This is a genomic window from Streptomyces sp. TLI_55 (assembly GCF_900206255.1).
GTDB classification, from domain to species: domain Bacteria; phylum Actinomycetota; class Actinomycetes; order Streptomycetales; family Streptomycetaceae; genus Streptomyces; species Streptomyces aquilus.
The window spans coordinates 8,713,746-8,771,416 of the sequence record NZ_OAOJ01000001.1 but is presented as its reverse complement, the minus strand read 5'-3'; the positions used below and the strand labels follow the sequence as shown (position 1 = coordinate 8,771,416).

36 protein-coding genes and 1 pseudogene (2 of these 37 cut by a window edge) are annotated in these 57,671 nt (G+C 69.3%); 17 read left to right on the top strand and 20 right to left on the bottom strand.

Annotation, left to right across the window (positions count from 1 at the left end; genetic code table 11):
- Positions 1-1,242, bottom strand: the 5' portion of a protein-coding gene (locus tag CRP56_RS40160) for a flavin-containing monooxygenase (RefSeq protein ID WP_097272644.1). Its footprint begins 105 nt before the window's first position; 1,242 of the gene's 1,347 nt are visible here — the first part of the coding sequence; its start codon is at positions 1,240-1,242; its stop codon lies off the left edge, out of view.
- A 320-nt stretch (positions 1,243-1,562) separates the two neighbouring features.
- On the opposite strand from CRP56_RS40160, the gene CRP56_RS40155 reads away from it, so the two are divergent.
- Together CRP56_RS40155 and CRP56_RS40145 are read left to right on the top strand one after the other, a co-directional pair.
- Positions 1,563-2,780 carry an MFS transporter gene (locus tag CRP56_RS40155; protein ID WP_097272641.1) on the top strand — a complete coding sequence of 406 codons (1,218 nt, stop codon included), beginning with the start codon at positions 1,563-1,565 and terminating at the stop codon, positions 2,778-2,780.
- Between the two features lie 362 nt (positions 2,781-3,142).
- Positions 3,143-3,400: an acetyl-CoA synthetase gene (locus CRP56_RS40145; RefSeq protein ID WP_257041610.1), complete on the top strand. Its 258-nt coding sequence runs from the start codon at positions 3,143-3,145 to the stop codon at positions 3,398-3,400.
- A 44-nt stretch (positions 3,401-3,444) separates the two neighbouring features.
- On the opposite strand, the gene CRP56_RS40140 is transcribed toward CRP56_RS40145, so the two are convergent.
- Complete coding sequence (locus CRP56_RS40140; protein ID WP_097272635.1) at positions 3,445-6,084, bottom strand: glycosyl hydrolase; 2,640 nt, start codon at positions 6,082-6,084, stop codon at positions 3,445-3,447.
- A 307-nt stretch (positions 6,085-6,391) separates the two neighbouring features.
- Here CRP56_RS40140 and CRP56_RS49360 point away from each other — a divergent pair.
- Positions 6,392-6,591 (top strand): annotated as a pseudogene (locus CRP56_RS49360) (hypothetical protein); the annotation flags it as partial.
- Positions 6,592-6,801: 210 nt separating this feature from the next.
- On the opposite strand, the gene CRP56_RS40130 reads toward CRP56_RS49360, so the two are convergent.
- Complete coding sequence (locus tag CRP56_RS40130) at positions 6,802-7,149, bottom strand: DUF4260 family protein (RefSeq protein WP_097272633.1); 348 nt, start codon at positions 7,147-7,149, stop codon at positions 6,802-6,804.
- Positions 7,150-7,501: 352 nt separating this feature from the next.
- Here CRP56_RS40130 and CRP56_RS40125 point away from each other — a divergent pair, with 352 nt between their 5' ends.
- Entirely contained in the window at positions 7,502-8,425 is a 924-nt protein-coding gene (locus CRP56_RS40125; RefSeq protein WP_097272631.1) for an LAETG motif-containing sortase-dependent surface protein, read from the top strand.
- Positions 8,426-8,681: 256 nt separating this feature from the next.
- Here CRP56_RS40125 and CRP56_RS40120 read toward each other — a convergent pair whose 3' ends face one another.
- Positions 8,682-9,479 carry a FadR/GntR family transcriptional regulator gene (locus CRP56_RS40120; RefSeq protein ID WP_097272629.1) on the bottom strand — a complete coding sequence of 266 codons (798 nt, stop codon included), beginning with the start codon at positions 9,477-9,479 and terminating at the stop codon, positions 8,682-8,684.
- A 588-nt stretch (positions 9,480-10,067) separates the two neighbouring features.
- Between CRP56_RS40120 and CRP56_RS40115 the strand changes: the two genes are divergently transcribed.
- A complete protein-coding gene (locus tag CRP56_RS40115) occupies positions 10,068-12,119 on the top strand; it encodes a family 43 glycosylhydrolase (protein WP_097272627.1) in 2,052 nt (683 codons plus the stop codon).
- Between the two features lie 76 nt (positions 12,120-12,195).
- Here the strand turns inward: CRP56_RS40115 and CRP56_RS40110 are convergent, their stop codons facing one another.
- From CRP56_RS40110 to CRP56_RS40080, 7 genes are all read right to left on the bottom strand, one after another.
- Entirely contained in the window at positions 12,196-14,883 is a 2,688-nt protein-coding gene (locus tag CRP56_RS40110) for an RICIN domain-containing protein (RefSeq protein ID WP_097272625.1), read from the bottom strand.
- Between the two features lie 265 nt (positions 14,884-15,148).
- Positions 15,149-16,045 carry an intradiol ring-cleavage dioxygenase gene (locus CRP56_RS40105; RefSeq protein WP_097272623.1) on the bottom strand — a complete coding sequence of 299 codons (897 nt, stop codon included), beginning with the start codon at positions 16,043-16,045 and terminating at the stop codon, positions 15,149-15,151.
- A complete protein-coding gene (locus CRP56_RS40100; protein WP_097272621.1) occupies positions 16,042-17,097 on the bottom strand; it encodes a maleylacetate reductase in 1,056 nt (351 codons plus the stop codon). Before CRP56_RS40100 ends, CRP56_RS40105 begins: the two co-directional genes overlap by 4 nt.
- Positions 17,098-17,100: 3 nt before the next feature.
- A complete protein-coding gene (locus CRP56_RS40095; protein ID WP_097272619.1) occupies positions 17,101-18,891 on the bottom strand; it encodes an FAD-dependent oxidoreductase in 1,791 nt (596 codons plus the stop codon).
- Positions 18,892-19,096: 205 nt separating this feature from the next.
- Positions 19,097-20,047: a helix-turn-helix domain-containing protein gene (locus CRP56_RS40090; RefSeq protein ID WP_097272617.1), complete on the bottom strand. Its 951-nt coding sequence runs from the start codon at positions 20,045-20,047 to the stop codon at positions 19,097-19,099.
- A 58-nt stretch (positions 20,048-20,105) separates the two neighbouring features.
- Positions 20,106-20,336 carry a tautomerase family protein gene (locus CRP56_RS40085; RefSeq protein ID WP_097272615.1) on the bottom strand — a complete coding sequence of 77 codons (231 nt, stop codon included), beginning with the start codon at positions 20,334-20,336 and terminating at the stop codon, positions 20,106-20,108.
- 29 nt (positions 20,337-20,365) lie between these two features.
- A complete protein-coding gene (locus CRP56_RS40080; protein ID WP_179851240.1) occupies positions 20,366-20,569 on the bottom strand; it encodes an SDR family NAD(P)-dependent oxidoreductase in 204 nt (67 codons plus the stop codon).
- A 158-nt stretch (positions 20,570-20,727) separates the two neighbouring features.
- Between CRP56_RS40080 and CRP56_RS40075 the strand changes: the two genes are divergently transcribed.
- The gene (locus CRP56_RS40075) at positions 20,728-21,618 is read left to right on the top strand and encodes a helix-turn-helix transcriptional regulator (protein ID WP_097272613.1); all 891 of its coding nucleotides are present in this window, start codon (positions 20,728-20,730) and stop codon (positions 21,616-21,618) included.
- 169 nt (positions 21,619-21,787) lie between these two features.
- Positions 21,788-22,519, top strand: a complete 732-nt coding sequence (locus CRP56_RS40070) for a glycoside hydrolase family 16 protein (RefSeq protein ID WP_257041605.1) — start codon at positions 21,788-21,790, stop codon at positions 22,517-22,519.
- A gap of 4 nt (positions 22,520-22,523) precedes the next feature.
- Here the strand turns inward: CRP56_RS40070 and CRP56_RS40065 are convergent, their stop codons facing one another.
- The 3 genes from CRP56_RS40065 to CRP56_RS40055 all read right to left on the bottom strand — a co-directional run bounded on the left by CRP56_RS40065 (position 22,524) and on the right by CRP56_RS40055 (position 30,776).
- On the bottom strand, positions 22,524-24,875 hold the full coding sequence (locus tag CRP56_RS40065) for an NACHT domain-containing protein (protein ID WP_097272611.1): 2,352 nt from the start codon (positions 24,873-24,875) through the stop codon (positions 22,524-22,526).
- A 128-nt stretch (positions 24,876-25,003) separates the two neighbouring features.
- Positions 25,004-27,901, bottom strand: a complete 2,898-nt coding sequence (locus CRP56_RS40060; RefSeq protein ID WP_097272609.1) for a glycosyl hydrolase family 95 catalytic domain-containing protein — start codon at positions 27,899-27,901, stop codon at positions 25,004-25,006.
- Positions 27,902-27,983: 82 nt separating this feature from the next.
- Positions 27,984-30,776 carry a DNRLRE domain-containing protein gene (locus CRP56_RS40055; protein ID WP_097272607.1) on the bottom strand — a complete coding sequence of 931 codons (2,793 nt, stop codon included), beginning with the start codon at positions 30,774-30,776 and terminating at the stop codon, positions 27,984-27,986.
- 338 nt (positions 30,777-31,114) lie between these two features.
- Here CRP56_RS40055 and CRP56_RS40050 point away from each other — a divergent pair, with 338 nt between their 5' ends.
- The 5 genes from CRP56_RS40050 (at position 31,115) to CRP56_RS40030 (ending at position 38,510) form a co-directional block, all read left to right on the top strand.
- Entirely contained in the window at positions 31,115-32,107 is a 993-nt protein-coding gene (locus CRP56_RS40050) for a LacI family DNA-binding transcriptional regulator (RefSeq protein ID WP_126277392.1), read from the top strand.
- 82 nt (positions 32,108-32,189) lie between these two features.
- The gene (locus tag CRP56_RS40045; protein ID WP_097272602.1) at positions 32,190-35,168 is read left to right on the top strand and encodes a glycoside hydrolase family 2 TIM barrel-domain containing protein; all 2,979 of its coding nucleotides are present in this window, start codon (positions 32,190-32,192) and stop codon (positions 35,166-35,168) included.
- A gap of 67 nt (positions 35,169-35,235) precedes the next feature.
- Positions 35,236-36,537, top strand: coding sequence for an ABC transporter substrate-binding protein (locus CRP56_RS40040; protein WP_097272600.1), 1,302 nt, complete (start codon positions 35,236-35,238; stop codon positions 36,535-36,537).
- A 99-nt stretch (positions 36,538-36,636) separates the two neighbouring features.
- Positions 36,637-37,617 carry a carbohydrate ABC transporter permease gene (locus tag CRP56_RS40035; protein WP_097272598.1) on the top strand — a complete coding sequence of 327 codons (981 nt, stop codon included), beginning with the start codon at positions 36,637-36,639 and terminating at the stop codon, positions 37,615-37,617.
- Positions 37,614-38,510 (top strand): carbohydrate ABC transporter permease, encoded by an 897-nt coding sequence (locus CRP56_RS40030; protein WP_097272596.1) that lies wholly within the window; start codon positions 37,614-37,616, stop codon positions 38,508-38,510. The genes CRP56_RS40035 and CRP56_RS40030 overlap by 4 nt, the downstream gene beginning before the upstream one ends.
- A gap of 85 nt (positions 38,511-38,595) precedes the next feature.
- On the opposite strand, the gene CRP56_RS48685 is transcribed toward CRP56_RS40030, so the two are convergent.
- The 3 genes from CRP56_RS48685 to CRP56_RS40015 form a co-directional block, all read right to left on the bottom strand.
- Positions 38,596-39,774 carry an RICIN domain-containing protein gene (locus CRP56_RS48685; RefSeq protein ID WP_257041600.1) on the bottom strand — a complete coding sequence of 393 codons (1,179 nt, stop codon included), beginning with the start codon at positions 39,772-39,774 and terminating at the stop codon, positions 38,596-38,598.
- Positions 39,720-41,693: a right-handed parallel beta-helix repeat-containing protein gene (locus tag CRP56_RS48680; protein WP_257041599.1), complete on the bottom strand. Its 1,974-nt coding sequence runs from the start codon at positions 41,691-41,693 to the stop codon at positions 39,720-39,722. Before CRP56_RS48680 ends, CRP56_RS48685 begins: the two co-directional genes overlap by 55 nt.
- 435 nt (positions 41,694-42,128) lie before the next feature.
- The gene (locus CRP56_RS40015) at positions 42,129-42,893 is read right to left on the bottom strand and encodes a FadR/GntR family transcriptional regulator (RefSeq protein WP_097272592.1); all 765 of its coding nucleotides are present in this window, start codon (positions 42,891-42,893) and stop codon (positions 42,129-42,131) included.
- A gap of 126 nt (positions 42,894-43,019) precedes the next feature.
- Between CRP56_RS40015 and CRP56_RS40010 the strand changes: the two genes are divergently transcribed.
- The gene (locus CRP56_RS40010) at positions 43,020-44,135 is read left to right on the top strand and encodes an enolase C-terminal domain-like protein (protein WP_097272590.1); all 1,116 of its coding nucleotides are present in this window, start codon (positions 43,020-43,022) and stop codon (positions 44,133-44,135) included.
- A 16-nt stretch (positions 44,136-44,151) separates the two neighbouring features.
- Here CRP56_RS40010 and CRP56_RS40005 read toward each other — a convergent pair whose 3' ends face one another.
- Together CRP56_RS40005 and CRP56_RS40000 are read right to left on the bottom strand one after the other, a co-directional pair.
- The gene (locus CRP56_RS40005; protein ID WP_179851239.1) at positions 44,152-46,098 is read right to left on the bottom strand and encodes an alpha-L-fucosidase; all 1,947 of its coding nucleotides are present in this window, start codon (positions 46,096-46,098) and stop codon (positions 44,152-44,154) included.
- Positions 46,099-46,335: 237 nt separating this feature from the next.
- Positions 46,336-48,981, bottom strand: coding sequence for an RICIN domain-containing protein (locus CRP56_RS40000; RefSeq protein ID WP_097272588.1), 2,646 nt, complete (start codon positions 48,979-48,981; stop codon positions 46,336-46,338).
- 381 nt (positions 48,982-49,362) lie between these two features.
- Between CRP56_RS40000 and CRP56_RS39995 the strand changes: the two genes are divergently transcribed.
- The 4 genes from CRP56_RS39995 (at position 49,363) to CRP56_RS39980 (ending at position 57,513) form a co-directional block, all read left to right on the top strand.
- Positions 49,363-50,784: a non-reducing end alpha-L-arabinofuranosidase family hydrolase gene (locus CRP56_RS39995; protein ID WP_097272586.1), complete on the top strand. Its 1,422-nt coding sequence runs from the start codon at positions 49,363-49,365 to the stop codon at positions 50,782-50,784.
- A gap of 147 nt (positions 50,785-50,931) precedes the next feature.
- Positions 50,932-51,813, top strand: a complete 882-nt coding sequence (locus CRP56_RS39990) for a TIGR03619 family F420-dependent LLM class oxidoreductase (RefSeq protein ID WP_097272583.1) — start codon at positions 50,932-50,934, stop codon at positions 51,811-51,813.
- Between the two features lie 111 nt (positions 51,814-51,924).
- On the top strand, positions 51,925-52,584 hold the full coding sequence (locus tag CRP56_RS48075; RefSeq protein ID WP_218878017.1) for an ATP-binding protein: 660 nt from the start codon (positions 51,925-51,927) through the stop codon (positions 52,582-52,584).
- A 2,139-nt stretch (positions 52,585-54,723) separates the two neighbouring features.
- Positions 54,724-57,513: a helix-turn-helix transcriptional regulator gene (locus CRP56_RS39980; RefSeq protein ID WP_097272581.1), complete on the top strand. Its 2,790-nt coding sequence runs from the start codon at positions 54,724-54,726 to the stop codon at positions 57,511-57,513.
- An 18-nt stretch (positions 57,514-57,531) separates the two neighbouring features.
- Here CRP56_RS39980 and CRP56_RS39975 read toward each other — a convergent pair whose 3' ends face one another.
- Positions 57,532-57,671 carry the 3' portion of an alpha/beta fold hydrolase gene (locus CRP56_RS39975; protein ID WP_097272579.1) on the bottom strand. 694 nt of this gene lie beyond the right edge of the window, so the window shows 140 of its 834 coding nt (coding positions 695-834); its start codon lies beyond the right edge, outside the window — the gene reads right to left on this strand; it ends in the stop codon at positions 57,532-57,534.

Here is a 57,671-nt window from a genome sequence, read left to right as displayed (position 1 = left end):
GGCGCTGTCGACGTAGCCGGTGTGGCGCGGGGAGTCCACGAACCGCAGACCGCCTGACAGGTCCGGGCGGTCACCGCGGATCATGCCGGCGAACCGCGCGGCGTTCGGCAGACCCTGGCGGCTGTCCTGGATGAAACCGGCGATCAACTGGGCCTGGGCGTCGAAGAGTTGGTAGGCGCCGGAGTTGGTCTCGATGAAGCCGACGCCGAACAGCCCCTCGTGCTCGCGGGAGAACGACGACAGGTACAGGTCGGGGTGCTGCTCGTCGCCGAAGTAGGCCTGCGCGACGGGCACTTTGTGCACATAGCCGGTCGCCAGCAGGATCAGGTCGAAGTCGTTGCTGCTGCCGTCGGTGAAGTGGACGGTACGGCCCTCGGCGCGCAGGACGCCCGGACGCGCGGTGACGTCGCCGTGCTGCAGGTGGTGCAGGAGCATCGAGTTGACCGTGGGGTGGGTCTCGAAGAGCTTGTGGTCCGGCTTCTGCAGGCCGAGACGGGTCGGATCGCCGTTGATGATCCGCAGGAGCGCGCCGAACAGCTTCTGCTCCAGCCACTTCGGCAGCCGGGGACCGACGCCTTCGAGGGTGTCCACGGGCCTGCCGAACAGGTGCTTGGGGATGAACCAGTAACCGCGGCGCATGCTGATCTCCGCGTGGTCGGCGGCACGGGCCGCGTCGCACGCGATGTCGCAGCCGGAGTTGCCCGCGCCGACCACCAGGACCCGCTTGCCGCGCAGTTCGTCGCTGCTGCGGTAGCCGACGGTGTGCCGGATCTCGCCGCTGAAGTCACCCGGGATCTCGGGGATGTTGGGGTGCCACTGCGAACCGGTGCAGACCACCACCTGCGCGTGCCGGCTGGTGCGCCCGTCGGCACGGGTGACCGTCCAGGTGCCGTCCGCGTTCTTCGCCACGTCGCGCACCGCGATGCCGAACTCGATGCGTTCCGACAGCCCGTACGCCTCGGCGAACGACGTCAGATACGACAGGATCTGCCGCCGCGGCGGGTAGTCGGCGAAGTGCCCGGGCATCGGCCAGCCGCCGAAGCCCGAGAGGGTCTTGCTGGAGATGAAATGGGCCGACTCGTACATCGGGCTGCCCGGGTTGTCGATGTCCCACAGACCGCCCGGACCGGTGTGCCGCTCGATGTGCGTGTACGCAAGCCCTCGCTCACCCAGCGCCCGTGCAACCGCCAGGCCGGCAGGACCGGCCCCGATGACACACGTGTCGAATTCGGACTCCTTCACGAGTCCACCTCCTCTCGTCGCCCCTTTCGGCGTGAGAGGAACTTAGGCGGCACGCAACCACCGGCGGACTGGCCCGTGCGGCCACAAAGGGGGCCGCAGCGGCCAGCCCACTGACCGCCCGGCGCACCACGAACCCCGTCCGTTTTCCGACGGCCGGGCTGCGGGCCGCCAGGGTCCCCCGTGTGGCCGTCAGTGTCCTCCTGCGGGTCGGTGCGGATTTCTACGGTTGCTCCCGTCCGCTTTCTACGGCTGCTCCCACCCGCCGCTCCCATCCCCGCACGCCGGCCGATCCATGGTCCGTGACAGGAAGAGGGTCCCCCATGACCGCATCCGTCGGAGCGACCGCTCCGCCCCGGTCCACGAGCGGCGGCTCGCTCGCGGGAGCCCGGCGGGTCACGGCCACCGTGTTCGCCGCCCAGGGCATGGCGGTGGCCGCCGTGTCCACCACGGTGCCCGCCGTGGAGGGCCGGCTGGGGCTGTCGTCCCTGGCGATGACCGCCCTCACGATCGCCCTGACCCTGTCCGCGGGCGCCGGCAGCTTCGCGGGCCTGGCCGCCGTACGCCGCTGGGGTCCCGTCGCCGTCATGCGCGCGGCGGTGCTGACCGCGGCCGCCACCCTGCTGTCCGTGGCGTGGTCACCCGGCCGCGCCGCCGCCTCGGCGGCCTACGTCCTCTTCGGGCTCGCCCTGGGCGCCATCGACGTGTCCGTCAACACCCGCGCGGCCACCGTCGAACGCCAATACGGGCGCAGCATCCTCTCCTCCTTCTACGCCGCGTGGAGCGCCGCGGGCGTGGCAGCCGCGCTGCTGACGGCGGGCCTCTCCCGGCTGGGCTGGCCCGTCCAGTACGTCCTGACCGCGCACGCCGTACTGGTGGCCCTCCTGGCGCTGACCGTCCGGCCGCACGCCCTCGCGCCCACACCCTCCTCGACCAGCGACCGCCCGGCGCCGGACGAAGAGATCCCGGGGCGGCGGGTGTGGGCGCGGCTCGTCCCCTTCGGCGTCGTTCTGCTCGTCGCCTACGTCGTCGACTCCACGGTCTCGGCCTGGTCGACGGCCTACCTTCACCAGACGCTCGGCGCGTCCCTGGCCGCCGCGCCGCTCGCATACGCGGCCTACCAGGCGGGCACGGTGACCGGCCGGGCGGGCGCCGACCTCATGGTGCGCCGGATCGGGGCGGCGGCGGTGGTCCGCGTCGCGGCCCTGCTGGCGGCCGCCGCGCTGACCGGTCTCGCGGTGGCCCCGAGCTGGCCGTACGCGGTCGTCGCGGCCTGCGGCGCGGGCCTCGGAATCGCCGCCCTCACCCCGTTGTGCGTCGCCGCGGCCGGCCGACTGCGCCCCGGGGCCCCCGAGACGGTGCTGGCCCGACTCAACGTCTTCAACTACGTCGGCGTGCTCGTGGGAGCCGGCGCGAGCGGGGGTCTGGGGGCTACGGGCCACTTCCGCATCGCCTACGCGATACCGGCTGCCCTCGCCGTGACCCTGGTGCTCACGGCGCGCTTCTTCCGCCCGACGGCACCCGCACCGCTCGGCGCATGAATGGCGATCTCGTGCCTGGCGGCGGAGCATGCTGGTGAGCGTACGAACGTCGGGAGGGGGCTGGGATGCGGTGGTGGGCCGGAGGTTGCGCGATCGTCGCGGTGCTGGTCCTGGCCGCGTGCGGCACGTCAGGCGAGGGCGGAGCGACGGCGGGCGGTCCGTCGGGGAGCCCTTCGGAGACACCTTCGGCCAGCACGCCGTCTCCTTCGGAGACACCTTCGGCCAGCACGGCGTCTCCTTCGGAGACACCTTCGGCCGGCACGCCGTCTCCTTCCGCCACCGACTGTGTCGCGGGCCGGACGGAGGTCACGGTCGCGCCGGGTGACCCGGTCCGGCGGCAGTTGTGCGTGCGGCCCGGAACGGTGATCTCGCTCGTCCTGAAGCCCCGTACGGACGACAAGCGGTGGACGGCCGCGCGGAGTTCGGCACCGGTCTTCGTCCTGATGTCGGGATGGCGGGTGGACGCGGACGGCACGGCGCACGCCTCGCTGCGATGCGCGGGCACCCGGGGCGGCAGCGCCAAGGTCACCGCTTCGGCGAAGGCGCCCGATGTGGCGGGCGCGGCACGCGTGGCGTTCACGCTGGACATCAAAGTGGTCCCGTACCCGCAGGAGGGGTGACCCCGAGAGCCGGGATCACCCCTCCGTTCACCCTCGCGTGTGCGTCAGCCGCAGTCGCGCACCTTGAAGGTGTGGATGCCGCGTCCATGGGTGGCCGCGTAGAGGGTGCTGCCGTCCGGGCTCAGCTTCAGCTGGAGCACGGCGACGGCCGGGAGCGATCCGACCCGCTGCCACTTGGTACGGCCCGGGGCGCGGTAGACGACGCCCAGGTCGGTGGCGACGGCGAGGCCGCCGTTCGGTGTGACGACCGCGGAGTTGGTCGGCACGTCCGGCAGGTTGGCGGAGATGTCCTTCCAGGTGGTGCCGCCGTCGGTGGACTCGAAGACGTGGCCGACGCCGGCGCCGGGACCCTCGGTCCAGTGCCGGGAGAAGCCGTTGACGGCGAGGTAGACGTGGGCGGAGTTCTTCGGGTCGATGCCGAACCCGCTGAGGTAGCGGTTGGGCACGGTGCCGTCCACGGGCAGGGTGATGTCGTGCCAGCCGGTGCCGTCCGCGTTGCCGACGGAGATGCCGCGGGCGAAGCCCTGGTTGTTGCAGGGGCCGCACCAGGCCGCGTACACCTTGCCGCCGGAGGAAGCGACGGCGGTCGCGGTGCGGCCGGCACCCAGGTCGTAGACGCTCTTCCACTCGTCGCCGCTGCGGATGGCGTAGCCATGGGTCTGCACCCACACATGCCGGCCGCCCGCGATCCACGTCGAGCTGTCCTTCAGGTCGGCCGCGAGCGGGGCGATGAAGCGGGCCTCGCCGGTGGCGTTGTCGGCCGGGGCCACACCGTACGACGTGATCTTGCTGGGGTCGTCGACCCAGGAGCCGTCGTTGACCGCGCAGTTCTGGGTGACCTGGACGGCGAGGTAGACGTATTCCTCGGCGATGTTGCAGCCGTTGGCCGGGTCGGTGAGGGTGTCGCCGCCGTCACCGCCGAAGTTGGAGCCCATCACCTTGTCGTTGCTGCGCAGGATGGACTGGCCGTTGTCCTGAAGGCCGCCGGTGACGGACAGGCCACCGTACGTCGGGTCCTTGCCGACGCCCACCGAGTAGTACTGGAGGGTGTCCATCGTGCCGTCGTTGAGCGAGGTCCAGTCGGTGGCGTGCCCGGAGGCGTCCTGGGAGCCGGTGAGGGGGCGCTTGTAGACGCCGCCGTCGTTGCCCACGTACACCCAGGTCTTGCCGTGGTAGCGGCCGATCGCGACGCCGTGCTGGTCGGGGTGGGTGGTCTGGTTGCAGTCGCCGGTCTGCTTGGCCGGGTCGATGCTCCAGCAGGGGAAGCCGAAGTTCCAGTACGGGCCGACGGCCGACCAGTTGCTGCCGCCGTCCTTGGTCTCGAAAACCTCCTCGAGCCCGGCGTACACATGCTCGGGATCGCTCGGGTCGACGGTGAGGAACTGGTTGTACCAAGCCTGCACGCCCGGCATGTAGCCGCTGTCGGTCAGTGCCGAGCCGCTCGCGGCAAGCCCCTTGTAGTCGGCGATCTTCGTCCAAGGGCCGGCGGGAGAGCCGGACTTGGAGACGAAGATGCCCTCCAGACCGCTGTCGGGGTTGGTGTTCAGTTGCTCCGGGGACTGGTCGATGGCGTAGTAGCGCGAACCGTCGGCGGAGCGGGCGAACGTGACGTTGCCGACGCCGTCCGCGTCCGTGGGCAGGTCACCGAAGCCGCTCGTGATCCGCGTCCAGGCGCCGTTCACCTTGGCGTAGAAGCCGTTGTAGTCGTCCCCGCTGCGCCACCCGACCGCGAGCACAACCTTGCCGGGGTTCTTCGGGTCGATCGCGATGTCGTTGGCGATGTTCTTGTACGGGGCCGACTCGTCGTCGGCCTTCGAACCGCCCGGCAGATAGTCGGGGTTGGGTGCGAACTCCTGCTTCCAGGCGCCGCTGAGCTTCTTCGTGGAATGGCTCCACACGCCGGTGCTGGTCGCCGCCCACACCTTGCCGCCGCCGAAGCGCAGGTGGTGGATGGTGGTGGACTCCAGTTCGTCGCCGCCGACCCGGGTGCGCGCGGAGAACGTGCCGTGGTGCGGGTCGGACAGGAGATACACGCCGCTGCCCAGGTAGGCGTCCGCGTTGGTGGTCGCCTCGCCGGTGCCCAGCCACAGCCGGCCGGCCCCGTCGAGCGCGAGCGCTCCGGTGGACTGCGAGGACAGCCGGTCGCTGATGGGCTGCCAGCGCCCGCCACCCGTCCGCGACCGCCACACCCCGCCACCGGCGCTGCCCGCGTACACGTACCCGTCGTCGTCAGCCGCCAGCGCGGCCATCCGGCCGGTGACATAACCCGCGCCACCACTGGAGTTGGAGGCGTAGTCGCGGTACCGCGGGTCGTCGGAGTCGTAGGGCCGGTCGGTCACATGTCGCCAACTGCCGCCGGTGCCAGGCAGTTTGGTCAGGCTCGTCCAGGCGGCGCCGTAAGCGCCCGGTGCGACGACACCGGGTGAGGTGCGGGCCTCGGCGTACTGAGCCGCACCCTCCGCTATCTCGTCCGCCTCGTTGCCGTCGTCGTCCTCCGCCGACAGGCTGGGCCTCATGGCGCCCACCGACTGCTCGCGCGCGGCGGCGAGTTGGGCCACGGTACGCACCCCGAAGGGACTGCTGCCTGCGCCGGGCGCCGCGCCGGCGGGTATCGCGATGAGTGCTGCGGAAGCCGCGATGGCGGAGATCGTGAGCCATCGTCTCTTACGGGTTGATGCTGACACCAGATCCTCCGAAACGGGTGGTTGTACAGCCGTCGTGGAGTACCCGACCACCGTCGACAGAGGGTGTCCGGAATTTGACAAGCCTTTGACCGGAACCTGCCACAAGCCGCTGCCGGGAGTCATCGAGCAACGCGGACGATCTCGCTCAGGGGGCGTGGCTCGGGTGGGCGGACGATGACGTTGAGGACGCTGCGGGGCAGCCGTTCGCTACCGATGCGGCTGCTCATGACGACGGTGTCGGAAATCGACGTCGGCGGCTCCACCGTCGGGAAGCCGCCTGGTTCCCGATGGTTGGTGAACTGTCGCCGCCGCCGTCGTCCAGGCCTTCTTCCCCGGCGAGGAGGGCGGCCCGGCGCTCGCCGGGGTGCTCTCCGGACGGACGGACGGTCGTACACGACGTTCGCCCACGACGGGTTCGAGGTGAGCGCCGCAGAGGCCGCCACCGACGGTACGGTCGAGCTCAGTTGCCTGGTCCGCAACACCGGTGACCTCCCCGACTCCGAGGTCGACCGGCCCCGACCACCACCGCATCGTCGAACCGGGCGAGATCACCGTGGAACTCGACACCTCCAGCCTTACACCGACTGAGTCACCACCTCTCCCCCATCCGCCCGCGCCCGGGCCACCAGCGCCCGGGCGTTCACCAACGGAGAGGGGCGTCCGAGTAATGCGTACTCTCTGGACCCGGCATGGGTACCCGAGTCGTTCCGATCAGGATCAGGCGGCAAGTCCCCTGCCGAGCGTTCTGTCGATGGCGATCCGCGTGAGCCAGCCTAGGCCCGCGGTGAAAAGTGGTGGCCATACGACCGGTCCGAGGGAGTAGAGGACCACTACCGCAAGCGGTATCCACACGCGATGCACCGACTGGTAGAGGAGACCGGGTGGGCGGGCCCCCGCCAGCCGTGCCAGGTCGGGCAGCGCGAAGAACACCAGCGCGGCACCTGTCGTCGTAAGGCCGTACTTGACGCTCTCGAATCCCGCGAAGGCGATCAGGAAGAGTGCCAGAGCGCCCCAACCTGCTTTCCTCACCCACCCCTTGCCGCTTTGAACGCCCTCGCTTGTCATGGCCTCAGCGTAGTCACGAGACCCTGTCCGTCAGGCGGCCCTCCGCGAACACCCCGCCCCTGCCCGAGGTGCCCGTCGACGGAGGTCAGAACCTGGCCTCGACAGAGAGCGCGGATTGCGTAGGTTCGAGTGCCTTCCCAGCCCTCGAAATCGACCGCCACGACCTTGAGTTTGTGGTGAACTCGCAAAAATTTGACGGGGGTTATGGAAGAGGACAAGAATTCGAGTCGCTCACTGCGTCTGAAGTGAGCCAAGTGACGTGAGTGGCTTGTCGCCGGACTTCTTGGTCCCCGTACCTGTAGGCCACTCGCGCCCATCCACCTCCCACACCCCCGATCCACAGAGGCAGATCTTGACGCGCTCCCCCCGCTCCAGAACCTCGGCCGCCCTCGCCGCAAGCGCTCTCTTCGCCTGCGCCACCCCCCTGCTCGCGGCCGCTTCCGCGCACGCCACGACGGCAGGCGGCTGCCAGTCCGCCACCGTGCAGTACCGCATCGTCGACGCAGACGGAAAGCCGGTCGGCGCCGACTGGACCTCGCAGGGCGGCTTCCACCAGTGGGACGCCGCTCCCGGCACGGTCGAGGTGCGCCTGGCCCCGGGACAGACGGTCGGCGACGACTGCAAGTACCCGGTGTCGCTGGCCGAGTACACCACCGAAGGCTCCAACTGGTACACCTCCGGCCACCAGACCCTCGTCGACCACGCAACCGTGTACCTCACCGCGGCCGACCTCGCGGACTCGGGCAGCGACAAGCACACCTGGCAGAAGCTGACGGTGAAGACGCCCGACTGCTATGGGCAGATCGACCTGTACGGCGACGACATCATCTACGACGGCAAGACGGAGGAGGGCCACGGCCCGGCCCCGTACCAGCCCGACAACGTCGTGACCCCGTACCACCTCATCGCCGCGTGGAACGGCGGGGACAAGGCCTGCACTCCCGACAAGCCCGGCTCCCCCACCCCGACGCCCTCGGAGTCGACGCCGGACACCCCGAGCACGCCGCCCACCAGCCAGCCGCCGGCCGAGGAGACGACTCCTCCCGCCACGCCCACGAAGCCGTCCACCGAGACCACCCCGCCCACCACCCCGGACGTCCCGCCGGTGGAGTCGACCCCGCCCACCACCCCGACGCCCTCGCCCAGCGACAGCACCCCGCCCCTGGCCGAGACCGGCTCCAGCGCACCGGTCGGCCTGATAGCCGGCGGCGCCGCCGTGGTGATCGCCGTCGGCGCCGGCGCGATCTACACGACCCGCCGCACCCGCCGCTCCTGACCACAGCCGCGGGGCAAGACGTCACACCGTAGGACGTCTCGCAGCTCCGCCCAACCCACACCTCCATCCGACGTGCAGGAGGCTGGGCGGCGGAGCTGCCACAACAGAGTGACCCCGCGCATCACCGGACGAACCCCGCCGAGTCACCAACTCACGAACCAACCTCGACCCACTTGGCCGACACCTCGGCCCTACAGCGGGTCACGACCACCTGAGCGACGCACTCCGCCAACCGCGGTTCGGGCGATTACGCGCGCTATCCGAACAGGCGCCGCTGAATCTGCCGCCGGTAATCCTCCAGCGTCCTGTCGAGATGCGCCGCCGTCGCCTCGGCCGCCTCATCGGGCCGGCCGTCGCGAATGGCCCGGTAGATCACCTCGTGCTCCACGACCGCGGACTCGGTGCGTTCACCGAGCGTGTCATGGATCCCGATCGCGCTGGACTGCCGCTGCAGACGTCGCGCGTCACGCACCGCGCTGACGAGGAAGGCATTGTGCGAGGCCGTGGCCACGGCCCCGTGGAAGGCCTCGTCCGCCTCGTTGAACTCATCGACCTGACCGTGGACGAAGCCGTGCCTGCACCGCTGCATGGCCACCTCGATGGTGCGCAGTTCGGCAGGCGTGGCACGGGTGGCGGCCAGACTGCTCGCGGCCATCTCCTGAACCCTGCGGAACTCGAACAACATGAGCACGTGGTCGAGGTCGACCGGGCGGAAGAAGCCGCCCCAGCGGCTGGTGATGAGCATGCCCTCGTCGTCCGCGACGAACAGTCCACGCCCCTTGTGGGCCCGGACCCGGCCGAGCGCCGAAAGGATCTTCACGGCCTCCCGCACCACGGTCCTGCTGGTGTTGAGCCTCTGGGCCAGATCGCTCTCCGTGGGCAGCCGATCGCCCGCCACCAGACGCGACTCGGCGATGAATTCGAGAATCCGCTCCGCCACGACCTCATAGGTGGGCCGATACCCGGGCCGAGCGTCCGCGCCGTTCACCGTCACCGCCGCAGCCGGAGAGACCTGTGTCGGCAAGGCGGCTTCGGTCGCGGGGGTGTCGTTCATGGGACCTGCCTTCGGGACGGCTGCTGCGAGGGCGGTTGAGCGATGGGGAGCTGCCTCATCGTACCCCCACCCATGATGAGTACTACTCATTACACACAGGCCTCATCGCGGAGTATCAGTCAAACATAGGGCCTCATAGGCGATATACGAGGCTTTACCTCCCTCCGATATACGGCATCAGCTATAGATCATGGGGGATAAGGCTGCTCAAACCCTTGACGGTCCCCTGGCTAGGACGCCTAATTTCTTCCGCGACCGTCGCCTACCGCCTCCCCAACCGCAGCTGCCCCTGCCCCTCGGCGCTCGTGCTCAAGTCCCCTGTCACCCCGCTGACAACACCCCGGAGCCGCCGCATGAACGCAATCCCGACCGCCCGCAACCACCGCAGGAAGGGCAGAAGTTGAAGCCCTCCGCCTCTCCAACCCGCACGGTTTCAGCAGCACTTGCGACGGCCCTCTCCGCTGCACTGCGGTGTCCGGCTCCTCGACATCAGCAGGCGCCCAGCTCGTACAGACGACGGACACGAACGCCGGCAGCCAGCTGTGGCAAGCCGTGAGCACGGACTGACGCCTTTTAAGGACGGACATCGTGGACATCACCAGAAGACAGCTCGGCCGGCTCGCCGCAGTCGGCACCGGTGCCCTCCTGCTGCCCGGGCTGCTGCCCGTCGGCAGGGCCGCGGCAGCCACACCTCCCGCCGGGACGTGGGGGGACCAGGGCGACGGCACCTATGCCAACCCCGTCCTCCCGGGCGACTTCAGCGACTGGGACTGCATCCGGGTCGGCACCGACTACTACGGCATCACCAGCACATTCGGGTACTCACCCGGAGTGGCCGTCCTGCACTCGAAGGACCTGGTCAACTGGCGCACGCTCGGCGGCGCGGTCAGTGATGTGACCCAGATCGGCCCCTTGCTGAACTGGGACCGTATGAACCGCTACGGCCGTGGCGTCTGGGCCGGGGCCATCCGCTACCACGCGGGCCGGTTCTGGGTGTACTTCAACACCCCCGACGAAGGCTTCTTCATGACCTCGGCCGCGTCGCCGGAGGGGCCGTGGGATCCGCTGACGGCGGTGTGGCGGACCTCCGGCTGGGACGACCCGTGCCCGTTCTGGGACGACGACGGCCAGGGCTATCTGGTCACCTCGCACTACTCGGACGGCTACAAGATCAACCTGTTCAAGCTGTCCGAGGACGGCAAGTCTCTGGTCGGCTCCCCCACGGTCATCCACCAGTCGTCGGGCAGTGAGGCCAACAAGCTGTACAAGATCAACGGTGTCTACTACCACCTGTACAGCGAGGTGAAGTCCGAAGGCCGGGTGCTGATGATGAACCGCAGCTCCAACCTCTACGGCCCCTACGAGACCAAACAGCTCGAACACGTCAACGCCTCGGTGGACCGCGAGCCCAACCAGGGCGGGCTCGTGCAAACCCCGGACGGCGCTTGGTACTTCGTGACCCATCACGGCCACGGCGACTGGGAGGGACGGCCGCTGTCCCTGCTGCCGGTGACCTGGGTGGACGGCTGGCCGATCCTGGGCCAGGTGGGGGCGGACGGCATCGGCACCATGGTGTGGACGGGCAAGGTGCCCGTCGGCGGCACGCCCGGGCTGCCGGTCGACGCACTGCCTCCCGTGGTGACCAGCGACCTGTTCACCGACACCACCATCAAGCCGCAGTGGGAGTGGTACTACCAACCCCGCGCGGGCTATTGGTCCCTCACCGAACGCCCCGGCTACCTCCGGCTCAAGGCGTTCGCACCACTCGCGGCCGACAACCTGACCAAGGTCGGCAACACCCTCACCCAGCGGGTGCTGCGCACGGCGGGCGGCGCGACGGTGACAGTCCGCCTCGAACTGGCCGGCCTCGCCGACGGCCAGCACGCGGGACTGTGCCACTACGCCGCCACCTACGCCGGGTTGGGCGTACGGCGCTCGGGGACCACCACCACGATCGCGCACAACGCCGGCGGCACCCTGACCGACGGACCGGTAGTCACCCAGAACGCCGTGTGGCTGCGCACCACTTGGGACGTCAACGGGGTCAGCCAGTTCTCCTACAGCCTCGACGGCACCACATACACCGCCTTCGGCGGCATCTACCAACTCACCTGGGGCGGATACCGCGGCGACCGGGTCGGCCTCTACACCTACAACCCCAACAACACCGGCTACGTCGACTTCGACTCGGTGCAGTACTCCGTCGCGCCCACCAGGGCCTACAAGTGCGTCAGCGTGCGCAGCGGCAAGGTCGCCGACGTCTCCGGCGCTTCCAAGGCGGACGGTGCCGCCGTGATCCAGTGGCCCGACAAGGGCGTACCGAACCAGCGGTGGGCCTTCCAGTCCACGGGCGACGGCTACCACACCATCATGTGCGTCAACAGCGGCAAGGTCCTCGACGTGGCGGGGTCCTCGACCGCGGACGGCGCCCGGGTCGTGCAGATGCCCGCCGACGGCCGCACCAGCCAGCAGTGGCAGCTGCGTCCCGTGACCGGTGGCGTGTTCGTCGTGGTCAACCGCAACAGCGGCAAGGTCCTCGACGTCAGCGCAGGCAGTACGGCCGACGGTGCCGCGCTGATCCAGTACTCCGACAGGGGCAGCACCAACCAGCAGTGGACGTTCTCCCGCGTCACCGGCTAGCCCGCACAGGCGGCGGGGCCGGAAAGCTCTGGCTCTCCGGCCCCGCCGCCTTCTTGCCCCGCGTCGGGTCATCCGGTCACTGGATCGTCCAGGTCTGGTTGGACTGGTTCAGGGGCATGTACTGGCTGATGGTGGCTCCGTTGGCCGTCGAGCCGCCATCCACCTCCAGGACCTGCCTGCTCTCGAAGTTGCGGATGACATACCCGCCGCTGACCTGCTCGAAGTACCACAGCTGGTTGTTGCCGCCGTTGTAGCCGTACTGCTGCACCGCGGTCCCCCTCCAGTGGCTGGCCCAGCCGAAGTCGAGGACCTTGCCGCTGTTGCGGTTGACGATCCTGAAGAGCTGACCGCTGACCGGGACGAAGCTCCACTGCTGGTTGGTTCCACCGTTGCTCGGCCACTGGATGACGCTCCCGCCGTCGGCGGTGGACCCGTTGGAGACGTCCATCAGCTGTCCGCTGTTGACGTTCTTGATCGTGTAGTACGTCGACGGGTTGGTCTTCGGCGCACCGGTGGAGTCCTCCAGCGCCCCGCCGGCCTGCTGCACGCTGAAGTCCCCGATGAAGAAGTACGCGCCGTCGGTCTTGGCGACCCGTACGTAGCGGAACTTCTGGCGGACGTCGATGTTGCCGGTGAGTGTCGCGGCGAGCGGCAGGTTGTCCGTCTGGCGTCCCACGACGGTGTAGCTGCCGAAGGACGGGTCGTCGGAGGCCCGGATCTCGAAGTGGCCGCGGGTCTCGGACTGGTCCAGGTCCTGCCGGGTGGTCAGGGAGAACTGCCCGAGCTGGTAGGCCTGCCCGAGGTCGACCTGCCACCAGGCCGAGGTGTCGCTGCCGGTCGGCGACCAGCCGGTCGAGCCGTTGTTGTCGTCGCCGTACGCGGCCGGGTTGTTGGAGCCGTAGACCGAGGACGCGGAAGTCGGCTTGTTGTAGGCCAGGTTGAGCTTGGCGGCCAGCCCCTGGTAGGCGGACTCAAGACCGGTGGCCTTGATCACCGAGTCGCCGGACGTCGTGTTGTTGGTGAGCGTGACGTTGGAGCCGTTGCGGTTCTGGTTGATGAACCCGTCCGTGCGCGACAGCACGTTGTTCGACAGGGTCATGTTGTTCGACCCCTCGTCCGTGTAGACGCCGGACACCGCCGAGCCGCAGGCGGCCGGCGAACGCAGCACGTCGTGGACGTAGTTGCCGTTGATGACCGTGCCCGGGTCGTTGGAGAGGTGGTAGATACCGGCGGAGTCACACAGCCGGTTCATCACGTTGCCGATCCGGTTGTAGCTGATGCTGTTGTCGCCTTCGGCGTTGGCCGCCGACTGCCAGCCCCAGCCCACTGATATGGCGGCCCACGGGGTGTCGGAGATGTCGTTGTGGTCGATGGTGGTGCTGTTGACGAAGCCCGCGTCGATGCCCGCGGTGCCCGGGTAGTCCTCGCCGATCCGGGTGATCAGGTTGTTCTTTACGGTGACGTTCTTGACCACCTCCCGGGCATCCTCGCCGGCCGGTGAGGTGGGCGGGTTGTAGACGGTGTGCATCTCCACGGTCGGGTCGGAGAACTTGCCGACCATGATGCCGTTGCCGGCGATGTCGTAGATGAGGTTGCCGGTCACGCTGCTGTCGTGCACGCCGTGGTGCAGATCGAGGGCGGTGGCGCCCATCTGCGTGAAGGTGTTGCCGGTGAAGGAGAGCCGGTCGGCGTACGCCGCCTGGACTCCGGCCGGGGGACGGCCGACGTACTGGTTGTTGGAGGTGTCGGCCGAGAGGTTGTAGTTGCCGCCCTGGCCGTTGAGGTAGCCGTTGTCCGTCGCTTCCATCCAGGTGGTCCCGGTGAAGGTGATCCCGGAGAAGCGCAGGTCGTGGGCGGGGCTGGCGAGGCTCGTGCCCTTGATGTCGAACAGCGTGGCGAGTGTGGGCGCCTGCACGGTGGCCGTGGACATGTCCTCGCCGGGGCGGGGCTTGTAGTACACGGTCTGCGCGGCCGTGTCGACGTAGAACTCGCCCGGTTCGTTGAGGAATTCGTGGGCGTTCTCGAAGTGCAGGGGGGAGCCGCTGGAGAGAATCGGGAAGGGGCGGGGGAACAGGATCCCGGCTTCGTGGTCCTGGATCGACACGTTGGCGGTGCCGTTGGCGGAGCTGATCGACTTCAGCCGCAGGTAGCTCTCGCCCCACTGCGTCTCCAGCATCATCTCGACCTTGCTCAGCTGGTCCCAGTTGGACACCTGGGAACTGAGCACCTTCAGCAGCTTGTTGGGCTTGTCGCTGCCCTGCAACTGGAAGTCCGAGCCGACGTCGGGGAAGCGGGCTCGGGTGGCGCGGACGCCGTTGACGTACAGCTGGCGGAAGTTGAGGCTGCCCACGGACGCCTTGTACTCGCCGTTCGAGGCCGCGGTCCAGCCGGTGATCGCCTTGCCGCCGCTGACCACGGGCGTCTCGTTGTTGTACGCCTGGTAGACGACCGTGTGGCCGTTCGTGCCCGAGTCGCTGGTGCCGAAGGAGATCGGGCTGGTGAGGGGGTAGGTGCCGCCGCGCAGGTTCACGACGATGTCGTCGGACATGTTCGTGTTCACGGCCCGCACCGCGGCCTTGGCGGCCGTGATGGTCTTGAACGCCGAGGCGGTGCTGGTTCCTGAGTTGCTGTCACTGCCGTTGACCGGGTCGACGTAGAAGGTCGTCGTGGCCGCGTAGGCGGGGGTAGCGGGCAACACGGCCGCGAAGACGACAGCCGCCGCGAGCGCCGTGACCGTCCCCCCACCGCTGCGTAGGGGTCTCATGGGTCTCATCCGTGGTGTCCCTCCTCCGAAGCCCGCTTCCTTTGAGTTGCATTTATCGATGCAGGGAGGCACACCAGTCAAGACAAGACGCAGACTTATTTTCCATCGGAGCAACACCGATGACACATGCATATGCCCGCCACAGCGGCATGCACACCGCTGCGGCGGACAATAATCCCAGGTACCAGCTGGTTAGCGATCGACTGTCGACCGTATCTTGCTCAATCTGTCCAGCGAACTAGCCCCTATATGAGTAGTACTCATTTCAGCCGCGACGGTCGGCGGGGGCGAGGACGATGTCGAAGCGGACCTGTGTCCAGGTGCCGTCGATCACCCGCCCGTCGGGGGTCGGCGTGCCCGCCGGGCGCTGCTCGAAGTCCTTGACCAGCGAGTCCTTGACGCCGAACACGGTGTCGGAATCGAGCAGTTCGTCACCCCGGACGAAGATGTGCGTGACCAGGGTGCGGCATTCCGGCGCCTCGACCATGAAGTGCAGGTGCGAGGCCCGCATCGGTGAGCGGCCGGTCGACGCCAGCATCCTGCCCACGGGACCGTCGTGCGGGATCGGGTACGGCGTCGGTGTGACGCCCCAGAAGCGGTAGCTGCCGTCGGCCTGTGTGAACAGGTGCGCGCGGGCGGCCACCCGGTCATCGTCGTACTGGACGTCGTAGAACCCGTCCTCGTCCGCCTCCCACACCTCGATCTTCGCCCCGGCGATCGGGTTGCCGTCGGCGTCGGAGACGGTCCCCTCGACCCAGCAGGGCTCGCCGGCCGCCCCGAAGGACATGTCCCCGCCCGGCTCGATCCTCGGGGAGTCCTCGACGAAGAAGGGGCCGACGACGGTGGCCTCGGTGGCGTCGCCGTAGGCCTCGTTGTTGATGGCGATCGTCTGCATGGACGCCCCGAGCGTGTCGGAGAGCAGGATGAACTCCTGGCGCTTGTCGTCGGTCAGATGGCCGACGGCGGTGAGGAACTCGATGCCCTTCCGCCACTCCTCCTCGGTGAGGCGGACATCGCGCAGGAAGGCGTGCAGGTGTTTGACGAGCGCCTGCATGAGCTCCTTCAGGCGCGGGTCCTGGCAGGAGTCGAAGGAGCGCTGTACGCGCGCGATCAGGTCTTCCTCGCGGGCCGCCTGCTCGGGAGACACATCGTGGAGCGTCATGCGGGGTCACTTCCTTCCCAGGCCGCGCGCAGCAGCGCGGTGAGGTTCTGCTCGGTGACAACAGTTGGGTTGTCGGCGGGGACGGCGGCGAGGACGGGGGCGACCGCCCGGGCGATGCCGTCCTCGGGCATGCCGTAGTCGCGCAGCGCCCGGGGGGCGTGGAGCGCCTCGCGCAGGGCGGCGAGTCCCGCCACCGCCGTGGGGCTGCCGAACGCTTCGGCGATGCGCCGCTCGGTCTCCGGTACGGCCGGGGCGTTGAAGGCGAGCACGTGCGGCAGCACCACCGCGTGGGTCTGGGCATGCGGGAGGTTGAACATGCCGCCCAGCACATGGCAGATCTTGTGGTGCATGCCCGAGCCGGCCGAGGCGAACGCGACGGCGGCCAAGTAGGCCCCGTAGAGGGTCTGTTGGCGTCCTTCGAGCCCGGCCGGGTCGGCGGCCACTGCGGGCAGGCCGAGGGCCAGGCCCCGGATCCCCTCCCCCGCCAGGGCCCGGTCGATCGGGTCGGCGCGCGGAGCCCACATGGAGTCGACGCAGTGGGCCAGGGCGTTGAGGCCGCTGGCCACGGACATCTCCACCGGCAGGGTGAGCATGAGCGAGGCGTCGTAGACGATCGAGCGCGGCAGGACCCGTGGGTCGACGCCGGTGCTCTTCACCTCGCCCTCGGTCAGGCCCCAGACGTTCGTCGCCTCCGAGCCGGCGTACGTGGTGGGGACGGCCACGATCGGCAGGCCGGTCGTCAGCGCGACCGCCTTGGCCAGGCCGGTCGTCGAGCCGCCGCCGACGCACACCAGCGCGTCCACGGCTCCTTCGACCGCGGCCTTGCGGGCGCGCTCGGCGACGTCGACCGGGACATGCATGACGACCTCGTCGTGGCGCACCGCCACCGGCAGGTCCGCGGCGACACGGTCGGCGAGGGCCGCCTCCGTCGGCGAGGCGATGACCATCACCTTCGTGGCCTTCAGCGCGGCCACCTCTGCCGCCACTGCGGTCGGAGCCTCGCCGGGTGCGAAGACGACCCGTTGCGGCAACGTCTCGTGGGTGAACCGCACGGGTCAGGCCTTTCCGAGGAGCTGGGTGAGGGCACCGCGCAGCGCCGCCGCGGGGTCGTCGGCGAGGCTCATGGAGCGCCAGGCGACGTGCTTGTCGGGGCGTACCAGGATCGCGCCGGACTCCTCGACCTCACGCAGCTTGGCCCAGTCGTAGTACAGGTCCGTCACCTCGCGGCCCGGGCCGATCACCACCGTTTCGAGCGGGATGCCGAGGTCCCGGGCGACCTTGTCGGCCGCGCCGGCCCAGTCCTCACCGGCGATGCCCGTGAGCAGGGTCCAGCGGGTGTACGGCGCCAGGTCCATCAGGGCGAGTTTGGTGACGTTGTCGCCGACCCAGGCGTGCGGGAGGTGTGCGCCGGGGCTGGTGGACATGACGTGGTAGAGGTCCTCGTCCCTGCTCGGCGCGGGGCGGGTGCCGTCGGAGACGACGGCGGCGGACTCGTAGAACTGGCCGAGTTCGACGCCATGGGCGTTGAACTCGTAGTTCTTGGTCTCCATCGCCGCCACCAGAGCGGCCCGCTTGGCAGCGCCTTCGGGGGTGTTGGCCTTGCGCTCCTCGATCAGGGCCCGCATCTCGTCCTCGTCCTTGGCGTCGAGGACGCCGAGGGCCTGGAAGAGGTCGGCGAACTCGCGGCTGGACTTGTTGGCCCGGGTGACGATCCGCTGCGCGACGGGCGCCCGCTCCGCCGAGTACGTGTCGAGGAGCGACGGGTCGGCCTGTCCGCGCAGCACGGCCGCGAGCTTCCAGGCCAGGTTGTAGGAGTCCTGGACGCTGGTGTTGGAGCCCAGGCCGTTGCTCGGCGGGTGGCGGTGGACGGCGTCGCCGGCGCAGAAGACACGGCCCTTCTGCAGGTGGGTGGCGTACATCTCGTTGTTGCCCCAGAGGCTGGTGCCGGTGATCTCGACGTCGAGGTCCGGGATGCCGAGCAGCTGGCGCACGATGCGGATGGCCTCGGTCTCGTCGACCACGGGGGGCTCGGAGTTGATGTCGTAGCCCCATACGATGAGCCACTCGTCCCAGGGGCGGACCATCCGCACCAGACCCGCGCCGATACCGCCGACGTTGGCGCCCGGCTGGATCACCCAGTACAGGACGGACGGCCGGTGGCCGACGTAGGAGGCGATGTCGGCCTTGAAGGTGATGTTCATCGAACCGGCGATGTCCATGGCGCCCTCGTAGGGCAGGCCGATGTCCTCGGCGACCCGGGAGCGGGCACCGTCGGCGCCGATGAGGTACTTCGCGCGGATGTCGTACTCGTGGCCGGTGAGCCGGTCACGGACCCGGGCGGTGACGCCCGTGTCGTCCTGCGTGTGCGAGAGGTACTCCGTGGAGAAGCGGGTCTGGGTGCCGCGGACGGTGGCGTTCTTGACCAGGATCGGTTCGAGATAGGTCTGCGGGATGTCGACGGTGAGGCAGGGCGAGGCCAGCCGGTAGTCCGCCTCCCGGTCGGGCCGGGTGCCCCAGGTGTGGATACGGCCGATCTCCTCGCCCGCGATGGAGGTGCAGAAGACGGTGTCCCCGACGAGGTCGTGGGCGGTGGCGTCGGCCAGCACCTGGTCCTCGATGCCCATGTCGCGGAAGATCTCCATCGCCCGCTGGTTGGTGATGTGCGCGCGGGGTGTGTTCGCGGTCCACCGGTACTTGGTGATCACGATGTTGTCGATCCCCAGGGTCGACAGGAACAGCGCCGCCGAGGCGCCTGCCGGGCCGGAGCCGACGATCAGGACATCGGTCTCGACGTGCGACGAGGTCGGGAGTCCGGTCTCTTCCTGACCGTCGTTGAACTCGGGCATGGGGCCCCTCGCCTTCTTCTCGCGGTGCGTTGAAGGCAGCGTGCACCCCGCCGCGACCGCAGCGGGCGGGACGGGGTGGCGGACGGCCGAAATCCGTATGACGCGGCTGTTTCGAGGGCGCTTCGCCGCTGTGGCGACGGTGGTTCGCCCGCTATCGTTCAGTCCCGCTTCGCCGCTGTGGCGACGGTGGTTCGCCCTCCTTCGTTCAGTCCCGCTTCGCGGCCGTACGACGCAACTCGCCCGCGGTGATGCCGAACCGGGCGTGGAAGGTCTGCGAGAAGTGCGCGACCGAGCTGAATCCGCATCTGGTCGCCACGGTCGCCGTGCGCACCTCGGCGGCGTCCGGTCCGGTGAGCAGACCGTAGGCGACTTCGAGGCGCCGGCCGAGGACGTAGCGCGGGAATGTCGTGCCCGCGTCGGCGAAGACCCGGGTGAGCTGACGGACGCTGATACCGACCGCGGCTGCGACCTCGGGGGCCGACAGGCGCGGATCGTCCAGCCGGTCCTCGACGAGAGCGCAGGCGAGCGCGCGATGGACGACGGGCGGGCGGGTGGCCCCGTCGCTCACGAGCACGGACGCCAGGTCGACCAGGGCCTGCTCGTCCGGCCGGGTCCCGCCCGCGACGCCGACGGCGCGTCCGACGATGCGGGCGAGCGCGCGGCCGTACGGATTGCTCTCGTCACGCCTGACGATGAGCGGTTCCCCGACGCGCACGCCGTCCGGCAGCGCACCGCGGTCCACGCGCACCGCCAGTTCGTCCAGCCCCTGGCCGAACCCGCGGACGAAGCTGCCGTCCGCGTCGCAGACCAGGACGTCGCCGGGGCGGACGACCTGCCGCCGGCCGGCCTGCTGGAACAACGCCTCCCCGCGCAGCGAGACGTAGATCGCGACGGAACCCGTGGGCCGCCGTTCGATGAGGTCGGCGGGACGCTCGACCATGTGGGCCGTGGTGCGGACACGCGCCAGATGCACGCGCCCGAGGTCGAGGTTGTCCTCGCGCGCCCGGAAGTCCGCGCCACTCGATGTGCGGCACGTCAGGGCGATCAGGGCGTCGGCGTTGTGCTCCTCCCAGGCCCGCAGCCGCTCCGCCGGCGGCAGGTGTGCCGTCGAGAACACCTGCGCCGGTCGGGGCGCTGCCGGGGGTGCCGTGTGCATGGTTCAGAGACTAGATCCGCGGTCCCGGGTTCCCAACTCGTCTGGTGAGCCGGTGCGGTCAGGTGTCGCTGGGGTCGGTCGGTGTGGCCTCACCGAGCATGGCGAGGGTCAGCACATTGCCGGAGATGCCCCAGCCGCCGTCGGCGACTTCTTCGACCAGCACCATGGTGTTGGCGCGGGCGCGCTCGCCGTAGATCTCGACGTACAGCTCGGTGGTGCGGGTGACGATCTCCTCCTTCTGCTTCGGGGTGAGGGTCTTCTCGGGGACCTTGAAGTTCGCGAAGGGCATGGCTGGTTGTTCCTTCTCTGAGCGGGGCGTTAAGGGAGCTGGGGGCGGTTCAGATGATTCCGCCGTTGGCGCGGACGAGCTGTCCGTTGATCACAGCCGACCACGAGGTCATACCCGTCGGCGGCCGGCCGGCCGACGGTCCGGCGGCCGATGCCGCGCGAGCCGCCGGTGACGATCGCGACACGGGGCTGGGCCCGGGCGGCGAGCCCGTCGAGGGAAGAGGGGACAGGCATGACTGACTCCTTCGGTGAATGCGGGGCGGGCCACGCTCTCGCCGTCGCCCTGCTGCGCCCTCAACGATCGGCCGGTCCCCCGCCCCCAGCCAGGGCTGTGTTTACCCAGGGGATGCCACCCCCTGGCTACGGTTCGGCGCGCGAGTGACCATGAAGGGGTGAACCTCCCAGAGCTCGGCGCCTTCCTCAGGACCCGCCGCGACCGCATCCGCCCCGCCGACGTCGGTCTCCCCCAAGGCCCGCGCCGGCGCGTCCCCGGGCTGCGCCGCGAGGAAGTCGCCCAACTGGCAGGGCTGTCGGCCGACTACTACACCGAGTTGGAACGCGGCAGCGCGAAGAACGGCGTGCAGCCCTCGGCCCAGACCCTGGCCGCCCTCGCCCGAGCCCTGCGGCTCAACGGCGACGAGCGCGACCACCTGTTCCACCTGGCCGAACGGCCGATCCCGCCGTCGGCACAGGCAGCGTCGGCGCATGTGCAGCCCGCGCTTCTCGGCCTGTTGGACCGGCTGTCCAACACCCCCGCACGCGTCATCACCGACCTGCACGAGACCCTGGTGGAGAACGACCTGGCCCGTGACCTGCTCGGCAGGTCCCCGGCACACCGCGGCCCGACGGCCAGCTTCGTGTACCGCTGGTTCACCGATCCGCAGGCGCGCGAGCGGTATCCGTCCGAGGATCACCCGCACCACTCCCGGGTGTTCGTGGCCGACCTCCAGGCGGCGGCCGCCCGCCGCGGCCAGGACGCGGAGATCACCAGGATGGTCGCCGTACTGCGCCGCCGCAGCCAGGAGTTCGCGGCCCTCTGGGACACCCACGACGTCGCGGTGCGCCGCAAGGACCACAAGAAGATCGTCCACCCCACACTCGGCGTCATCGAACTCGACTGCTACAACCTGCTCAGCGAGGACGGACGCCAACGCCTGCTCTGGTTCACCGCGCCGCCCGGAAGCCGGGGAGCCGAGCAGCTGGAACTGCTGTCCGTGATAGGGACCCAGGACCTGAGCGCCACCGTGCCCGAGCATCCGCCATTGCAGCGAGAGAACGGTTGAGCAGCGACCTTGCTCTCCGGTGCCGTCCGGATCGTTCAACTCCCAAAGGAATGCATCGATCTCTGCGGCACATCTTGTCAAAGACTAAACGGACTCCTACAGTCCAGTCACAAGTGGAGCATTGGGACCGCTCCCAACCCCCCACGTTCATCCAAGCAATGGAGCTGTGATGACCCTTCCCTCTCGGCCGAGCCGCAGGCGCATACTCGGTGCCGCGCTGGCCGTGCCTCCCGCGCTGATGCTGGGTACGCAGTCCGCACGGGCCGCATCCTGGGGTACCCCGGTGGCCGTCAACTCCTGGACCAAGATCAACGCCAGGTGGACCGCCAACAACGAGCTGGAGACGTACCGGCCGGACTGCGTCTGGTACGAGGGCAACACCCTGGTGATCAAGGCGTACAACGCCGGGGGCGGCGTCTACTACTCGGGCCGTGTGGAGTCGACGGCGCGGTACGGGTACGGCACCTACAGCTTCACCGCCAACATGCCCAACGGGCGGGGGCTGTTGCCGGCGGTATGGGCGGCGGCCCTGAATCCGTGGCTGCCCGAGTTCGACGCCGCCGAGATCGTGGGACAGAACCCGAACGTCGTGTACCAGACGTCCCACGACATCAACAACGCCCAGCAGCAGTTCTCGAGGACGAACTCCTCCGGCTGGACGAACTCGTACCACACCTACTCGTTCAGCTGGTTCCCGGACCACATCGACTTCGCCGTGGACGGCAACATCACGGGCACCACCTGGTACTCGACCCCGGCCGGGACGGCCCTGCGCTTCATCGCCAACATCGCGGTCGGCGGTGACTGGCCCGGCAACCCGGACTCCTCCACGTGGGCCACCTCTGACGGTGCCCGCTACCTCAAGATCTCCTCCATCACCCACACGCCGTACAACCCGTGAGGGTTCAGATCTCCTGCTCACCGGCCAGGACGGTCAGCCGGTCCCGAAGACGTGTGTGCCGGAACTGATAGGTGGGGCCGGTCTCCCGCAGCACCTGCCGCTTGCAGGCGTCGTCGAGGAAACGCATGGCTCGCAGCGGGACCACCCCCTGCGCCCACAACTGCACGAACACGACCGCGGTCCGCCAGCTGTTGGACACGGTGAGCCCGGCCGCGGTACCGGTGACGGCCCCGATCACCACTCCGGTGATCAGCCCCACCGGTACCGCGACACCGAGCGGATCATGGCGGGCGGTGGCGAGGGCGTCGGTGAGTCCCGCGGCGAAACCCATGGCGAGGCCGAAGACAAGTCCCGTTGCCAGGCCCTGTCTTCGGTCCTGGTCCCAGCCGGACAGCGGGCCGACCGGGGAGTCCTGGTCGGGCGTGATGCGGGTGAAGCCGTCGAGGAGACCGAACGCGAGGACATAGGCGCAGCCGATCGCCAGGCCGACACCGAGCCCGCGCTGTGTGCCCTGCGCGAGTCCGAGCGGGATGCCGCCGGCCAGCCCGGCCGGTATCCCCGCGGCGAGCCCCGCCGGGCTCCCCGCGATCAGCCTGCCCAGAAACCGTTGCACCGACTTGGCGTTCGGGTCAGAGGCGAAGTGGGGAGGAGGCAGGCCTTCTCCGCCTGCGGCCATTCCCGTCGCGGTTCCGGCCGTCAGGGCGGCGGCCAGCCCCACCGTCGCCGCTGTCGCCGGACCGGACGCGGGGCCGACGGTCAGCGCTACCGCGCTCCCGACCGCGAGACCGGCCATCAGTCCCATCCCCAGGTTGAACCGGGCTTCACCGGAACCGCCGGGGAAAGTGACCCGCGTGGCCCGCCGTTCGGTCACGATCGCCGTGGCGAGTCCCAGTACGCCGCCCACCACCGAGGCCGGGAGAAAACCGATCACGGTCCGTTCACCGAGGTCGTCGGTGAACCGGGAGACGAGCGCGGAAGCCAGTCCCGCGGCGAGTCCGCCGCCGATCACGCCCCCCACGATCCGCCACGAGGCGGAGGCCCACTCATGCATCTGCCACCATGCCAACTCGGGAGTCCCGTGGGCGGTCATCCGGGCGGCGATGAGACCGAGCCAGCGCTCCGCTTGATCCCGGCTGTACGGGGTGCGGACACCCGGGCGGCTCGGAGGGTACGCGGCGGGCAGGACGCGATCGAGCAGATAGTCGTCGATCTCCTCGACGGTGGTGAACTCCGAAGGCGAGAGGAGTCTGTCCACGACTGCCGTGGCCTCCTGGGCGTCCATGCCACGGAACGCGTCCCTGAGCAGGGTCAGCATGAGCGGCGTGCTGAGCGCCTGCCCCAGTACGCCGTGAGGTTGGGCCCACAGGTGTTCCGCCAGGCGTTCGCGGAGGCGGGGTGGCAACCCGGCGGTCTGCCAGTCCGCGAAACAGTCCGCAGCCGTCTCGGCGGCCACCGGCTGAAGCTCGAGCACGGCGGCCCCGGACAGCGGCTGTGTGTGCAGCGCCTGTGTGAACTCCTCGCTCCTGCTGAAGATCACCACCCTGACCCGGCGACTGAGCCCGTGCAGAGCTTCCAGGGCCGCCACTCGTTTTCCTCTGTCGATCTCGTCGAAGCCGTCCAGGAACAGCGCGATGCGTCCCTCATTGATCAACCTCGTCGGCGTTCGTGGGTCGAAGCGGTGCCCACGAAAGGTCTTGAAGTCACTCACGAGCCGTTCGGCGAGCCATTCGTCCACTGTCTGCCGCCCCGGGTTCCACCCGTACGGGGTGAGCAGGATCGGTACGGGGACCTGTGCACGGTCCGCCGCCTCGCCCAGGCCTTCACGGTGCGCCAGGGCTTTGACCGCCAGGAGAACCGCGGCTGCCGACTTGCCCGATCCGAGTTCCCCGAGTACGGCCATGCGCCCGGTCCGAATACCCGCGTAGACGTCGAACAGTTCGTTGAGCTCCCCCTCGTTCAGGGTGTCCGGCGAGGCGGCCTCGGCGCCGGGCAGTACAGCGAAGGACGGCGTGCCGACGACGGCCCCCGGCCCGGCCACTGCCTCGGGCAGGCCGACGCCTTCCTGGTGAGCCCACGCCCAGCGAACCGGAACGGGACGCTCTGTCTGGTCCAGACGCCGGTTTCCCCGCCGCTCCCTGTACAGCGCACTGGCCTCCTTCGCCAGCGCCTCGGCCGCTTTCGCCAACAGCTCGGAGGCGTCATCGCCTGTGGACCTGCTGTTCTCCGCCAGGATGCGACCTGCCCAGAGCAACGGCGCCACCAGCAGCGTCCCCGCGACGGCGACGACACCGTCGAGCAGCTTCTCATTCTCGACGAAGGTGAAGGCGGCCCAGAACCCCGCGATCAACATCAACACGAAGACACCAAGCGCTGCCAGCCATTTCGGCTTCAACTCCCCTGTATTTCCCGGCACATGACGGAGTGTGACAATGTCGGCGTGTCGAGGCCACCGGATTCGCGAAGCTGTGACCAGGAGTCATGCCGTCACAGCCCCACTGGCTGCCATTCCTGGTTGGAGCCGCCGTTGGCGGGCCACTGGATGATCTTGGCGCCGTTGGCGGTGGATCCGCTCTGCACGTCCGCGTACAGCCCGCTCTTGATGTTGACCAGGCGGTAGTAGCCGCTGGTGGCCGCCGGAACGAGCTTCCACCACTGATGGGTGCCGTTGGTGTCCGTCGACTGGTCCAGGGCTGTGCCGTTGCTGGTGGAGCCGGCCGGGACGTCGAGCACCTTGCCGCTGTTGACGTTGGACAGGCGGAACGAGCCGTCGTGGTCGGGCAGCAGCTTCCACTGCTGGTTCGCGCCGCCGGACCACGTGTACTGGATGACGGCCCCGCCGTCGGCGGTGGAGGAGCCGGAGACGTCCATGACCTTGCCGCTCTTGCGGTTCACCAGCTTGAAGGGGCCGGTCAGCAGGCCGATCGTGATCGTGGTGCTCGTTCCGGCGGTCAGCGACACCCTGCGGGCGTGGTTGCCCAGCGAGGACGTGGTGACCGTCGCGCCGGTGCTGAGGGAGGTGATGCCGCGTCGACAGATGAAGGTGATGTTCTGATCGATGTCGGAGGTGAGCGTGACGGTGGCCGTGCGGGCGGCCGTGTCCCAGGACAGCGACTGGACGGTGACGCGGTTGCGGCCGCGGACGCCCTTGATGGTGCCCTTGGCCAGCTGGTCGGGGAGGGCGGGGAGGATCTCGAGGACACCGGGGCGGGTGTAGACGAGCGCTTCGCCGAGGACGGCGGGGATGGTGTTGGCGGCGTCGCAGTTGTAGGTGGTCAGGTCCGGGTTGTGGGAGGTCATCAGGGACCGCCACACCATGTTCTTGCCGTAGATCTTCAACAGGTTGCCGTAGACGCCGGGGCCGTCCTTCAGACGGGCGCGGGCCAGCGCCCGGTGGAGGCTGCCGTGGGCGGCGTAGTTCGGGTCGACTCGCTTGTCCAGGGCCTTGGCCGCGTAGGTGACGAGGTCGGGTTTGTCCTCGGGGTTGATCTCGTGCAACGGCCAGGCGCCGTACAGGTGCTGGACGTGCCGGTGGTTGTAGCGGTCGGTCAGACCCGGCCAGGACCACTCGGCGAGCGCCCCGTCGCTGTTGACGGTGTAGTCGGGCAGCTTGGCGAGCAGGGCGGTCCAGCGGGCCACGCCCTTGCCGCTGCCTTGTTCGAGACCGAGTGCGTTGGCGGCGTCGATCGCGGCCTCCAGCGCGTGCCGGCCGGCCATGATGTCGCCGGTGGCGTTGACGGAGAACGCCTGGCCGGTGCTGAGCGGGGTGTTCTCCATGGAGTAGGAGGGGACGAAGACGGCCTTGCCGGCGGCGTCGGTGCGGGTGAGGAAGTCCTCGTAGAACAGGGCCAGTTCCATCAGGGCGGGGCCGAGCTTGTTCTTCAGGAAGGCGCTGTCGCCGGTGACCTGGTAGTACTCCAGAAGCGGGTAGAGCAGCCAGTCGGCGCCGCCGGTCCAGGCCTCGCCGGGGAAGCTGCCGCTGTTGAAGTGCAGCATGTGCCCGTACTCGCCGTCGGTCCGGGACGGGGCGAGGAAGCCGCGGGCGCCGTAGAGGTTGGTGGCGTTGTCGCGCCAGTGGGCGAGCTGGCCGAGGATGAGGTCGAAGTAGCCCTGCATGGCGTCGGTGAGGTCGAGGATGTTGCCGCCGGCGACCTGGAGGTTGATGTTGGCGTCGGTGGTGAAGTCGTCGGCCCAGGAGCCGTTCCAGGTGCCCGTCCAGATGCCGGTCAGGCGTGGTGGCAGGACGCCGCTGGAGCTGACGAAGAGATAGCGGCCGGAGTCGTACATCCGCTCCAGCAGGGCGACGTCGACGGCGGACGCGTTGCTGTTCTGGCGGGCTATGAGCTCGCTGGTGGCCAACTGGCGGTCGGCGGCGGAGACGTTGAGGTCGATGCCGGAGCGGTCGTACATGGCCTGGTGCTTCGGGGCGTGGCGGCCGAGGAGGGTGGCGTAGTCGGCCGTCAGCGCGGCGAGTGCGGTCTGGAGGGGCTGGCTGTTCCAGCCGGTGGCGGTCTCGTAGCGGCCGAGTTTGGTGAGCAGCAGCACCTTGGTGGCCTTGGCGACGACCAGGGTCTGCCCGGCGGCGGTGACGGAGGAGCCGCTGCCTACGGCCACGACGCGGGTGACGCCCTCGTAGCCGTAGGCACCGCCGGAGGGGTAGGTGCCGCGCAGGTTCAGGTAACCGTCGCCGCTGGTGACGGTGGCGGTGGTGGAGAAGGAGACTTTGGTCGGCACACCCTCGAGAGCGGTGTTGACGCTGAGGGTGGTGTCCACGGTGCGGCCGGTGGCGGGCAGAAGCTCGTGGACGATGACCTGGTCGGCGCGGGAGACGAAGACGCGGCGCTTCCACGTGCCGTACTGGTCGGTCCAGGTGTGGGTGATCTCGCCGGTGCGGAAGTCGGTGACGCGGGCGAAGTCGTCGACGGTGGTCATGCCCGGGGTGCTGAGCTGGAGTTCGTAGCCGGGGTGGAAGGTCTGGGTCCAGCGCAGGCCCCAGCCGTGGGCGAAGGTGGCGGAGGCACCGGAGTAGTCGCCGGCCAGCGCCTGGTCTCTCGCGGCTTCGAGGTACGGCGAGATCACCGGGGGCATGACGCTCCGACTGCCGTTGGGCAGTACGAACCGGTGATGATTGAGGATCACCTTCTCAAGCGCCGGGTCCCCGTAGTAGACGGCTCCGTACTCGCCGTTTCCGGTCAGGAACCCGTCGGTCCAGGCGGCGGCGGTGGCGTTGTCCCAGATGCCGCGGTCGGGAAGGGTGACCTGGGGCGGTACGGCCGCGGCGGCCCGGTCGGCGAAGACGAGGCCGGGCAGGGCCGCGGCGCCGGCGGCGAGGGCGGCCGTGGTGAGGAAACGCCGACGGTTGAGGGGAAGGTCGGGCAGTGACATGGGTCGACTCCGTTGTCGGTGGGGAGTGCACCTGGGCAGCTGAGGCCGGCCCGCCCCTCGGGGACGGGCCGGTCTGGGGTGGCTACGGGGTCACGGTCATCCCGGGCGCCATCTCGGCGGTCCCGTTGGTGAGCTTTCCGGAGCCGATGGCGCCTTCGGAGCTGACGAAGCGCAGCTCGTGGTTGGTGCCCCCGGCGTTGCCGACGGCGAGCAGGAGCGTGGACTGACCCGCCGTGTAGGCGTTCTGGACGAAGGAGGTGATGTCGACGGTGATGTCGCGGCCGTCGATGGCGTTGCCCTGGTGCGTCCCGCCACCTTCGGGGATGAGGGTCGAACCGAGCGTGAAATTGGCCGACTTGGCGACGGAGGAGGCCGTGGCGGTGAAGCTCGGCCGGTTCTGCCAGGTCATGGTGGTGACCGGGCAGGACGTACCGCCGCCGGTGCAGGTGGTGTCGCTGACGGGTTGTACGAGGAGTTGGTCGGTGTCGGTCGAGGGCACCGACGCATAGCGGTGGCCGACGTAGGTGAGATGGAGGGTCGCCCGGCTCGGTGCCCTGGTGAGGCTGCTGAGGGGGAACTGGAGGTAGGAGAGCTTTCCGTCCCCGGATCCTGTGGTGTATTGCTCGCCCATCAGGCCGACCCCGGTGTTGCGGGTGATGAGGGTCAGGTCCGAGGAGTTGTTCTTGGTCTGGTCGCCGGTCCACGCACCCACCCACGTGTCACCGTTGGCGGGAGCACCGGCCTTGACGTTCTGAGTCTGGCCGTTCGCGTCCGTGTAGGTACTGGTCAGCGCACCGACCCCGCTCGTCGTCAGCGGGAACTGGCTGGTGTACCTGACGAGTTGGCCCCCGACGCGAAGGTTCTTCAGCGTCACGTTCGTGACGCCGGTTATCGAACTGCTGGTGTTCTGCCGCGAGAACCACACGTTGTCGAGGGTGAACGTGCCGATCGGAGTCCTGGTGTACGTGTACGTGCTGCCCGAACCGTCGGGGTTCGGGGCAAGTCCGTAGGTTGCCTGGTCGTCGGCCGTGATGGTCTGGGTGGACCCGTTGCCGCCGTTGATCCCGACCGGTCCCTGGGTGAACCGGGAAGTGTCGATCGAGCTGTTCTTCACCACGATGCTCTGGATACGCGGGTACGGCTTGGGGCTGTTGTGCGTGAAGATGCCACCGGCCAATGGCGACACGGAGTTGAAGTTGTCGAAGGTGTAGTTGGTGAGCCGGTATCCGTACGCGTTCCATCCGATCCGGATCGCGTTTCCGGCTGCGACGGACCAATTCAGCGTGTTGCTGACCGCGATGTTCTTCGAGTCCGCGTGGTCCCAGTGGTAGTTGTCGAACCCCAGATCGTCGACGACGGTGTCGTGGGCGGCCACCGCGTTGACATAGCCCTGGACGTCGGCGGTGGAGGTACCGAGCTGGAAGTTGTTCCACACGCCGGAGGCCAGCGGGGTGAATCCGTCGCTGGGGTTGTAGTGGCCGGAGGCGAACGCGTCGTCGTTGCCGAGGGTGAAGACGCCGTTCGCGGTGATGTCCTGGCCGCTGGCGAAGTCCGTTCCGTCGATCCACGGCTGGCGGTACGGGGTGAGGGCCTTGATGTTGTTGAACGTCACCCTGCTTGCCGTGTGGGTCTCGTAGTTCCACTGCTTCGCGTCGCGCACGTAGGTGTCGTTGAACGTGATGTCCGACGAGTGCATGACCATGACGCCGCCCTGGTGCTGGCTGCGGTAGGCGTCGTGCGAGTCACTGCGGTAGTTCGCCACGCCGTTGCCGTCGAAGACGCCGCGGCCGTCGATCTCGATGTCGCTGGAGTTGATGATCCCGATCGCCGGTTCGAACGCCTCCATGTACGCCTGGACGCGGTTCTTCAGCAGGGCCCCTTCGGCGGTGTAGATCTTCAGCTTGCCGCCCTTGAGCTTGCTGCCGTCCAGACCGTTGACCAGGAGCCCGGACCACACGTATGTACCGTTGGGGAAGTAGAGCGTGTTGAGTGCCGTGGGGTTGGCCTTGATGGTGTCGATGGCGGCTCGCAGGGCGTAGGTGACGTCATCGGCAGCCATCGTCCGTACGCTCGGGTAGCGCACATTGGCGCTGCTCGCGCTCACCAGGCTCCCGGCCGAGGATTTCTGGCCGGCGGGGATGGCGGTGCCGTTGACGGTCTTGCCGGCCATGGAGCTCGTCGTCGCGGCGGGAGCCTTCTGGGCCGCGCTGTTCGGGTGCGCGGCGAGGTACTTCGCGGCGAACTCCTGGAAGTTGAGGACACCGGTCTGCAGGTTGACGCCGGAGCCGTCCGGTGCGCTCGTGGTGTCCGGACGCTGCGCCGGGTCCTCCAGCGGGTCGTTGACGACCGCCAGGTAGGGCTGCCCCGTGGCGTTGGTCGAGTCGCCGTTGACCATCACGATCGCCTGGTTCAACCCGGCGGCCGCTGACAGCTGGAACGTCAGGGTGTGCTTGTCCGCGCTCACCGAGACGCTGCCGGCGGGGTAGTAGCGGGCCGGATAGACGTTCACCGTGTCGATCGTGGTGCTGGGCAGCGTGACCGTGATCGTCGGTGTCCGGGAGTCCGACGCGAAGCGGGCGATGTCGAAGTTGTGGCCGTTCTGGGTGTACTGGACAGCCTGGACGGGTGTGCCGGCGACCTGCACCTGGTACTTGGCGGACGCCACGTCCGGGGACGTCGTCGTGCCGCCTCCGACTCCCGTCGGCGCGTAGGTGTGGACGGTGGTGGCGGCGTGGGCGGGGACGATGGTGGTGAGCATGAGGCTCGCCGCCGCGAGGGTGGCGCCGGCGGCGGCCGCGATGAAGCGCTTCACGCGCGAGCTGCGTCGCGCCGGGACGGGGTTCGGGTCGGCGTCGCCGCCGGCCGGTCTGGTCATGTCAGTCTCTCCTCAGGACGAGACCTCTCCAGGTCTGTGCAAGGCGCTCGCCGCCTGCTGGAGAGGGCGCGGAGCATGCGCGGAGCCGGCGCCCCTACGTGGACCGATCCATGGGGCCGGCGTGGCGGGGACGTTACTGCCGCATTTCCGGGACCGTCAATGCTCCGTGCGCTTCAACTCGTGGAAAAGCGCCGTAACTTCCTCGTCGCGCCCTCGCGGTGCTCCGTAACGGCTGAATCACGGCCGTGACGCGAAGTCTTGCCCTGCCGCGGTGGCCGTCCTACAGTGACGCCACTTTCGTGGATCGATAAAAGTTTTGGGGAGCCGACGTGGTGACAATGGCGGACGTGGCCGCGAGGGCGGGAGTCACCAAGCAGACCGTCTCCAACGTGGTGTCCGGCAAGAAGGTACGGCCGGAGACCCTGGCCAAGGTGAACAAGGCGATCGCCGAACTCGGCTACAAGCCGAACCTGGTGGCGCGCTCCCTGCGCACCGGCAGCACGTCGACGGTGGGCCTGTTCGTGCCGTCGGTGGCCAACGCGTTCTATTCGGAGGTGGTCGAGGAGGTGGAGAACCTCCTGGTCGGCCACGGATACAACCTGCTGCTCGCCACGACGCGCGACGATCCCGACTACACCCGGGCCCACCTGGAGAACCTCACCGCCCGCTCGGTGGACGCCCTGCTGGTCGCCGGGGACAACGGCGTCGAACAGCAACTGCCGATGCTCGCCGAGGCCAACTTCCCGGTCGCCCTGTTCGCCTGGGAGGGCGACCCGCCGACCACCCTCCCCGTGGTGTCCATCGACTACCAGCACGCCGGGTTTCTCGCCGGGAGCCACCTGCGGGATCTGGGCCACCGGAACGTCGCGGTGATCGCCGACCTCCCCGCGCACACACCGCGCGTCATGGGGCTGCGCCGGGCGTTCGCCGCCGACGGCCTGGACGACCGCAAGGTGTTCGCCTGCACCAGCGACGACGCCGCCGGCGGTTTCACCGCTGCCTGGGCGGCGCTGGAGGCGGATCCGGAGCTGACGGCGATCTTCGCCACCCACGACGTCCTGGCCATCGGAGCCATCGAAGCGGTGGTCCGCTCCGGACGCCGGGTCCCCGACGACGTCAGCGTCGTCGGCTTCGACGACATCGCCCAGGTCGGGCGGATCCGACCGGCGCTGACCACGGTCACCTTCCCCAAACGCGAGATGGCCCAGCAGGCCGTCGAACTCCTGCTCCGAGCCGTCGACTCCGGCAGACCGCCGACCAACGTCGTGTCGCTGCTGCGCCCGACCCTGACCGTCAGGGACAGCAGCGGCCCCGTCCGCGGCGACCGCTGAGCGCCTGACGTACCCCCGACACAGTCCCCTTCCCAGCCGCTCCCCTCACCACGAGGCATTTCGAGAGGAAACACCTTCACTGATGAACGGCCTCGACCCCCACGCCTACGTCGAAGACCTGTCGCCGGGCACCGGACGGCTGCGGCCGCGCGCCGCGTTCACCACCGACCTGCCCACGATCACGCTCGACGGCGACTGGAGCTTCCGGCTGGCGTCGGGGCTGGACGACCTCACCGGGGACTTCGCCACGCCGGACTTCGACGACACCGCCTGGGACCTGCTCGCCGTACCGTCCTGCTGGCAGATGACCGGCCTGCCCGGCGAGCCGCGCTACGGCGCCCCGGCCTACACCAACATCCTGTACCCGTTCCCGGTCGACCCGCCGCGGGTGCCCCGTGAGAACCCGACCGGCGAGTACCGCCGCGCGTTCGACGTTCCGGACGGGTTCCCGGCATCGGCCGCGGTGCTCCGGTTCGAGGGTGTCGACTCCGCGTTCGCGGTGTGGCTCAACGGGATCCGGCTCGGCGACGGCAAGGGCAGCCGCCTGACCACCGAGTTCGACGTCTCCGCCGCCCTGCGGCCCGGCCGGAACGTACTCGCCGTCCGCGTGCACCAGTGGTCGTCCGGCAGCTACCTGGAAGACCAGGACATGTGGTGGCTGTCCGGGATCTTCCGCTCGGTGTCCGTGGCCGCCCGCGGTGTCGAGGACTTCTTCGTCCGCACCGCCTACGACCACACGACGGGGCAGGGCACCCTGGCCGTCGACGTCACCGCCCCCACTCGGGTGTCCCTGTCGGTGCCCGAGCTCGGCATATCCGCCGCCGATCCGGCCGGCCCGCACGTGATCGACGGCATCGAGCCCTGGTCGGACGAGCGGCCACGCCTCTACACGGGAGAGCTGGTCTCCGAAGCCGGAGAGCGGATACCGCTGCGCATCGGCTTCCGCACCGTGGCCGTCGTGGACGGCGTCCTGACCGTGAACGGCAGGCCGATCTCCCTGCGGGGCGTCAACCGCCACGAATGGCATCCGCTGACGGGGCGGACCCTGACCGAGGACACCATGCTGACCGACGTGCTGCTCATGAAGCAGCACAACATCAACGCCGTACGCACCAGCCACTACCCGCCCGACCACCGTTTCCTGGACCTGTGCGACGAGCACGGCCTGTGGGTGTTCTGCGAGGGCGACCTCGAGACGCACGGCTTCGAACCCGGCGGCTGGCGGCGCAACCCCAGCGACGACCCCGCCTGGCGCGAGGCCTATCTCGACCGGACCGCTCGGCTGGTGGAGCGCGACAAGAACCACCCCTCCGTCGTCGTCTGGTCGCTGGGCAACGAGTCCGGAACCGGAGTCAACCTGGCCGCCGCGGCCGCGTGGATCCGCCGGCGCGACGACAGCCGCCTGATCCACTACGAGGGCGACTTCGCGAGCTGCGCCTACGTCGACCTGTACTCCCGCATGTACATCGGGGTGGACGAACTGGCCGCCGTGGGCCGCGGCCAGGAGGCGCCGACGGCCGATCCGGCCGACGACGCACACCGCCGCGCCCTGCCGGCCGTGCTGTGCGAGTACGGCCACGCCATGGGCACCGGACCCGGCGGGCTCTCCGAGTACCAGCAGGTCATCGAGGCGCATCCGCGGCTGGCCGGTGGATTCATCTGGGAGTGGATCGACCACGGGATCACCCGGACCGCCCCGATCAACGGGCAGGAGGAGCCCCGCTCGTACTACGCCTACGGCGGCGACTTCGGCGAGGAGATCCACGACGGCAACTTCGTCGCCGACGGGCTGCTCTTCCCCGACCGCACGCCGTCCCCGGGCCTGGTCGAGTACAAGAAGGTCATCGAACCGGTCCGGATCCACATCGACCCGGCGGCCGGGCAGATCAACGTGCGCAACCTGCATCACGTCCGCGACAGCGGCTACCTGGACTTCCGGTGGACCGTCGAGGACGGCGGCGAGCCGGTGGGCTCCGGCGGCCTGAGCGTGCCCGCGACCGCCGCGGGCGCGACGACCACCCTCGCATGGCCCGCCGAGGTCACCGCCGCGCTCGACGCGGCGCGCAAGAACGACTCCGGCGACCAGGTGTGGCTGACCGTGACCGCGGTGCTCGCCGCCGACGAGACCTGGGCCGGGGCCGGTCACGAGATCGCCTGGGGCCAGGGCCTGGTCGTGGCCCCGGCCGCCTCGCCCGCCCCCGTCCCGCCGGCGCCGGCGATCGCCCATGGCGGGTACGTCGCACTGGGTCCCGCGCGCTTCGACGCCCGCACCGGGGTGCTGACACGGCTCGGCGACCTGGAACTCGACGGTCCGATGCTGGACGTCTGGCGGGCCCCGATCGACAACGACCTGCTCAGCGCCTTCGGCGAGGCGCAGATCGGCCCTTGGCTCGCCGCCGGGCTGGACCGGATGCGCCACGATGTCCTGGGTGTCGAGCCCGACGCGTCGGGACTGACGGTCACCGCCCGGCTGGCCGCCGCCGGGTCCTCCTGCGGGCTCGGCGTGGTCTACCGCTGGACGGCCTGCGACACACCGGACGCGGCGGGCCGGACACGGCTCCGACTGGACGCCGTCGTCACCCCCGACGGCCCATGGTCCGTGCCGCTGCCCCGACTGGGGGTCGCGATGTCGCTGCCCGGCACCGACGCCGAAGTCGAATGGTTCGGCCCCGGCCCCGGTGAGGCGTACCGGGACTCCCGCGCCGCGGCTCGCGTCGGCCGCCATCTGTCGACCGTCTCGGCGATGCAGATCCCGCAGGTCCGCCCGCAGGAGAACGGCAACCGCCACCAAGTCCGCCGCGCCAGGATCACCACCCCGGACGGCACCCTGCTCATCTCCGGCGACCCGGTCATCGACCTGACGGTTCGTCCGTGGAGCACCGAAGCCCTGACCGCTGCCTCCCACCAGCACGACCTGGTCCGCGACGGCAGGCTCCATCTGCACCTCGATCACGCGCACCACGGTCTGGGCAGCGCGGCCTGCGGCCCGGGGCCGACGGCACCGCACGTCCTGGCCGCGGTCACCACCGCGTTCGGCGTGGAATTCAGCACCGGCCGATAGGCGGGCCTTGCCCGCCCGCCCATCGGCCTTCCAGCAAGTCAGCCCCTGTCACAGAAGGTTTCCTCGCATGGACTACACCACCATACGCACCCGCAGAATCCTGACGTTCGCCACCACGGCACTCCTCGTGGCCGGCCTAGGCGCGTGCAGCAGCGGCTCCGACGACTCGGAGAAGAGCCAGGCCGGGCCGGTGAACATGGAGTTCTGGGGCTGGGCCGGCTACGAGAAGATCGTCGACCAGTGGAACGCCTCCCACCCGAACACCAAGATCACCTTCAAGAAGATCCCGTCGGGCCCCAAGGGCGGCTACACCCAGATCAGCAACGCGCTCACCGCCGGCAAGGGCCCGTGCCTGGCCCAGATCGAGTACCAGAACATCCCGTCGATGCTCGTGAAGAACTCGGTCATGGACATCACGCAGTACGCGAGCGACGGCATGGACAAGTACATCCCGTCGGCCGTCTCCGCCTCCAGCGTCGGCGGCAAGATCTACGGGGTTCCGGTGGACGTCGGCCCGATGGTCCTCTTCTACCGCAAGGACCTGTTCGCCAAGTACGGCATCAGCAAGCCGCCGGCCACCTGGGCCGAGTACAAGGCCGACGCCGAGAAGGTCACCACCGCCGACCGCAGCGTGAAGTTCGGCACCGTACTCGCCGACGCCGGCGGTCTGGCGTCCTTCACCCTCCAGACCGGCCAGTCCTGGTACTCGACCAAGGGAGACAGCTGGACCGTCAGCATCGACAACCCCGGCACCCGCAAGGTCGCCTCGTACTGGCAGGACCTGAAGGACCAGGGCCTGGTGGCGAAGAGCGGCAGCGCCTGGGACCCGCAGTTCAACAAGGCCTCCGAAGCCGGCAAGGTGCTGACGTTCGTCGGCGCGGCCTGGGCCGCCGGCGGTCTGAAGTCGGACCTCCAGAACCTGTCCGGCAAGTGGCGGGTGGCCCCGATGCCGACCTGGGCGGCCGGCGACGGCAAGAGCGCCAGCAGCGGCGGCTCGGCCACCTCGGTGATGACCGGGTGCAAGACGCCCAAGGAAGCAGTGCAGTTCGCCGATTTCCTGTCCAGTGACCCGCAGGCCGTGAAGACGGGCATCGAAGGCGGCCTGTACCCGGCGTCGAAGGCCGGACAGGAAGACCCGTCCCTCACGGGGGGTGACCCGTACTTCGGCGGTCAGAAGGTCGGTGACGTGTACAAGGCCTCCGCCGCGCAGGTGCCCAGCACCTGGACCAACGGCCCGACCTTCCAGCAGGTCGAGACAGACTTCACCGCTGCCATCGGTCAGGGCACCCTGCCGGACGCGGTCACCAAGGTGCAGGCCTCGACGGTCGCCGCGATCAAGAAGCTCGGGCTGTCGGTCACCAACAGCTGAGGCAGCGGAACTCCAGCCGCCCGAAGGATTCCCGCGGCCGCCCGTGTCCGGCGCCGCGGGGACCCGCTCCCTGACGACGAACCGCCCAGCGAGGTTTCCATGAGCAGTCCCAGCAGCACCCGGACCGCGTCACCGCCGCGGCCGGTGCCCGCGGTCCCCCGCCGCCTCTCCCCCGCCGGCCGGCCGCGGCGCACCAGCCGCCGCAGCGCGTTGACCGCGTCGGCTTTCCTGGCGCCGTTCGCGGTGCTCTTCCTGACCATGATGGTCGCGCCGATCTGCTACGCCATCTACCAGAGCTTCTTCACCGTCCACCGCGCCGGGCTGTTCGGCGGTGCGGCGTCCACGGAGTTCACGGGACTGTCCAACTACGCCGACGCCTTCAGCGACCACGACTTCATGGCGTCGATCGTCCGGGTCGTGCTGCTGGGCTGCGTCCAGGTCCCGGTCATGCTCGGCCTCGCCCTCCTGCTCGCGCTCCTGCTGGACTCCCGCTCGGCCCGGCTGCGGAAGACCTACCGGCTCACGTTCTTCCTGCCCTACGCGCTGCCGGGGGCCATCGCCGCGGTGATGTGGTCCTTCCTCCTGGTGAAAGACCTCTCGCCGTTCACCGGACCGCTTTCCCACATCGGGATCACCACCGACTTCCTGTCGCCGTCGTGGGTTCCGGTCTCGATCGGGAACATGATCACGTGGGGCTGGACCGGCTACAACATGCTGATCATCTACTCCGCGCTCCAGACGATCCCCGCCGAGGTGACAGAGGCCGCCGCGCTCGACGGCTGCACTGGATGGCGCCTGGCGTGGGCGGTGAAGATTCCGCTGGTACGTCCCGCGCTGGTGCTGACCACGGTCTTCTCCATCATCGGAACGGCACAGATGTACACCGAGCCGGCGGTGCTGGTCGGTGCGCGCATCCCGGGCGTCGACCCGAAGTTCACCCCGATCATGAACACGACCCTGGGCATGGACGTGGGCGGCCAGAACCTGGCCGCTGCCGAGTCCGTCGTGCTCGCGCTGATCACCCTCGTGCTCTCGTTCGGATTTCTCAAGTTCAACCAGCGCAAGGGAGCGATGGAATGAGCGTGATCCGTGCCGACCGGCCGATCCGGCCGACCCGACCGGCTCGACCGGCCCTTCGCGGCACCGACATCGCGAGCAAGGTCGTCGTCAACGGCGTGCTGGGCCTGATGGCCCTGTACACGCTGATCCCGCTGTGGTGGCTGTTCGTCTCCTCGACCAAGGCCTCGGGCTACCTCTACACGGGTACGCCGCTGTGGTTCTCCCACTTCGACCTGGTCACCAACATCAGAAACGTGTTCACCTTCGAGGGCGGCATCTTCTCCACCTGGCTCGCCAACAGCGCGCTGTACAGCCTCGTCGGCGCCGCCGTCGGCACCCTGCTGTCCGCGATGGCCGGCTACGCGCTGTCCAAGTTCACCTTCCGCGGTCGTGAAAGCGTGTTCAACGTCATCCTCGCCTCGGTTCTCATCCCGGCGCCGATGTTCGCCCTGCCGTTGTTCCTGCTCATGGCCAAGCTCGACATCACCAACTCCTACTGGTCGGTGCTGCTGCCCAGCTGTGTCAGTCCGTTCGGCGTCTACCTGTGCCGGATCTTCGCCGCGGCGTCCGTGCCGGACGAACTCCTTGAAGCCGCACGGCTCGACGGAGCGGGCGAACAGCGCACCTTCTTCCGGATCGCCCTGCCGCTGATGTCCCCGGCCCTGGTGACCGTCTTCCTGTTCCAGTTCGTCGGCATCTGGAACAACTACCTGCTGCCCTCGCTCATGCTCAACACCCCCTCACTGCAGCCCGTCACGGTAGGCCTCGTGCAGTGGCGCTCGGAGTTCGCCAACGGAGTGCCGCCGCTGCTGCCGATCACCGGTGCGTTCCTGTCGCTGATCCCGCTGCTCGTCGCCTTCGTCAGTCTCCAGCGGTTCTGGCGCAAGGGCCTGACCGCGGGCTCCGTCAAGTAACGCAGGCCCGGAGCACAAGACACTCCGCCCGGCAGCTCACGTGGGGCTGCCGGGCGGAGTGCGTGGTACGTGGTGGCGTACCGGATCAGTCCACGTTGACCACCTTCCACAGCTGGCTGTCGGCGTTCGTGTCCGTCGTCTGGACGAGCTGGCTGCCGCCCGAGGACACGTCGAGCACCTTGTCGCTGTTCACGTTCTTGATCTTGTAGTAGCCGTTCCCGCTGGCGACCAGGGTCCAGTGCTGGCTCGCGGCGTTGGTGTCGGACGACTGGACGACGGTCGCACCGTCCGCGGTGGAAGCACCGCTGACGTCCATGAGCAGGGCACTGTTCCGGCTGACGATCTCGTAGCTGCCGTCACCCACCGGGACGAAGCGCCAGTTCTGGTTCCCGGCTCCGGAGTCCGTCCACTGGATGATGTTGGCTCCGGCGGTCAGCGATCCGCCGGACACATCGATGGCCTTGTTGCTGCTCTTGTTGACCACCTTGAAGTTGGCGTTCTTCGCGGGGAACTGGATGGAGGCGAACGCGTCCAGCGCGCAGACGGTGTTGGAAGACGCCGTGTTCTTCGTCCCCGTGCACACGACCTTGATCGTGTGCGGACCCGCGGCCAGGTTCGTCTTCTCGAACAGCGGTACCTGCTTCGTGACCGTCGAGGCATAGGCGTCGATGCCCGCCTGGGCCAGGGTGCCGTCGATGTAGACGTCGACCTTGCCCATGTTGGGCTGCGTCATGCTGAGGTAGCGCACGCCGGTGCCGGTGAAGGAGAACTCGGCGTAGTTGCCCGCGGTGTTCGTGAACTTCTCGGACCCGTTCATGTCCTTCGTGTCGTTCCAGTTCGACCAGGTGCCGGAGTAGGTCACGCCGGCGGCCTTGTCGTCGACATGGTTCCAGCGCTGCCGGACGAGCGCCTTCGACGCGGCGGACGCGTTGCCCTGGGCGTCCACGACGTAGAGCCGGTAGTCACCCGCCGTCTGCGGGACGCGGACGCTCGTCGAGGCGCCGCTCGCGCTGGTCATGGTGGGACCGGCGGCGAACGTCGTCGTACCGGCCGGGGCCAGCCACAGCGTCTTGGTCGCGTCCTTGGGGCTGCGCACCGGAACGGTCATCACGCCCGTGCCGGCGAACGTGCTCGCGGGCAGCGCGTAGTCCTGCGGCGCAGTGACCGCGGCGGGCAGCAGGTTCTTGTAGGCCTCCTCCAGGCCCGCGTTCAGGGCGATGCTGTACGCCTGCGACGGCCACACGTTGTCCCCGTAACCCCGCACGTCCGTGATCGTGCTGTTCGGGACGTTCCTGCCGGCGATCTTGTTGACGGTGCCGTAGTTGTTGGTGATGGTGAGGTCGTGCTGTCGGCCCAGGTGCCGGAGTTGATGGTGTACGCCAGGCCTGGGTCGACGTCGAACACGTTGTCGTGCTCGTTGAGGAAGGCGGAGCCTTCGTCGGGGTGCAGGCCGTATTTGTGGCCGGCCGGAACGCCCTTGATGTAGTTGTTGCTGATCTCGGTGTCCGGCTGGCTGCCCAGGGTGTAGATGGGAGCGGAGTCGCCGAGCACCTGCATGGTGTCGATGAGCTCGTTGTACTTGACGGTGTTGTTCTTCGCGGTGGTGGTCGGGTTGCCGGGGTTGATGGAGTTCGTGGAGCCGTCGAAGTTCCACCATCCCCAGCCGAGGGTGATGCCCGCCCAGGGGGACTTCTCGATCCGGTTGTGCTGCACGGACAGGGAGTCCACGAAGTACGCGGACACAGGGCTGGAGCCCTGGAACAGCACGGCGCTGTCGTAGAGGTAGTTGTCGGTGATGGATATGTTCTTGCAGAGTCCCTCGACGTTGACCGGGTACTTCTCGTTGTTGGTCGAGGTGTAGTCACCGATGTACACGTGCTGGGGATGCCCCACCGTGAGGGCGGACCCGGCGATGTCGTTGGTGATGTTGCCGGTCAGCTGTGAGTCCGTCACGTCGTTGGCGAGGGTGATGCCGTCGGCGCCGGTATGCTGAACGGTGTTGCCCCGCAGGACGATTCCGTCGGCGTTCTCGATCTGGACGGCCGCGGGTGGCAGGTCGACGTTGCGGTAGGTGTACGCGTGGAAGTTCTTTCGCGCGTACACGTTCGAGCTGGCGTTGCCCTGTGTTCCCTGTCGGAAGACGGAGCCGGCGACATTGACCAGGTTCCAGTCGGAGTGCTCGACGGTGATCCCGGAGAACGTGATGTTCCGGGCGTGGTCGGTCGTGGACGTGCCGGCGATCCTGATGAGGGTGGACACGTGGTTCGGCGCGAAGACATCCGCCGTGGTCATGTCCTCGGAGCTGGACTTGTAGTAGTAGAGCGTGTGGGTGGTCTTGTTGAAGTAGAACTCGCCCGGCTTGTCCAGGAATTCGTACGCGTTCATGAACGTATGGCTGCCGCTGGCTTTGAACGGGCCGTACGGCGGCGCCTGGGCGATCGCCGCGCCCGGTTGCTGGAACAGGGCCACGCGGTTGGCGCCGTCCGAGCTGGTGGTGATCTGGCGGACGCCCACGATGGCCGTGGTCCAGGTGGTCGCCGACACGATCTCGACGTCGTCCTGGTTGGCGGCGACGGCGGGCAGGTCGGAGAGGCTGTACTTGGCCCCGTCGCACTGCGAACCCGACTCCCAGGCCCAGGGAGCCTGACCGGCCGTGACCGTGTAAGTCCCGTAGCATCCGGCGGAGTTGATGGTCTTGGAGGCCATCTGGGCGCGCTTGCCGTTGACGTAGAGCGCGCGGAGTTTGTCGTCGCGGTTGAGGGTGGCCTTCCAGATGTTCCCGCTGTGCTGGGTCCAACCGGACACCTGAACGCCGCCGTCCAGGACCGGCTTCTCGTTCTGGTAGGCGGCGTAGACGACATGGTGGCCGTTGGTGCCGGAGTCGGCCGAGGTGAAGCCGATGGTGCTGCTCACCGGGTAAGTGCCGCCCCGGAGAAAGACGTTGATGTCCCCGGTCATGCTGTCGTTGACCGTGCGCACGACGTCCCGGGCGTGCTGCAAGGTCTTGAACGGCGCGGAAATCGTCCCGGCGTTGGAGTCACTGCCGTCGGGGGCGACGTAGTACGTCGCCTGGGTCGCGGCCGAGGCCGGGGTCGGTGTCGCGAGGGAGGTCAGCAGTGCAGCGGAGAGGGCCGTCGCAAGTGCTGCTGACAGCTTGCGGATTGAGGTGGCGGAAGGCTTCATTGTCTTCCTCCCCTGCTGGTGCGGGCGGTCGAGAGAGCGTTCATGTGGCGACTCCGGACGTTGGTCTTGGCCTGGGTGAGAGAGCACGGCTGGCTGGTCGAGCAGGTGGTGCCGGTGCCGTTGGGGGACACGTGGGGCGTCGCGGCGGTGGCGGCGGCCGCGAGCCGATCACGCAGTGCGGGGCGGGAGCGGGTGGGCGCATCTGAGACCTTCCGATGGTGAGGGAGGGCACGCGCGTGGGCGTCCTCCCGCTCAGGGGGACACGGCCCTACGGTGATTGCGGAGGCGATACGGCGTCGTAACGTTAGTCGTCATACGTATGCTGTCAATATGTGCTGCAGAAATTGCTCCACGCCGCAAAAAGGAACCCGCCCCCGGCCTGACGGCTCGGGGGCGGGTTCCGGTGCGCGCGAGGGCGCGGGGTGCGGGGTGCGGTCAACCGGTGATGCCGGGGTGCGGGATGCGGCGACGGCTCCAGGCCGCTTCGATATGGGCCGTCATGGCCTGCGCCGCACGCTGGGGATCGCGGGCCCGGAGCTGCTCGACGATCCGGCGGTGCTCGGCGTTCGCCTGCTCGCACGAGTGGCCGTCGGGAGTGCCGTTGTACAGGAACGTACTGCGGGCCTGGGTGTGGACGGTCCGGATGATGGAACGGCCCAGCCGGTTCCGGGACGCCTGCATGATCCGGTCATGGAAGAGCACATCGGTCTCGATGAACCGGGCGGGAGTGGCGACCTCCTCGTCGAGGCGGCCGAGCAGCAGATCGATCTCCCGGAGATCGTCGTCGGTGGCGAGCTCGGCGGCCTGGGCCGCCATCTGCGCCTCGAGGACCGAGCGCACGCCGACCAGCTGGTCCAGCACGACGAGCTCGTCGTCGTGCCGGACGGTGGCCGCCAGCACGACGGGGTCCAGAAGATTCCACTCCTCGGACGGGGTGATCGTGGTGCCGGAGCCCTGCCGGGCCCGCACCAGGCCCTTGGCCTCCAGCGACTTGACCGCCTCACGGATCGTGATGCGGCTGACGCCGAACGTCTCGCACAGTTCGGGTTCGACCGGCAAGGTGGAGCCCGACGGGATGGCGCCCGAGACGATGCTGTCGGCGAGGGACTCCACCACCGCGTGGGCCAGCCGCGCCGGGCGCTTGGGCCAGGGTTTCAGGGCCGACGGATCCTCGACGCCGCTTCGACCGCTCTTCGCCATGGGGCCCCCTCACCGGTGTGGACGACCGCCGAGTCTACTGCTCCCGACAACTTGACAGCATTCATATGACGACTTACGTTACACGAAAATTACGCAGCAGTAGCTGCTGAGGCGGGGGTAACGGCTGTGCGCATCGTCGACGTGGAGAGCTATCCGGTCCGGGTTCCGGGTGCCCGTCCGCCGTTCGTCTGGCGTGACGGGCTGCTGGGCAGCCCGCCGGACGGCGAGGCCGCGGTGCTGCGCATCTGCACCGACGAAGGGGTCGAGGGCATCGCGATGGCCCCCCGCCGGGGCAGCGCCGTCATCCTGGCGGACGTGCTGGACCGCTTCCTGCGCAAGGAGCTCGTGGGCGAGGACCCGTTGCAGCGGGAATGGCTGTGGCACCGGATGTGGGAGCTGGACCGCACCGAGGAGCTGCCCCTCTATCTGCTCGGCCTCGTCGACATCGCGCTGTGGGACCTGGCCGGCAGACTCGCCGACCGGCCCACCTGGCAGATCCTGGGCGGTTTCCGCACCTCGATCCCCGCCTACGCCTCGACGGTCACCTACTCCTCGGTGGCGGAGTACCTGGACATCGCCGACCAGGCCCTGGAGCTCGGATACCCCGCCATCAAGCTCCACGCCTGGGGTGACGCGCGCCGCGACGCCCGGCTGTCGGTGGCCCTGCGGGAACACGTGGGGGACGACATCCCCCTGATGTTCGACGGGTCCGCAGGATTCGACCTGCCCGACGCGATCTACCTCGGACGCGCGTTGTCCGACGCGGATTACCTCTGGTACGAGGAGCCGATGCGGGAGTTCAGCATCACCGCCTACAAGCGCCTCGCCGACGCGGTGGCGGTGCCGCTGCTGGTGGCCGAGACCTCCGACGGGGCCCACATGAACTCGGCCGACTTCATCCAGGCCGGCGCCGCCACGTTCGGCGTCCGCGCCTCCACCCAACTGCGCGGCGGCTTCACCGGCGCCCTGCGCACCGCCCACCTCGCCGACGCCTTCCGGCTGCGCGCCGAGGTGCACGGGCCGGAGATCCCCAACCGGCATCTGTGCATGGCCATTTCGAACACCACCTACTACGAGTCCCTGGTCATGGGCAATCCGATCAGCCGCGAGAGCGGCATCGACGCCCAGGGACTCGTCCACGCCCCCACCGGGCCCGGCGTGGCGCTGCCCGCCGGCCTGGACTACCCCCAGGTCCTTCAGCGGTTCGTCGACAAGGAGACTTCGACGCCGCCGAAGGCCTGATCAGCCCGGTCCCGGGTCAGAGGGCGATGATCTGCCACTGCTGCTCGGGGGCGCGGGTGTAGGTGAGCTGGTCGATGTTGGCGCCGTCGGCGGTCGAGCCCGAGTCGACGTTGAGCGACAGGCCGCTGAACCGGTTGGTGAGGTAGTAGTAGCCGTCGCCGGTGGGTGTGACCGCCCAGTGCTGCTGGGGAACGTTGCTGTCCCCGTAGATGGCGACGTTTCCGCTCTCCGCCCGCGAGAGTCCGGCCACCTCCATCAGCTTGCCGCTGTTCACGTTCTTGATCTCGTAGTAGCCGTCGCCGGTGGAGGCGAAGGTCCACTTCTGGGCGGTGTTGTTCAGCCACGGCCACTGCTGGATGTTGGTGCCGTTGGCGGTGCCGAAGTTGTACACGTCGACGACCTTGCCGCTCTTGCGGTTGACGATGCGGTAGACCGTGCCGTCCCCCGGGAGGACCCTCGACACCAGGGCCGGCTTGGCGGTCCGGCCGCCGATGTGGACGCCGCCGATGTTGGCGTAGCCGCCGGTGGCCGCGGTGGCCTGGATCCGTACGAAGCCCACGTTCCGGGCGGGCCATTCGGCCACCTTGGTGGCGCGGTCCCCGGTCCAGGTGCCGGTGGCGACCTGGGTGAAGTTCGTGCCGTCGGTGCTGGTGGAGATGGTGTACGAGGTGATGTCGCCGTCGGTGGTGTTGGTGCGGTTCCACTGCTTGGGCAGGTACTCCAGGGTGGAGACGTTGCTCCACACCCCGCCCAGGTCGATCGTGATCGAGTGGGGCAGGGCCGGGGACAGGCCCCAAGTCGACCAGCAGGTCTCGTAGTTCCTGTCGCTCAGTCCGTCGATGGCGTTGAGCGGTCCCTCGCCGGTGCGGAACGCGGTCGCGTAGGCGCTGACCGGCGTGACGGGGTGCTCGGCGCGCCGCAACTGCGTCGGCAGCGGCGGGCGGGAGGTGTCGGGGCTCCAGGCCGCGCCGACCTCGGCGAGCCGGTTGACGATGTTGGTGTCGAGCCTGCCGTTGCGGTTGGGCGGGCAGTTGAGGATGAAGGACGTGTACTTCGGTTCCAGGTCCGCCAGATGGGACAGGATCGCGTCCTTGCTCATCAGGCTCTCGGTCGGCGTGGCCGGATGCCAGAACCAGCCGTTGCTGATGGTCTGCCCCTGGGTGGCGGCGTACGTGTTGCCGGCGGGCGCGCTGACGCCCAGCGGCTCCTCGAAGTAGATCGCGTCACCGAGGAACGGCACCGACAGCGCACCGTGGTCGAGCATGACGATGTCCGGCTGGAGCGACTTCACGAGCTCACGGACCCGCTGGTAGGAGACGGCCTGCTGGCCCATCTGCCACCCGTAGCCGTCGGTGACGAAGAGGTCGATGGTGCCGTAGTTGGTGAGCAGTTCGGTGATCTGACCGAGGATGAAGGTCATGTCGCTGGGCTGGATGGCGTCGGTGGTCTCGAGTCCGACGTTCTTGTGCCGGCTCTCCCACGCCTCGACGCCGTAGGTGCGGTCCCATATCGAGTAGTAGAGCCCGACCTTCAGTCCCTTGGCCCGGAAGGCGTCGCAGTACGCCTTCACCACGTCGTGCTTGTAGGAGCTGTTGGCGACGTTCTGGGTGCCGTGGGCGCTCGGCCACAGGGCGAAGCCGTCGTGGTGCTTGGTCGTCAGGATGCCGTAGCTCATCTTCGCCGCGGCGGCGGCGTCCGCCCACTGGGCGCAGTCCACGGCCGTGGGGGCGAACAGGGTGGGGCTCTGGTTCGGGGCGGCCCACTCCTGGTTGGTGAACGTGCCCAGGTTGAAGTGGTTGAACATGCCGAACCGCATGTTGACCAGCTTCTCCAGGTTGGTCTGGAGGTCGGCGGCCGCGGCCTGGGGCACCAGGCTCGGGAAAGCGGGGGCGAGGGCCGTGGCGGCGGCAGCGCCGGCGGTGGCACCCAGGAAAGTGCGGCGGGACAGTCTTCCTGACGACATGGATGTACTCCCGGTTGAGGGGCGGCTCCGAAGCGCGGGATGTTACGCATGAAGGTCAGTCACATAACTGCCCTGTGTCAACAGGGTGAAGGGATGAAAGTCCCCAAGAGCAGAGCGGAATTGGAGATTTCATCCCTTCAAGTCCCTTTCATCTTCCGCAGACATGCCATGTTCCGCGGAAGTGGGGCGGGGTCGCGAGTGGTTGTGGGTCGCGGCCCCGCCCTGGGGTGCTGCGGGTCAGGACGGGTCGCCGTACTGCAGACCGCGGCCGTTGGTGCCGATGTAGACGCGGCCGTAGGTGTCGGGGTCGCCGGTGATGATGCCGATGCTGCCGATGGCGCCCCACTGGTGGGCGTCGTCGTTGATGCGGACCCAGCTTGCGCCCTTGTCGGTGGAGCGGAAGACGCCGGTGACGTTGTCGACGGTGCCGAGCAGGTAGAGGGCCTGGTAGTTGGTGCCCGGCTTGGCCTTGCCGAAGCCGAGGGCGGAGGCGGACTTCACCGTGCTGAGGGTGGTGAAGGTGCGGCCGCCGTCGGTGGAGTGCAGCAGTCCCTTGCCGCCGCCGGAGAGCCACAGGTCACCCGCGACACCGGGGACGGCGCTGAGCTTCCCGCTCGGCAGGTTGGAGGCGCGCGCACCGAAGGTCGCACCGCCGTCGGTGCTGGCGTAGAGCGTGCCGTTGCTCAGCGAGTAGAAGGTGTTGGCCGAGGACCGGTCGGCGACGACGATGGCGTCGTTGCCGAGGCCGTTGACCCTCGACCAGCTCGCGCCCCGGTCGGTGGAGCGGTACGGGGCCTGGCCGGCCTCGGCCCAGACGAAGCTGGAGCCGTCCGCCGCGATCGCGATGTGGCCGCTGTCCGCGCTGGGCACCGGCTCGCCCTTGAAGCCGTTCCAGGTGTGGCCGCCGTCGGTGGAGAGGGCGCCGTCCTGCTTGCCGCCCCGGCCGACCCGGACCACCAGCGAGGGGTTGGACTGGGCGAAGTCGACGGAGGTGCTGTTGTAGATCTCCGGGTTGGTCAGCCGCCCGGTGGGCTCCTTCGTCAGGTCGTCGTACACGAAGCCGCCCTGGTCGCCCAGCGAGGTGATGAGGGCGGCGGCGCCGGGCGGGGAGACCGCGTCGTAGTACGCCGTCTCCTCCAGCCCGCGGGCTCCGATGAACCAGTGGCTGGTGCCGCCGTTGTCGGTCGCGTTGGCGTCGTTGCTGGCCCAGATGCCGTTGCCGGTGCCGTACATCACGTGCCCGGAGTCGAACGGGTCGATGGCCAGCGCGGTCATCCAGTGCCCGATGCCGGTGCCGAGGTACGGGGCGAGGGAGGCGTTCCGCACGGACCTGTCGGACTGGGTCTTCCAGGTCGCACCGCCGTCGGTGCTGCGGTAGACCTCGTCCTGCGGCCACCAGCGGTCCAGCGTGGTGACCATCACCGTGGACGGCTTCTGCGGGTCGACGGCCAGACCGGCGAACCCGTAGTCGCCCTGCGACGGCGAGATGTTCTTCCACGCCCCGCCGGCGTACTTCCACACCGAACCGCCCGACACGTTGTTCGGGCCGGTGTTGTTGGAGTACGACACGTACAGCGAGCCGTCACCGGAGAGCACGCCGTGCTGCGGCACCTGGCCGGTGGGCTGCCCGGAGACCGCCTGCCAGGAGTTGCCGCCGTCGGTGGACCGGTACAGGTTGGTGGACCTGTCGGCGACGCCGACGTAGACCGTGTTGCTGCCGGCCGGGCCGTACGTCACGAAGGAGATGCCCGTGCCGAAACTCGCGCCGTCCTTGACCGGGAACGAGGAGACCTGGTTCCAGGTCTTACCGGCGTCGGTGCTGCGCCACAGGCCGTTCTTGCGGGTGCCCAGCAGCAGGTTGTCGTGGTTCGCGGGGTCGATCACCAAGCGCTCGCCCGCCCCGCGGGCGTCCTCGTTGCCGCCCAGCTTGAACGGCAGTTCGGTGCGCTGGAAGGTGCGGCCGCGGTCGGTGGAGCGCAGGAGCGCGCCGTTGCCGGCCCAGTCGTTGGTGTAGGTGCCGGCGGCGAGGTAGAGCCGGTTCGGGTCGACCGGGTCGGTGGCCAGCGACTCGATGCCCAGCAGGTTCCAGTCCTTCTCGCCGACCCAGTCGGTCAGCGGGATCCACTGCTCGGCCCCGGTGTCCCAGCGGTAGGCGCCGCCCATGTCGGTGCGCGCGTACAGCAGGCCCTTCTCCTTCTGGTTGAACACCAGACCCGTGACGTAACCGCCGCCCGCCACCGGGGCGTTCTTCCACACATACGGCCCGGTCGCGGCCGTCGTCTGCTCCGCGCCGGACCCCGACGCCTGGGTCTCGGCCACCTTCACCAGCTTCCACTGCTGGTTGGTGCTGCCGTGGCCGGGATACTGGATGACGGCCGCGCCCTGGGCCGTGGAGCCCCCGGAGACGTCCAGGACCTGGCCGCTCCTGCGGGAGACGAAGGTGACGGCGTCGGAACCGCTCACGTCCTCGATCCGCCACTCCTGGGAGGTGGCGGACGTATCGGTCTGCTGCTCCGCGACAGCCGTCTGAGCGGTGGAATCACCTGCTATGCCCAGCACTTTGCCGCTGTTGCGGTTCACCAGCTCGTAGTACCCGTCCCCGGCGGGCTTCAGCTTCCACTGCTGGTTGGCGGTGTTCTGGTCGGTCCACTGCTGGATACGTGTGCCGTCTGCGGTGGAGTACCCGTTGACGTCCAGCACCTTGCCGCTGCGCACCGAGACCAGCCGGTAATAGGCATCGCCGTCGACCGTCGCGGCCTGCGAGTCCTCCTGCGCGTAGAGCAGGTAGGGCACGAGGACGGCGGGCACGCCGAGCAGCAGACCGGTCGCGGTCCAGCGGCGGCGGTGACGACCGCGGCGCCCGCCGTGCGTGGGGTTGTTCATGAAGGGTGTTCTCCTTGCAGGCCGTTCACGAAGTCAGCGGATCCAAACACCGGTACTGGCCGGATCCGCCCCCTTGTTGTCACAGGCCATGCCAAGGGTTGCCGCGCGCCGGGAAATTTTTTTCCAGGCCCCGACGTGCCCAGGGCGCTTGCGGAGCCCGGAGGTGCGCCCCGCCGTGGCGCACGCCCCGAAAAAGTTCCGGGTCGCGAATCGTGCGCGAAGTATTGACGCCGCCCGCGGGTTCTCCCATGATCCGGTCTGCTCGATATTCCGATCCATATTCGGGATATCGAACGAACGTCAGGGCCGCACCACGTCGGCAGTCGTCCAGCCTCCGACGGGGCCCACCAGAACCACCTACTCGAGGATGATGAGGTCCCCATGCGCAGACGTGGTTCCAGCCGCAGACGGCTGTTTGCGATGTTTGCCGTTCCCGTTGCGGTCATGGCCTCGTTGGCGGCGATGCTCGTCGCCACCCCGGCTCAGGCCGCAACCACCAGCGCCGTACGCGGCGTTGCCTCCGGCCGATGTCTCGATGTGTCGGGCGCCGCCCAGACCGACGGCACCAACGTGCAGATCTGGGACTGCCATGGCGGGACCAACCAGCAGTGGACGCTGTCGGACAGCAGCCAGCTGACCGTGTACGGCAACAAGTGCCTGGATGTCCCGGGCCACGCCACCACGGCCGGGACCCGGCCGGTGATCTGGTCCTGCAACGGCGGGACCAACCAGCAATGGCGGGCGAACTCCGACGGCACGATCGTCGCCGTGGAGTCCGGGCTGTGCCTGGACGTGTCGGGCGGCGCCACCGCCAACGGCACGGCGGTCCAGCTCTCGAACTGCACCGGCAGCAACAGCCAGAAGTGGACCGGCCTGTCCGGCTCCTCCAACTCCTGCTCTCTGCCGTCGACATACCGGTGGAGCTCGACCGGACCGCTGGCGCAGCCCGCCAACGGGTGGCTCGCGCTGAAGGACTTCACCACCACGACGTACAACGGCAAGCACCTCGTCTACGCGACCTACTCCGACGGCAACTGGCACTCGATGGGCTTCACCCCCTTCACCAACTGGTCGGACATGGCGTCGACCGGACAGACCGCGATGAACTCGTCCGCGGTGGCGCCCCAGGTGTTCTACTTCGCGCCCAAGAACATCTGGGTGATGGTCTCTCTGGGATGGGGTACCGCCTGGCCCTTCACCTACCGCACGTCCAGCGACCCCACCAACCCCAACGGCTGGACCGCGCCGCAGGCCCTGTTCACCGGCACCCTCCCCAGCGGCGGCCCGATCGACCCGACCGTGATCGCCGACGACCAGAACATGTACCTGTTCTTCGCCAACGACAACGGCAGCATCTTCAAGTCGACCCTGCCGATCGGGAACTTCCCCGGCAGCTTCGGCTCGTCGTACACCACGGTCATGACCGACACGGTGAAGAACCTGTTCGAGGCGCCGCAGGTGTACAAGGTCCAGGGTCAGAACCAGTACCTGATGATCGTCGAGGCGCGCGGTGTGAACGAGGACCGCTTCTTCCGCTCGTTCACGGCCTCCAGCCTGAACGGTCCGTGGACCGCGCAGGCCGCCACCGAGTCCAACCCCTTCGCGGGCAAGGCCAACAGCGGTGCCACCTGGACCAACAGCATCAGCCACGGAGACCTGGTCCGGAACAACCCCGACCAGACCATGACCATCGACCCCTGCAACCTGCAGTTCCTCTACCAAGGTCTGGACCCCAACACCCCGTCCACCACCCCCTACGAGAGACTGCCGTACCGGCCGGGCCTGCTCACCCTGCAGCGCTAGCGCCGACCCCCTGATCCACGGCACCCCAGCCCTACGCCGACTGGGGTGCCGTCGGGATGAAACAGGGGCCGTGCCGGAGTTGGGTCTGTCGACAGGGCGGTCACCGATCGCCGTGTCGCCAACGGACCGCCGTCGAAAGGCAATCCCATGCCCCTGCGCCTCGGTGTTTCCCTTCAGCCGCGCTGGCCGGTCGACGACGGAGCCGCCGTGCTCCGCGCCGCACGCCACGCCGAGGACCTGGGCTTCGATCACGTCGCGGTCGGCAACCGCCTGTTGGACAGCGGTTTCGGCCTCGACACGGATCCGCTGGTGCTGCTCTCGGCCGTGGCGGGGGCGACGACGCGCCTGCGGCTGCTGACGTCCGTGCTCGTCGCGCCGTTCTACCCGGCGGTGGTGCTCGCCAACCAGGCGGCCACGCTGGATGTCGTGTCCGGAGGGCGCCTGCTCCTGGGCGTCGGCACCGGCTGGAATCCCGACGAATTCGCCGCCGCCGGTGTACCCGCCCGTGAACGCGGTGCGCGTACCGACGACCACCTCGCCGCGGCCAAGGCCCTGTGGGCCCAGCGCCCAGCGGACTTCGACGGGCCGTTCACGACACTGCGCCAAGCGCAGCTGGGAGTGCCTCCGGTCACCCCCGGCGGTCCGCCCGTCTGGGTCGGCGGACACAGCGACGCCGCCCTGCGCCGGGCGCTGCGTTTCGGTGACGGCTGGTACGGCACAGGTGTCGACGCCGAGGAGGTCACCGACGTACGGCGCCGCCTGAGCGACCTCGGGGGCGCGGAGAACGCCGACCGGCTGACGCTCGCTTCGGCCGCGTTCCTCACTCCCCCTGGCATCCCCGCGGCGGTGGCGCCACCGGGGCGGCCGATGGGCGGCACCACTGCGACCGCGGCGAGTGTCGCCGAGGACCTCGGGCGGCTCGCCGAGGCAGGGCTGACCGCTTGCACCCTGTGGCTGCCCATCGCGGCTGAACACGTCGAGAAGGCCATGGAGTGGATCGCGGCCGAGGTGGCACCGCACCTCACCTGACGCCGGAAGCAGGGCCGTCGCGGCCGGGCCGTTCTTCAGATCGTCGGAGGCGGCACAGTACCCTGACCGTCGAACAGACCGGGTCCGGCCACCCGGTCTGATGGGGGGAACGTGGAGCTCATCGGTCGGGACGATCAGCTGCAGCTGGTGCGCCGGCTACTGGCCGAGCCACGCGGCCACGGAGCCGCGGTGCTCGTCCGGGGTGCGCCCGGCATCGGGAAGACAGCACTGCTCACCCGGACCGCCGCCCTCGCCGAGGAACTCGGCTACCAGGTCCTGCGGACCAGCGGTGCCGAGGCCGAGAGCGACATCGCCTACGCCGGTCTGCAGCTCATCCTGCGGCCACTCGCCACCGGAGCCGCCGACCTCGCCGCGTCGGACCGGCAGGCGCTGGACGCCGCTCTCGGACACGCCGAGACCGGTGTCCCCGACGTCTGCCTGGTCGGCCTGGCGGTGCTCAACCTGCTGGCCGACGCCGCCGCGACCGCACCGGTGCTGGTCCTGGTCGACGATGCCCAGTGGCTCGACGACGCACCGCCAGCGTCCTCGCCTTCGTGGCGCGAAGGATCGGCACGGAGCCGGTGGTCGTGGTGGGAGCCGCCCGCGACGGCTACCGGTCACGGCTCAACTCCGACGAACTCACCTCCGTGTCCCTCAGTCCGCTCACGGACGCCCAGGCCACGCGGCTCCTGGCGGACCATGCGCCGCGGCTGCGGCCGACCGCGCATCGCCGCCTGCTGGCCGAGGCGGCCGGGAATCCCCTGGCGCTGACCGAACTCTCCCGCACCCTGGGCGCGTCGGCCGATCCGCACCTGTCCCAGCTGCCGCTCACCGAGCGCCTCGAACGGGCCTTCACCGACCGTCTGGAATCCCTGCCCGAGATCACCCGCAGTCTGCTGCGGATCGCGGCACTCAACGACAGCCCGTCGCTCCCCGAGATCTACCGCGCGACCCGGCAGTTGACCGGCATGGCGGCAGGAACCGTGGAACTCGACCCCGCCGTACGCGCCCGGCTCGTCCAGGTCGTGGGCGCCGAGCTGCGCTTCGGGCATCCGCTGATGCGGTCGGCGATCCACCAGACCATGCCCGCCGACGTGCGCCACGCCGCTCACGCCGCACTCGCCGCCGCACTCCACGAGCAACCCGACCGGCAGCTGCGGCACCGGGCCGCCGCGGCCGACGACCCGGACGAGAGCGTCGCCGTGGCATTGGAGGACGCGGCTCACCGGGCCGCGCACCGTGGCGGCATCGCGGCCGCCGTCACCACCCTCGAACAGGCGGCCGCGCTCAGCGAGGACACCGGGCGCCGGGCCGAACGACTGTTGCGCGCCGCCGACTTCGCCGTCGAACTCGGCCGGCCCGAGACGGTGAACCGACTGCTGGACCAGGCGCTCACCGGGCCGCTGTCGCGGCGCCAGCACGCCACGGTCGTCTGGCTCCGCGGCAGCTTCGACGAGGGACTGCACAACCACGCCTCGGGCGCCCACTCGCTGACGGCCCTCGCCGAGGAGATGGCCGTGGAGGATCCTGCGCTGGCGTTGCGGATCCTGTGGAGCGCCGCGCAGTTGTGCTTCTGGTCCGAACCCGGCCCGGAGGGGCGCCGCACGGTCCTGGAGGCCGTGGAGCGCCTGGGCCTCGACGAACTCGACCCGTGGCGCCTGGCCATCTGCGCCTACGCCGCACCGGTCGAACGCGGCACGTTCGTCCTGGAACGGGCCCGACGCGTCGCCCTGAAGGAGGGCGATGACGGCCGCGCCTACCGCATGCTCAGCACCGCCGCACTCCTCGTCGGCGGTTTCGATCTGGCGCGGGCGTTCTCGGCGGCCGGCGGCGTGCCGCTGCGCGCGCAGGGACGCCTGGGGCTGCTGGCCCGGACGGTGGGCGCGGACGCGTGGAGCGCTCTCGTGGTCGGCGATCTCGGCGCGGCGATCGCCGCGACCGAGGAGTCACGACGGCTGGCGCGCGAAACCAGCCAGACGACGATGTACGCGTTGATGACCGCCACCGCGGCCAAGCTGGCCGCGCTGCGCGGTGAGGTGGACGCCGCGCTGGAGCTGGCCGAGGAGGCGGAGGAGACCGGGCTGCCCGCCGGGGCACGTCCGGTGCTGGCCACCGCGTCGATGGCGCGCGGACTGGCCGCGCTCGGCGCGGGTCGGTTCGAGGAGGCCTTGGGTCATTTCCGCCGACTGCACGATCCGGCGGACCCCGCGTACCAGGTCGCGCTGCGGCTGACGGTCGTGGGCGACCTCGTCGACGCGGCCACGCACTGCGGGCGGCTGGAGACGGTGCTGGGGATCGTGGCGGAACTGGAGGTGGTCTCCACGGTGACCTCCGCGCCGGTCCTGCACGCCGAACTGCGCCTGGTCCGGGCGCTGTTGGCCGCCGACGGGGACGCCGACCCGCTTTTCAGGGACGCGTTGAGCGCCGATCTCGGCGCCTGGCCCCTGATCAGGGCCCGTACCCACCTTGCGTACGGCGAATGGCTGCGGCGCCGACGGCGCAGTGTCGAGTCCCGCGACCACCTCCGGGCCGCCCGGGACATGTTCGACGCGCTCGGCGCGATCCCCTGGGGTGAGCGGGCCCGCCGCGAGCTGCGGGCCTCGGGCGAGACCAGCCGCCGCCGGGCCCCGGACGCCCGGGACCAACTGACCGCCCATGAACTCCAGATCGTCCGGCTCGCCGCCGACGGTCTGACCAACCGCGAGATAGGCCAGCGGCTCTACCTGTTCGCACCGGACCGTCAGTTCACATCTCCACCGGATCTTCCCCAAGCTGGGCGTGGTCTCGCGCGCCGAGCTGCGCACGGTGGTCGGCTCACTGCGCTGACCACCGTCACATGACGCTCGATACCGCCCGTGCGGCGCTCCTAGCGTTCCTCACGTCAGCACATCGACAGGGGGGATCGGTCCCATGGTGTGGAACGACGTCCACGAGGAACCTGGGCCGCCGATGGTCGGCCGCCACACCGAACGCGCGGCCATCGGCCGTCTGCTCGACGCCGTGCGCGACGGCCTCGGTGCCGTCCTCGTCCTGACCGGCGAGGCCGGGATCGGCAAGACCCGGCTGCTGGATCACGCCGCACAGCGGGCCGCGGAACTTCGCGTGATCCGTCTGACGCCGGTCGAGACGGAGACCAGTCTCGGTTTCGGCGCCCTGCACCAGTTGCTGCGGCCGTTCCTGAACCGGACGGACCGGCTGCCCGGGCCGCAGCGGGCCGCGCTGGACGCGGCCCTTGGCCTGGTGTCGGGGCCGCCCGCGGACCGCTATCTGGTCGGACTCGCGACGCTGACGCTGCTGTCGGACGCCGCCGCCGAGCAGCCGCTGTTGTTGCTGGTGGACGACGCTCAGTGGCTGGACCGGGAGTCGGCCGAGGCGCTCGCGTTCACCGCCCGCCGCCTGCATGCCGACTCCCTGGGCGTGATCGTCGCCCTCCGGAACGGGCCCGAGGGCAACGGCCTTTTCGAGGCACTGAGCGTGCATCATGTGACCGGTCTGCCGGAGACGGAAGCCAAGGCCCTGCTCTCCTTCGCCACCCGACGGGTGGACACAGCGGTGGCCGAACAGATCGTCGCCGGCACCGGCGGCAATCCGCTGGCCCTGCTGGAGCTGACCGACGCCCTCGCCGCCGAACAACTGGCCGGTGTCGCGCCGTTGCCCGATCCCCTGCCGGTGAGCCGGCTGCTGGAAGGGCATTTCCGGCGACTGGTCCACGCCATGCCGCCCGAGACCACGACCCTGTTGCTGCTCCTCGCCACGGTCCCCGCGGGCGACACGGCGACGGTGTGGCGGGCGGCCGGGCGTCTGGGGCTGTCGGCCCGCGCCGTGCAACCGGCCATCGCCGCCGGCGTCCTCGGCCGGGACACCCCGGCGGCGTTCCGCCATCCCCTGATCCGCTCGACGCTGTACGCGGGAGCCTCAGCCGAGGAACGGCGCCGGGCGCACGCGGCACTCGCCGCGGCCTGCGACCCCGTACGCGATGCCGATCGCCGCGCCTGGCACCGGGCCGAGGCCGCCGAGGGCGTGGACGACGCCGTCGCCGACGATCTCGAAGCGGCCTCCGAGCGGGCCCGCGCCCGCGGCGGCTACTCCCAGCAAGCGCTGTTCCTGTCCCGCGCCGCGGCCTTCACCAAAGCCCCGGACACTCGCGCCGAACGCCTGCTCGACGCAGCGCAGGCCCATCTGATGTCCGGTGACCCGCTCGCCGCGCAGACCGCGCTGGATCTCGCGTCCGCCGACATCCGTGGCCCGGTGTTGGGCGCACGCGAGCTGCGGATACGGGCGACCGCGCAGATGTTCAGGATCGCTGTGGCCGACGTCCCCGCGATGCTCATGGCCGCCGTGACCAGGCTCGGCCCCCGGGAGCCGGGGCTGTCCTGGGAGCTGCTCTGCGAGGCCCTCCACGCCGCACTGGTCGCCCACGACTCCGTGCAAGGCACATCGTCGGCCGAGGTCGCGGCGGCCGCGATCGCCGCGCGGCAGCACATCGCGGACGCATCGTCCCTGGACGGCCGCGACCTTCTGATGGAGGCGTTGGCCCGGCGCGTGGCCGACGGCTACGAATGCGGCGCGCCCGCGCTGCACACCGCGCTGGACGGGTTGCTGCGCGGCTGCACGATCGGTGTCGCGCGCAGTCCTTTCGCGGTGATGCTGTCCATGGCCTGCGACGATCTGTGGGAGGTCCAGGCCGGGCGTGACCTCACCGACCGCTTGGCGGCGGCCGACCGCGACACCGGCGCACTGTACGCGCTGAGCATCACGCTGCTCGTCCAGGCGCGCTACGACCTCTTGGACGGGCGGTTCAGGCAGGCGGAGGTCCGCTACGCGGAGTTCGACGACATCGCCGCCGACACCGGCTTCCCCGGGGGCGGGGACATCAACCGGCTCCATCTGTTCGCCCTGACCGGCCAGGAGGCGGAGCTGCGCTCGGCGGTGGGGCGAGCCGCGGAGATGCGGAGCATGGGCCACGGCGTGCTCCAACTCCTGGCGCAGCACGCTCTGACGGTGTTCGAGCTGGGGCATGGCCGCTACGAGCAGGCGCTGAAGCACGCGCGAACGGTCTTCGAGAAGGACTCACCGGCCTGCGGCAACCTCGTCCTGACGCAGCTCGTCGAGGCCTGTGTCCGTACCGGCGACCGAGCCGGCGCGAGCGAAGCTGTGGCCCGACTGGAGGAACGCGCCCCGCTCGCCGCCACCCCTTGGGCACTGGCCAGCCTGGCCCTGGGCCTGGCACTGACGGCCGACGGAGACGACGCGGAGAAGTTCTACCAGGAGTCGCTCGACCTGCTCGATCAGAGTCCACTGGCCCTGGAACAGGCCCGCGCGCGGCTGCTGTTCGGCGAGTGGCTGCGCCGCTGCAAGCGGCGCTCCGACGCCAGGACGCAGTTGCGTGCCGCGTACGAGAGCTTCGACGCCTTCGGTGCGCTGCCGTACGCCGAGCGTGCCCGGCTCGAACTGCTCGCCACCGGCGCGACGGCCCGCAGGCGGTCCGAGGAGACCAGGTTCGATCTCACCCCGCGGGAACGGCAGGTGGCCTCCATGGCGGCCGCCGGGCTGACCAACACGGAGATCGCGACCAGGTTGTTCGTCACGGCGTCGACCGTCGAATTCCACCTCAGCAGGGTCTTCCGCAAGCTCGGCATCACCTCCCGCAAGCGGATCCCCCACGCGATCGGCGAACCGGGCCCGGCGACCGAAGCCTGACTCCCCCTCAGGCCGGCGTCACTTGCTCAGGAAAGACAGCAGCGCGGCGTTCACCTCCTCGGCGTGCGTCCACAGCAGACCGTGCGGGGCGCCCTCGACCTCGACGTACTGGGCCGAAGGCAGCAGTGCGTGGAAGGGACGGCCGGTGGCGTCGACCG

Excerpts from the sequence above, each read along its gene's own strand:
- CRP56_RS40050 (WP_126277392.1), top strand. The coding sequence starts at position 31,115 with ATGGCGGACGTGGCCGCGAGGGCGGGAGTCACCAAGCAGACCGTCTCC.
- CRP56_RS40090 (WP_097272617.1), bottom strand. The coding sequence starts at position 20,047 with ATGCACACGGCACCCCCGGCAGCGCCCCGACCGGCGCAGGTGTTCTCG.
- CRP56_RS39995 (WP_097272586.1), top strand. The coding sequence starts at position 49,363 with ATGCGCAGACGTGGTTCCAGCCGCAGACGGCTGTTTGCGATGTTTGCC.
- CRP56_RS40040 (WP_097272600.1), top strand. The coding sequence starts at position 35,236 with ATGGACTACACCACCATACGCACCCGCAGAATCCTGACGTTCGCCACC.
- CRP56_RS40060 (WP_097272609.1), bottom strand. The coding sequence starts at position 27,901 with ATGTCACTGCCCGACCTTCCCCTCAACCGTCGGCGTTTCCTCACCACG.
- CRP56_RS40030 (WP_097272596.1), top strand. The coding sequence starts at position 37,614 with ATGAGCGTGATCCGTGCCGACCGGCCGATCCGGCCGACCCGACCGGCT.
- CRP56_RS40035 (WP_097272598.1), top strand. The coding sequence starts at position 36,637 with ATGAGCAGTCCCAGCAGCACCCGGACCGCGTCACCGCCGCGGCCGGTG.
- CRP56_RS40105 (WP_097272623.1), bottom strand. The coding sequence starts at position 16,045 with ATGACGCTCCACGATGTGTCTCCCGAGCAGGCGGCCCGCGAGGAAGAC.
- CRP56_RS39980 (WP_097272581.1), top strand. The coding sequence starts at position 54,724 with ATGGTGTGGAACGACGTCCACGAGGAACCTGGGCCGCCGATGGTCGGC.
- CRP56_RS40000 (WP_097272588.1), bottom strand. The coding sequence starts at position 48,981 with ATGAACAACCCCACGCACGGCGGGCGCCGCGGTCGTCACCGCCGCCGC.
- CRP56_RS40055 (WP_097272607.1), bottom strand. The coding sequence starts at position 30,776 with ATGACCAGACCGGCCGGCGGCGACGCCGACCCGAACCCCGTCCCGGCG.
- CRP56_RS40045 (WP_097272602.1), top strand. The coding sequence starts at position 32,190 with ATGAACGGCCTCGACCCCCACGCCTACGTCGAAGACCTGTCGCCGGGC.
- CRP56_RS40095 (WP_097272619.1), bottom strand. The coding sequence starts at position 18,891 with ATGCCCGAGTTCAACGACGGTCAGGAAGAGACCGGACTCCCGACCTCG.
- CRP56_RS40070 (WP_257041605.1), top strand. The coding sequence starts at position 21,788 with ATGACCCTTCCCTCTCGGCCGAGCCGCAGGCGCATACTCGGTGCCGCG.
- CRP56_RS40080 (WP_179851240.1), bottom strand. The coding sequence starts at position 20,569 with ATGCCTGTCCCCTCTTCCCTCGACGGGCTCGCCGCCCGGGCCCAGCCC.
- CRP56_RS39990 (WP_097272583.1), top strand. The coding sequence starts at position 50,932 with ATGCCCCTGCGCCTCGGTGTTTCCCTTCAGCCGCGCTGGCCGGTCGAC.
- CRP56_RS40110 (WP_097272625.1), bottom strand. The coding sequence starts at position 14,883 with ATGAGACCCCTACGCAGCGGTGGGGGGACGGTCACGGCGCTCGCGGCG.
- CRP56_RS40155 (WP_097272641.1), top strand. The coding sequence starts at position 1,563 with ATGACCGCATCCGTCGGAGCGACCGCTCCGCCCCGGTCCACGAGCGGC.
- CRP56_RS40120 (WP_097272629.1), bottom strand. The coding sequence starts at position 9,479 with ATGAACGACACCCCCGCGACCGAAGCCGCCTTGCCGACACAGGTCTCT.
- CRP56_RS48680 (WP_257041599.1), bottom strand. The coding sequence starts at position 41,693 with ATGAAGCCTTCCGCCACCTCAATCCGCAAGCTGTCAGCAGCACTTGCG.
- CRP56_RS40015 (WP_097272592.1), bottom strand. The coding sequence starts at position 42,893 with ATGGCGAAGAGCGGTCGAAGCGGCGTCGAGGATCCGTCGGCCCTGAAA.
- CRP56_RS40085 (WP_097272615.1), bottom strand. The coding sequence starts at position 20,336 with ATGCCCTTCGCGAACTTCAAGGTCCCCGAGAAGACCCTCACCCCGAAG.
- CRP56_RS40005 (WP_179851239.1), bottom strand. The coding sequence starts at position 46,098 with ATGTCGTCAGGAAGACTGTCCCGCCGCACTTTCCTGGGTGCCACCGCC.
- CRP56_RS40130 (WP_097272633.1), bottom strand. The coding sequence starts at position 7,149 with ATGACAAGCGAGGGCGTTCAAAGCGGCAAGGGGTGGGTGAGGAAAGCA.